Raw genomic sequence first — 57,671 nt, forward strand, 5'->3', positions numbered from 1 at the left:
GCTGCCGGCCGGTCGGCACCGCCACAGCGGCCGGGCCGGGAAACGTCTCGGTGGGACGGTCCGGCGGGACGGAGCGGAGATCCGGCTCCGACGTCCGGCGCAGCTCGGTGATCCAGTGGACGAGCGGATCGTCCGCCCCGGTCGACGCGTTCCCTCGTGCCTCGCTCACGAGGGCGCGCCGCCTGCTCCGAAGGCCGCCCACCAGATTGGCCACGACGACCGCCAACGCGATCGACAGCAGCGCCACCACCGCGTACGGGGCGCTCACTTCGGGCCCGCCGATCCGGGCCACGGCTCGCTGAGGATCGGCGGCACCGGCACGCCGCGCTCCCGCAGCAACGCTCCGAGCGCGCGGGCGGCGGGACCGAGGCCGCGCCCGCGTACCCAGGCGGGAACCGCGGCGACCAGGCGGTCCGGGCCCTCGGGCAGGAGCAGGCACACCGACTCCAGCACCCGCCCCTGTTCGCCCCGGCGCACCTGGAGCAGCACCTGGAGCGCGGCGGCCACCTGGGCGTGGAGCGCGGGGCGGGGCAGCCCACCGAGCATCCCGAGCGCCTCCAGCCGGGCCGGCACGTCGGAGGGGGCGTTGGCATGCAGGGTGCCGGCACCGCCGTCGTGACCGGTGTTCAGGGCGGCGAGCAGGTCGACCACCTCCCCGCCCCGGCACTCGCCGACGACCAGCCGGTCGGGCCGCATCCGCAGTGCCTGCCGGACCAGGTCGGTCAGCCCGACCGCGCCGGAGCCCTCCACGTTGGCAGTTCTGGCCTGCAACCCGACCACGTGCGGGTGCCGCGGGTGCAGCTCGGCCGCGTCCTCCACCAGCACGATCCGCTCGGTCGACGGCACCAGCCCGAGCAGTGTGTTCAGCAAAGTCGTCTTGCCCGATCCGGTGCCGCCGGTCACCAGGTACGCCAGCCGGGCCGCCACCACGGCGGAGAGCACCGGCGCCATCGGCCGGGGCACCGTCCCCTGGCGTACCAGCTCGTCGAGGGTGAACGGCCGCTGCCGGAACGTCCGCAGGGACAGGTAGGGACCGTCGGTCGCCACCGGCGGCAGCACGGCGTGCAGCCGGGTGCCGTCGGGGAGCCGGGCGTCCGCGTACGGCGAGCCGTCGTCGAGTCGCCGGCCGGCGCTGGCGGTGAGGCGCTGGGCGAGCCGGCGTACGTCGTCGACCGTGCCGATCGGCACCGCGACCTGGTGCAGGCCCTGCCCCCGGTCCACCCAGACCCGGACGCCGTTGACCAGCACGTCGGTGACCTCCGGGTCGGCCAGCAGCGGCGCGAGGGGACCGGCACCCACCAGGTCGTCGTGCACGCGGTCGGCCATCCGCAGCAGGGCGGTGTCGCCCAGCACGGCAGCGGTGGGTTCCGCGCGTACGGCGGACACGATCGCGGCGGGGGTGACCGGGGTCGCCGCGGCCGCGATCCGCTGCCGCACCCGGGAGGCGAGGGTGTCGCCCTCGGACGGTCCGGTCATGCCGCATCCGCCGTGGGCGTGCCGGTCAGGTCGGCGACGATGCGCTGGCAGAGGGCCGCCAGCGGCCCCCGGCCGTGGGCGGCCGGTGCCTCGCCCCGCTCCAGCCCACGAGCCAACGCCGGCTCCGGCCGCAGCGTGCCGGCGAGCGGCAGCCCGAGCGCGCGGGCCACCTCGGCGGCACCGAGCCGGCCCGGTGCCGGACCGCGCACGATCACCGACATCGCCGCGCAGTGCGGTGCGGCGGCCGCCACCACCCGGGCGGCCGCGGCGGTGGCCCGCAGTTCGGCCGGTACGACGACGAACACCTGGTCGGCCGCCTGGAGTGCGGTGACGGCCGCGTCGTCCAGTTGCCGGGGCAGGTCCACCACCACGAAGTCCCGGCCCCGCCGGGCGGCGTCGACCGTGGCCGCCATCGCCTGGGCGGGCAGGGCGAGCAGGTCGCCCCGGTCCCAGGAGAGCACCACCAGGTCGCCCCGGCTCGGCAGGGCCCGCACCAACGCCGGCGCGTCCACCCGGCCGTCGGCGTCAGTCAGTGCCGGCCAGCGCAGCCCCTCCAACTGCTCCCAACCCAGCACCAGATCGAGCCCACCGCCGAGCGGATCGGCGTCGACGAGCAGGGTGCGCAGCCGGGCACGGGCGGCCGTGACCGCGAGCCCGCCGGCCAGGATGCTCGCCCCGGCGCCGCCACGCCCGCCCAGCACGGCGGTGATCCGGGCTACGCCCCGATCGGCGCCCTCCGGCCCGCACTCGGCGAACCGGTCCACCAGCCACGGCTCGGCGGCCGGCAGGACGGCCACGTGCTCGGCGCCGATCAGCTCGGCGACCTGGAAGCCGGGATCGGGCTCCCCGGACCGGCCGACCAGCACCATCCGTGGTCGCTGCGGCAGCCGCGCCCGCAGGCACGGCTGGGCCTGGTCGGCGCCGACCAGCACGAGCGGGGCGGGCAGCCAGCGGGTCCGGGCCGCCGCCGGGTCGGCGGCGAGCTCCACCTCGACGCCGCCCGCTGCGGCGAGCCGGAGGAGGTCGTCGAGCAGGTCGCCGTCCGAGGTGACAAGCAGCGGCAGTCGCCGGTGCGGCGGGACGGAGGTACGGGTTGGCATCGCGGCCTCCAGCGGTCGGGCTCCGGGGTTGCTGACCCGTGACCCTGCCCGCGATCCGCCACCGGACGCCGCCCCACGGCGCCAGCCTGTGGACAACTTCGGCGCCTGTGGACAGCGCCCACCGCGCGAGTCGATCTGCTATGTCCGTCGCCCCCCGGCACGGCCCCTGTCGTCCGCCGCCGCACGATCCGCCACCGTGACCGACGACCGCGTGGAGCTTCTCGGCCGGACGCGGAGGCGGGCCGACGCAGACCACCCGAATCGACCCGCCCCGCTGCACGACGCCCTGCCAGGGCTGGTCACCGCCGTGCAGGCGGTCGACGACGCGCCCCGTTTCCGGTTCTCTGGATCGCCACCACCAACCTCTTCAACCGGTTGAACGCCACGACCCGACAGCCCCCGCTGCGGCACGCCGCGGATCTGGGGCTGAGCGGGCGCCGACAGCAGCGAGGTGCGGCGGCGCCCCCGCCGCGGCGCCCCGAAGGTCGAGCGACAGCCGGCCGTGGTTGGCGGTTCGGGGTTCGGGGTTGACAACGCCACTGCACCGCCCCACGTAAGTCCGCACGGCCGTTGTTGATCCCCCTTGCGGGGGAGCCGGTTGGTTCCCGGGCGGGAGGTTTCGGACCCGGGGCTGCGCTGGAATCAACGCATGAGCTCGATGAAGTCCCCGAAGGCCGTTTGGTTCGGAACTGCTGCGCTGACCCCCTACATCCTGATGAAGACCTACTGGGCGTTCGGCGGGAACGCTGGCCGGCCGGCAGGGGACCTCGCCGACTCGCTGCGCGCCAACGGTGCGCCCGAGGCGCTGGTGTGGCTGGAGCAGCATGGGATCGACTTCACCGTGCTGGGCGCGCTCGGCGGGGTGCTGCTGCTGACCGCGCTGACCCGGCCCTGGGGCGAGCGGCTGCCACGCTGGACACTGCTCGTCCTGGGCGGGGCAGGCGCCGTGGCCCTCACCCCCTACGGCCTCGCCACCATGATCGCCGCGGCCGTCGGCTTCACAGTCGGCGACGCCGAAGGCTGGTCCCCTTGGGTCGGCTACGTGGGCGGACTCGCCTTCGCCGGCCTTGGCCTCTCACTTGCCCTCTGCACCCGCTCCTACCAGCGCCGCACCGGTCCCCCGGCCATCCTCGCCCATTCCTGAGCACGCCAACGCCACCTGGCTGGTCACCGACGGTGCAGCGGGGCGTGGGCCACGAGCAGGCGTCTACGACGCTCAATCGTTATACGCACACCCCGGACGACTGTGCGGCTCGAATCCTGGATGCCACGCCGCTCGCTGCGCAAAGGGACGACCCCCGTCGGGGGGAGACGGGGGTCGTCGGGAGGTTCGGCTCCGGGGGGGTCGAGCCGAACCCACTCAGCGGTCACGGGGGGTGCAACCGCCGAGGGCCTGTCTGTTGTGCGAGATGTGAACGCTCGTCGTGCCGACCAGTCTGCCTGAGCGGACCTGTATACGTCGAGTGGTGTCACCTCCACTCCCTGCAAATTAAACTCCGCAGAGTGTGACGGACGTCACGATGAGCGAGGGCGATGTGGTCTGCCCGCAAGTCCGAGGGGTCATCGGACCCCGGGCACCCGACGACCATAGACCATCCGGCTAGACTTGCGCGCCGTGGGCCGAAGTGCCGCTTTCTTCGATCTGGACAAGACCGTCATCGCCAAGTCGAGCGCCCTGGCGTTCGGTCGGCCGTTCTACCGGGACGGCCTGATCACCCGGCGTGACGTGGTCAAGTCGGCGTACGCGCAGCTGATGTTCCGGCTGGGCGGCACCGACGAGCAGACCATGGCCAAGACCCGGGACTACCTCGCCACGCTCTGCAAGGGCTGGCAGGTGGAGCAGGTCCGCCAGATCGTCGCGGAGACGCTGCACGAGCTGATCAATCCCTACGTGTACGCCGAGGCCGCCGCCCTGATCGAGGAGCACCAGGCTGCCGGCCGGGACGTCGTGCTGGTCTCCGCCTCCGGCGAGGAGATGGTCCGGCCGATCGGCGCGCTGCTGGGGGTCACCGACGTGATCGCCACCCGGATGGGCGTGGTGGACGGCCGCTACAGCGGCGAGGTGGAGTTCTACGCGGCCGGCCCGAGCAAGGTCGAGGCGGTCAGCGAGCTGGCCACCCGCCGCGGGTACGACCTGGCCGACTCGTACGCCTACTCCGACTCGTACAGCGACCGGCCGCTGCTGGAGTGCGTCGGCCACCCCTCGGTGGTCAACCCGGACCGGCAGCTGCGCAGGCTCGCGGTCGAGAACTCCTGGCCGGTGCTGGAGTTCCGGCACCCGATTCCGCTGGGCCGGCGGCTGCGGGAACGCCCGGCCGTCCCGGTCGCCGCGGCGGCGCTGGGCGTGGGCGTCGGCGTGGCCATCGGCATCGCCTGGTACGGCCGTCACCGCCGTACCCGCGCCACCCCCGCTCCCGCCTGACCGGATCCGGGCCCATGCGCCCCGGACCGAAGCGACCCGAGGCGTCGAGGCGATCCAGGCCGGGCGGGGCGGGTCAGGCGGCGGCGAGGATCTCGTCGCCGATCGTGGTGAGCTGGTCGGCGCCGACCTCCACGGCCGACATGTAGTGCCGCAGCCAGGACCGCAGACCGTCCGGGGTGCCGGTGGCGAAGGCACCGGCCGAGCCGACGTACTCGGGCTCGCGCTCGCGGTGGCCGACGTCGACGGCGAGCAGGCCGCGCGGGTCGAGCCCGCTGGACAGCAGCACCAGCCGGGCGGCGCCGCGGGCCACCACCCCGGACGGCCCGGCGAAGGGGCGCAGGTTCAGCAGCTCGCCGTGCACGACGGCGGCCAGCACCAGCGGGGAGACCTTCGTGCCGCCGGCGACGAGCCCGGCCAGCCCGTCCAGCCGCGCGGCGACCACCGGGTCGGCCACGGGCCGGCCCAGCTCGGCCTCGGTCACCACGTCCCGCGCGGCGAGCACGTGCAGCTTGGCCAGCGCCTGCCGGGGCGCCTTCGGCCAGAGCTCGCTCAGCCCGGGCAGCGCCCCGGCGACCCGCAGCGCGCCCTGAACCACCGGCTCGGTCACGGTTCCGGCGCGGACGGCCTCGCGCTCGTGGGCGTACCCCTCGAGGGCGGCGCTGGCGACCGCGGACCGGAGGCTGACCTCGGCCGCGACCTGGCCGCCGTGCCGGCGCAGCGCGCGGTGCCCGAGCGCCTGGTCGAAGCGCTCGCGGGCCCGCTCGACGGCGGGAGCGATGTCGGCGAGCGCGAGCAGCGGGGCGAGCGGGTCAGCGGTCACCCCGTCACGCTATCGACTGCGCGACGCGACCCGCCGACGAGCCGTCGGGGAGCGACCGCCGCCACCCCCTCGCTTGTGGTGGCAGGGGCCTTTCCTCGACGGAAGGCGCCGACAGGGTGCCCCTTTTGGCATCCGGGTGGCCGTCCGGCGCGCGGCGGGGGCCGCTCGGCGCGAGTTGGCCGGACCGGCAGCCGGACGACGGGGGGTCCCGACTAACCTCGTGCGGGAGACGCAGGTCACCCCGAACGACGAGGGAGCACGGCATGAGCGAGGCATTGGCCAATCTGTTGAACGAGACACGCCAGTTCCCGCCGCCGGCAGAACTCGCCGCGAACGCCAACGTCACCGCAGACGCGTACGCGGAGGCCGACGCCGACCGGCTGGCGTTCTGGGAGCGGCAGGCCGGGCGGCTGGCGTGGGCGCGGCAGTGGGACCAGGTGCTCGACTGGTCGAAGCCGCCGTTCGCGAAGTGGTTCGTCGGCGGGCAGCTCAACGTGGCGTACAACTGCCTGGACCGGCACGTCGAGGCCGGCCTGGGCGACAGGGTCGCCATCCACTGGGAGGGCGAGCCGGGCGACACCCGCACCATCACGTACGCCGACCTGCACAAGCTGACCTGCCAGGCGGCGAACGCGCTGACCGACCTGGGCGTCACCGCGGGCGACCGGGTGGCCATCTACCTGCCGATGATCCCGGAGGCGGCGGTCGCGATGCTGGCCTGCGCCCGCATCGGCGCGACGCACAGCGTGGTCTTCGGCGGCTTCTCCGCCGACGCGCTGACCAACCGGATCCAGGACGCCAGCGCCAAGGTGGTGATCACCGCCGACGGCGGCTTCCGCCGGGGCAAGCCGTCCGCGCTGAAGCCGACCGTGGACGAGGCGGTGGCCAACTGCCCGTCGATCGAGCACGTGCTGGTCGTGCGGCGCACCGGCGAGGAGGTCGCCTGGTCGACCAAGGACCACTGGTGGCACGAGACGGTGGAGACCGCCCCGGCCGAGCACGCCGCGCAGCCGTTCGACGCCGAGCACCCGCTGTTCATCCTCTACACCAGCGGCACCACGGCCCGCCCGAAGGGCATCCTGCACACCACTGGCGGCTACCTCACCCAGACGGCGTACACGACCCACGCGGTCTTCGACCTGAAGCCGGAGACGGACGTCTACTGGTGCACCGCCGACATCGGCTGGGTCACCGGGCACTCCTACATCGTCTACGGTCCGCTCTCCAACGGCGCCACCCAGGTGATGTACGAGGGCACCCCGGACACCCCGCACAAGGGCCGGTTCTGGGAGATCGTCGACAAGTACAAGGTCAGCATCCTCTACACCGCCCCGACGCTGATCCGCACGATGATGAAGTGGGGCGAGGACATCCCGGCCGGCTACGACCTCTCCTCGCTGCGGCTGCTCGGCAGCGTGGGCGAGCCGATCAACCCCGAGGCGTGGATGTGGTACAGGCAGCACGTCGGCCGCGGTGAGCTGCCCATCGTGGACACCTGGTGGCAGACCGAGACCGGGTCCGTCATGATCTCGCCGCTGCCGGGCGTGACGGAGGCCAAGCCCGGCTCCGCGATGACGCCGCTGCCGGGGATCAGCGCCGACGTGGTGGACGACCAGGGCCAGTCGGTGCCGAACGGCGGCGGTGGCTACCTGGTGCTGCGCGAGCCGTGGCCGTCGATGCTGCGCACCATCTGGGGCGACGACAACCGGTTCATCGAGACGTACTGGTCGCGGTTCGAGGGCATGTACTTCGCCGGGGACGGCGCGAAGCGGGACGACGACGGGCACATCTGGCTGCTCGGCCGGGTCGACGACGTGATGCTGGTGTCCGGGCACAACATCTCCACCACCGAGGTCGAGTCGGCGCTCGTCTCGCACCCGTCGGTGGCCGAGGCGGCGGTGGTCGGCGCGACCGACCCGACCACCGGGCAGGCCATCGTCGCGTTCGCCATCCCGCGCGGCGCCACGGACACCTCCGGCGAGGCGGGCGAGAAGCTCATCGCCGACCTGCGCAACCATGTGGCGAAGACCCTCGGCCCGATCGCCAAGCCGCGGCAGATCATGCTGGTGCCGGAGTTGCCGAAGACCCGCTCCGGCAAGATCATGCGCCGCCTGCTGCGGGACGTGGCCGAGAACCGGTCGCTCGGCGACGTCACCACGCTCCAGGACTCGTCCGTGATGGACCTGATCTCGTCCGGCATGGGCGGCGGGAAGTCCGACGAGGACTGACGGCAGGCGTACGACCCGATGGGTGGCGGTCCCGCGCGGACCGTCACCCATCGTCATTTCTTACGGGTAAACGACGGACCGGATGCGCCCTGTCACATCAGTCGGTCGGGGGAACCGGGAGAAGCTGAACGGACACAGGCGGGCGCGGACCCCTGTCCTTCGCCTGATTTCTGATTTAGGTTCACGCAGGCCGAGTCGGTTCGATGGACGTCACATCGATGGGAGGCCGGCCGGCTTCCTCCCTCCCCATGCCCGAGAAATGGAGCGGCATGAACAGAAATCCGCAACCCGGGTCGCGTCGACGCCTACTCGTCGCGCTGCCCGCCATCGCCCTGGCGGCCACGTCACTGACCGTGACTGGCAGCTCGGCGGCGGCACAGTCCGGCCCCGCCCGAGCCGTCATCGGGGCGGACGAGTACTACATCAACTACGCCGAGCCGGCCGTCCAGCCGGACAGCACCGGCCGCGAGGTCAAGGGCAAGGGTGGTGTCTACGCCCCGGCGGTCGAGGCGGCGCGGGCCTACGACCGCAAGTTCGCCCGCGGCAACCCGGTCACGGCGCGGGAACTCGCCAGGACCGAGGCCGAGGCGATCAAGACGGGCAAGAGCCCGCGGCAGATCAAGCAGGCCAACGGCACCCAGACGGCGAAGCTGCTCACCCTGCTGGTCGAGTTCAACGACCAGGCCAACGACGACTTCACCGACGTCATGGTTCCCAAGACGGTCTTCGAGGACCGGAGCTGTGTCCCCGGCACCGTCCAGAACGGACCCCTGCACAACAACATCCCCAACCCGGCGTCCCTGTCGCGCGAGGACAACAACTCGATGTGGGTGCCGGACTTCTCGCCCGCGCACTACGACAAGATGCTCTACACCAAGGAGGGCATCACCGAGCGGGTCCGCCCGGACCTGACCGGGCCGGACGGCAAGCCGGGCATCAGCCTGGCCGGCCGGACCATGCACAACATGTACCTGGAGATGTCCAAGGGCGCGTACACGGTCGACGGGCAGGCCAGCCCGTGGATCAAGGTGCCGCACTCCGAGGGCTGGTACGCGGCCTCCCGCTGCTTCCAGGACGAGAACGGCAACTGGGTCGCCGGCCGCGAGCAGGCGATGAACGGCCACCCGGACAACCCGCAGGGCGCGGGCCGGCTGGCCACCGACGCGATCGCCACCCTCGCGCAGATGGACCCGAACTTCCCGTGGGCCGACTACGACATCGAGGACCAGGGCGACCGCGACGGTGACGGCAACGTCTTCGAGCCGGACGGCGTGATCGACCACCTCGTGCTGGTGCACGCCGGCCAGGGCAAGTCCCGCGGCGGCGGCGCCGAGGGCATCTACGCCGTCTGGGCGCACTCGTCGTCGATCGCCGGCGGCTACACCATCCCCGGCACCAACCTCCAGGTGTCGAACTACATCGTGCAGCCGGAGGACGCCGGCGTCGGCGTCTTCGCCCATGAGTTCGGCCACGACCTGGGCCTGCCGGACCTCTACGACACCTCGGGCAACGCCGACTCGGACGTCGACTTCTGGGACCTGATGGCCTCGGGCTCGCACTCGGGTGAGATCTTCCAGGCGCTGCCGACGCACATGGGCCTGTGGGACAAGTGGGTGCTCGGCTGGGCCGACCCGCTGACCCTCGCGCCCGGCGCCGACCCGCGCTCCGTGCAGCTGGGTCAGACCTCGCGGACCCCGGTCGGCACCAAGGACGGCATCAAGATCAACCTGCCGAACAAGGTGATCACCCTGGCCACGCCGCACAGCGGCGAGAAGATGTGGTACACCGGCGCCGACCAGGACTGGGCGGACGTCAAGATCGCCCGCCAGGTGGCCGTGCCGGCGGCGGCCGACGCGAAGTTCTGGATGTGGAACAACTTCGTCATCGAGGCCGACTGGGACTACGGCTTCCTCGAGGTCTCGACCGACGGCGGCGCCACCTGGGCCGAGCAGAAGGTCTACGACTCGACCGGCAAGCTCGTCACCACCAACGACGGCTACGCCGACCCGAACGGCCGGATGGTGGACTTCGGCAACAAGAAGTACGGCCTCACCGGCAGCACCAACGGCTGGCGGCACGACTACGTCGACCTGTCGGCGTTCGCCGGGCAGACCGTGCAGGTCCGGCTCCGCTACGCCACCGACGAGGCGTTCGTGGAGCGCGGCTGGTTCGCCGACGACTTCTCGGTGACCGGCGGCGGCGCCACCACCTGGAGCGACGACGTCGAGAGCGGCACCAACGGCTGGACCGCGACCGGCGGCACCTTCGTCGACACCACCGGCCCGGGCTGGCGCATCGACAGCGGCACCTCGACCCAGGCGCACTACTACCTGGCGGAGTGGCGCAACTTCGACGGCTTCGACAACGGCCTGAAGTACACCTACGACACGGTGTACTCGCACGAGGCGTGGAAGGTCGACAAGGTCTCCTACAACGCCCCGGGCATGCTGGTCTGGTACCGGGACACCGCGCTCGGCGACGTCAACCACGTCACCGGACAGCTGACCTCGCTGCCGAGCTACGGCGCCAAGGGTGGTCTGCTGATCGTCGACTCGCACTTCGACCCGTTCCGCCGCACCGGCGAGGCGGCCGTCAAGGACCCGTCGGTGCTGGACAACCTGCCCAGCCGGCCGCAGTCCGCCAACGCGGCCTTCTCGCTCAACCCCACGTACCCCTTCCGGGAGTGCCTGGAGGCGGAGGACGAGCCGTACAGCGAGTACTGCACAAACTTCCCCGCGCAGCCGGCGGTGCCGGCCTTCACGGACGCCAAGGGCTGGTACCCGGGCATCGAGATCCGCGACGGCTCGGCGTACGCCCGGGACAGCGACGCCTCGGTCGTCATCCCGTCGAAGGGCAACGCGCCGTACACGACCCGGGTCACCAACCCGGACGGTACGCCGGCGCCGGCCTACTACGGGGTCACGCTGGGCGGCGGCGCCATCGTGCTGGGCACCGGCAACCCCGGTGACCAGGGCGTGGCCTACGGCGTCACCATCACCATCAAGCGCACCGCGAAGGACAACTCGTACGCCACGGTGTACGTCACCCCGGCGACGAACTGACCCGAGGGTCGGCCGACGGGACACACGGCGGGGCCCGTCCGGAGCACACTGCTCCGGGCGGGCCCCGCTCGTCGTGTGGTCCGCGATCCGCGCCGACTGTGCTGTGACGATTTCCGACCCCTGGGCGCTCCCCGAAGGGGACTTCATAACTCCGGTCACGCAAAGTGATCGTGGCCAAAACGTAACGTGAACCGACGTCGGTTCAACGCGCCCTTTGGTCGGCATTTATGCGCATATGCAGGTCGCCGGACGCGATCCCACCAGGTATTTGACCCGTGACAAGCGCGCGTCCCCTCTGCCAGGGTGAGTGGCGCATCACATGACAGCCGCGGCTTCGGCCGCGCTCGTCATGTAACAGATCCACAAAGGAGGAGGACCTTTGAGGAGACGAGTCACAGCCGGTCTGGCCTCGGCCACGGCCGCGCTGCTGGCGGCGGGAGTCGTGTCGGCGCCGGCCTCCGGCGCACCGGCCGCGGACCCGGCCCCCGGTTCCGACAAGGCGAAGCACCGCAGGGACAACCTCCCCGATCCGAAGGCGGATCAGCAGCGGGAGCTCCGGAAGAAGGCCATCGCCGACCTGCTCTCCGGCAAGGCCAAGCTTTCCACGCGCAACGGCTCGAAGGTCATCCAGGTCAAGGACGACCTGTTCGTGGAGTACCAGCAGGCCCCGAAGACCGACCCGATCTTCACGATGCTGGTCGAGTTCGGCGACCAGACCGACCCCCGGACCGGTGGAGCTGCCGGCCCGGTGCGCAACCAGATCGCCGAGCCGGACCGCAACTGGGACGGCAGCTCGACCGACGACAACAGCACGCTGTGGCGGCCGGACTTCAACCGCGCGCACTACCAGGACATGATGTTCGGTCCGGGTGAGTCGATGCGGGACTTCTACCTGAAGCAGTCCGGCGGGCGCTACACCGTCAACGGCGACGTCAGCGACTGGGTCAAGGTTCCGTACAACGAGGCCCGGTACGGCAGCAACGCCATCTCCGAGGCCGACGGGTACTGGAACTTCGTCAAGGACACCGCGACGGCCTGGTACGAGTCCCAGGTCGCGGCCGGCAAGACGCCGGAGCAGATCAAGCAGTACCTGGCCCAGTTCGACATCTGGGACCGGTACGACTTCGACGGCGACGGCGACTTCAACGAGCCCGACGGCTACATCGACCACTTCCAGGCGGTGCACGCGGGCGAGGGCGAGGAGGCCGGCGGCGGCGCCCAGGGCGAGGACGCCATCTGGTCGCACCGCTGGGCGGCGTTCCCGAACCTGGCCGGCAGCGCCGGTCCGGGCGAGAACAAGGCCGGTGGTGTCCAGATCGGCGACACCGGCATGTGGATCCGGGACTACACCACGGAGCCGGAGAACGGCGGTCTGGGCGTGTTCGCCCACGAGTACGGCCACGACCTCGGTCTGCCGGACCTCTACGACACCGCCGGCGGCGACAACGGCGTGGGCTTCTGGAGCCTGATGTCCTCCGGTTCGTGGCTGAGCCACGGCACGGACGACATCGGGTCGACCCCGGGCTACATGGACCCGTGGTCGAAGCTGTTCCTGGGCTGGCTGAACTACTCGGTGGTCGAGGAGAACAGCGGCACCACCCGGGTCACGCTCGGCCCGGCCGGCGACAGCGACGGGCCGAAGGCCCAGGCCGTCGTCGTCAACCTGCCGGCGCAGACCCAGACCACCAGCTACAACACGCCGTTCGGCGGATCGTACGAGTGGTGGGGCGGCAGCGCGGACGACCTGAACACCACGCTGACCCGCCAGCTCGACCTGACCGGTGCGACGTCCGCGTCGATCACCGCGAAGGCCTGGTACGACATCGAAGAGGACTACGACTACCTCTACGCCGAGGTGTCGACCAACGGTGGCGCCACCTGGACCCCGCTGGCCAACTCGTTGGTCGACGCCGGTGAGACCGGGGTCGACGGGTCGACCAGCGGCGCCTGGGTGGACCTGACCTACGACCTGTCCGCGTACGCCGGGCAGACCGTGCAGTTCCGCTACCGCTACCAGACCGACGGCGGCGTGCACCTCGCCGGCGCGTTCCTGGACAACGTGTCGCTGGTCAAGGGCGGCGCCGTCGCCTGGACCGACGACGCCGAGACGCTGGCCGCCGAGTGGACCGCCAAGGGCTTCACCCGGATGGGCGGCTCGGTGACCGACACGTACCCCCGCTTCTACATCGCGGAGAACCGGTCCTACTTCGGCTACGACGACACCCTGCGGACCGGCGGGTACAACTACGGGTTCAACAACACCCGCCCGAACTGGGTGGAGCGGTTCTCGGTCCAGCCCGGCATGCTGGTCTGGTACGTGAACTACGCGTACGGCGACAACAACACCTCGGAGCACCCGGGCTACGGCCTGAACCTCCCGGTGGACGTCCGGCCGAACAAGATCAACGTCGGTGGTCAGGGCACCATCACCAACCGCCGCAACGGCTTCGACGCCACGTTCAGCCTGTACGCCAAGCCGGCGCAGACCTTCCACCTCAACGGTGTCCCGGTCACGCTCCCGGCGCTCGACCCGAACCCGGTGTTCTCCGACAGCGGGGCGAACAAGTACTGGACGTCCGGCAACCCGTGGAACTCGGTGAAGCTGGCCGGTTCCGGCACCCGGATCGAGATCCTGCAGCAGGGCACCAACCCGACCGACGACATGGTCGTGAAGGTCAGCAACTGACAATCGGGTTACCCGTGGGGCCGGTGGCGGTGACGCCACCGGCCCCACTTTTCGCGTACGTGACCCGGTCCGATCGAGAACGATCTCTTCCGTCCCATCGGGGACCCTATGCCCCTGCTCATGATGGTTGATGAACGGCCGGGATGTGACGGTGAAAAGCATTCCCAACAAAACCTTGCAACAAATAGACGAGCGCATCTTCCCAGGGGTCACAGGAGTGTCTATGTTCACCATTGGTCCCACTAGTGGGATCGATCTCCACCGGCCCTTACCCCCGTTGGGCCGGTTCCCTCACACCGGAGGTACCACGTGCGCAAAGTCGCAGTGGGTCTGCTCGGGCTTTCGCTGACGGCGACGGGACTGGCGGTCGGCACATCCGCCAGCGCCGCGCCGCAGCCGAAGTTGCCGACGGCCGCTCCGTCGGTCGCCGAGCCAGCCCATGCCGACCACGACCTGCCGAACCCGCTCGAGGACAAGCGTCGCGCCCTGCGCCAGGAGGGCCTGAGCGACGTCCTCTCCGGCCGGGCCAAGGCGCAGAAGATCAACGGCAGCACGGTCGTCAAGGTCGGCAAGACCCAGGCCGAGGGGGCCACCGCCCGCTCGACCCGGGCCGGCGCCGCCAGCCAGATGGAGGACCAGTACGTCGAGCTCGCCCGCGAGCAGACCGACCGGATCTTCGTCATCCTCGCCGAGTTCGGCAACGAGCGGCACCCGAGCTACCCGGACCAGGACACCGACCCGGCCATCGCAGGGCCGACCCGGTTCGACGGGCCGCTCCGCAACGAGATCCCCGCCCCCAACCGGGCGGTGGACAACTCCACCGTGTGGCAGGCGGACTACAACGCCGACTACTACCGCAAGCTCTACTTCGGCACCAACCCCGGTGACGAGTCGCTGAAGCAGTACTACGAGGCGCAGTCCTCGGGCCGCTACAGCGTCGAGGGCACGGTCACCGACTGGGTGAAGGTCAGGTACAACGAGGCCCGTTACGGCCGGTCGGACGACCCGAAGGCTAACGACGACCCGACCGGCGATCCTGCGGTTTGCTCGGACAACGTCTGCACCAACACGTGGGCGCTGGTCCGGGACGCCGCCAACCAGTGGGTCGCCGACCAGAAGGCCGCCGGCCGCACCGACGCCCAGATCGCCGCGGACGTCAAGGCGATGGACCAGTGGGACCGGTACGACCACGACTCGGACGGCAACTTCAACGAGTCGGACGGCTACATCGACCACTTCCAGATCGTCCACTCCGGCGGCGACCAGGCCGACGGCGACCCGTACCAGGGCGAGGACGCCATCTGGAGCCACCGCTGGTACGCCTTCGCGTCCGACCAGGGTTCGACCGGCCCGGTCAACTTCCCGGCCGGCGGCACCCAGATCGGCAACACCGGCGTCTGGATCGGTGACTACACGATCCAGCCCGAGAACGGCGGCCGGAGCGTCTTCTACCACGAGTACGGCCACGACCTCGGTCTGCCGGACGACTACAACGTCGTCAACGGTGGGGACAACAACAACGAGCACTGGACCCTGATGGCCCAGAGCCGGCTCGGCGCCAAGAACGACGCCGGCATCGGCGACCGCGGCGGCGACCTGGGCGCGTGGAACAAGCTCCAGCTCGGCTGGCTCGACTACGAGGTGGTCGTCGCGGGGCAGCAGCGCACCCTGAAGCTCGGCCCGCAGGAATACAACACCGACGAGGCCCAGGGCGTCGTGGTGGTGCTCCCGAAGCGGGAGTACAGCTTCGACAACGGCAAGCCGTTCGAGGGCACCAAGCAGTTCTTCTCGGGCAACGAGGACGACCTCAACAGCACGATGACCCGGACGCTGGACCTCACCGGGAAGTCGTCGGCGTCGCTGTCGATGAAGGGCCGCTACGACATCGAGGCCGGGTACGACTACCTGTTCTTCGAGGCGTCGCTCGACGGCGGCCAGACCTGGACGGCGCTGCCGGGCACGGTCAACGGCCAGCCCCTCCCGGAGATCTCGCCCGGACGTCCGGCCCTGGACGGCAGCAGCAACGGCGAGTGGGTCGACATCAACATCCCCATGGACGCGGCGGCGGGCAAGGTCGCGCAGTTCCGGCTGCGCTACCAGACCGACGGCGGTGTCTCCGAGGGTGGCTTCTACGGTGACGCCGTCACCGTGACCGCCGACGGCCAGACCGTCCTCTCCGACGGTGCCGAGTCCGGCGCCGCCGGCTGGACGCTCGCCGGTGGCTTCGAGGTCGCCGAGGAGACCTACACCCGGGAGTTCGACAACTACTACATCGCGGGCACCCGGCAGTACATCTCGTACGACAAGTACCTGAAGACCGGCCCGTACTTCTTCGGCTACGCGAACACCCGCCCGGACTACGTGGACCACTACGCGTACCAGGAGGGTCTGCTGATCTCCTACTGGAACACCCGCTGGGCGGACAACGACACGTTCGAGCACCCGGGTGAGGGTCGTAACCTGATCATCGACGCGCACCCGCGGCCGATCTACAACCTGACCGGGCAGCCCTGGCGGGCCCGCGTCCAGGTCTACGACGCGCCGTTCAGCCTGAAGAAGGCCGACTCGTTCACGCTGCACCTCAACAGCCAGCCGCAGTACATCCGTGGCCAGGCCGCGCAGCCGCTGTTCGACGACACCCAGCAGTACTGGTACCCGGAGCTGCCGAACCACGGCGTCAAGCTCCCGGCCACCGGCACCAAGATCAAGGTCCTGGAGAAGGACGGCCTCTACACCAAGATCCGCATCTCCTGATCGCCTGATCACGCACCACCCGCACCACGCGATGCCCGGGCAGGCCACCTGCCCGGGCATCGCCCGTTTCCACGGACGCCGGCCGACGACCGCCCCATCCGCCTCGACGAGGGCGAGGAGCTGCACCGTCCCCCGACGTGGCCGGCGAGCGATCCCGGCCACGTCGGCCGGGGTCGGCGGCGGAGCCGGCCGGCACCGGGGTCCTAGGCTGTCTGCCATGACCGAGCAGCGTGGCGGACCCGTCGACGAGTCCTGCGTCCTCAGCGAGGGGCCGTGGACGCACCGGTTCGTCGGCGCGAACGGCAGCCGGTTCCACGTCGTCGAGTCGGGCACCGGCCCGATGGTGCTCTTCCTGCACGGCTTCCCCGAGCACTGGTGGGCCTGGCACGAGATGCTGCCGGCGGTCGCCGACGCCGGGTTCCGCGCCGTCGCTGTCGACCTGCGCGGCTACGGCGCCAGCGACAAGCCGCCCCGGGGGTACGACGGCTACACGCTGGCCGCCGACATCGCCGGGCTGATCCGGGCCCTCGGCGAGCGCTCCGCGACCGTGGTGGGCACCGGCATCGGCGGCATGATCGGGTGGACCGTGGCGTCGTTCCACCCGTCGCTGGTCCGCCGGCTGGTGGTGCTCGGCGCCCCGCACCCGCTCCGGCTCCGGGCCGCCATCTTCGCCGACCCGCGCGGGCAGTTCGCCGCCTCCACGCCCACCCTGAAGTTCCAGCTGCCCCGCTACGAACACGTGCTCACCCGGGACGACGCGGCGGCGGTGGAGGAGATGCTGCGCCGCTGGGGCGGGCCGCGCTGGGTCCACGGGCCGGACTTCGAGGCGTACGCCCGGCGGTGCCGGGAGGCGATGCGGATCCCGCAGGCGGCGTTCTGCGCGCTGGAGGGCTACCGCTGGGCGTTCCGCTCGGTGCTCCGCCTGCACGGCTACCGCTTCGTCCGGCTGATGCAGAAGCCGCTGATCACCCCGACGCTCCAACTCCACGGCGCGCTCGACCAGGCGTCCCTGCCGCGCACCGCCCAGGGCTCCGGCCGGTACGTGGTGGCGCCCTACGAGTGGCGGCTCCTGGACGGCGTGGGGCACTTCCCACACATGGAGGCCCGCGAGGTGGTGCTCGGCGAGATCCTGCGCTGGGCGAAGTCCTGACTCCGACCCGCTGCCGCGCGCGGCTCCGACCCGCTGCCCGCGCGGGCCTCAGACCCGCTGCCCGCGCGGGCCTCAGACCCGCTGCCCGCGCGGGCCTCAGACCCGCTGCTCGCGCAGGTCGGCGACCTCGGCGGCGGGCGCCCAGCCCTGGTAGACGCCGAAGTCGAAGACCTCCAGCCCCATCGCCCGCGCGACGGGCCAGCGCCCGCCGGTGTACTCCACCCGCAGCCAGCCGTCGTGCTCGCCGAGGACGATGAACGGCTGCCCCTGCCAGGTGCAGGTCGTCCGCACGTACGCCAGGTCGTCGACCTCGGTGGCCGGGACCACCCGCACGTACCGGCCGGGGCGTACCTCCTCGAAGCCCTCACCCGACTCGGGCTGGTAGAGCCGGACGTCGTCGCCGTCCGGGCTCGCCTGGAACTCCCGGCCGCGCCAGCGGGCCACGTAGCCGTCCCGGATCACTGCGCACCGACCTGTCGCCACAGCAGCGCGTCGGTGTCGAGGATGGCGACCACCCGCTCCGTACCGTCCGCGCCGATCCGCCAGAGCTGCGCGCCGTGCGGCAGCCGGGCGCTGTCCACCTTGAACTCCGCCACCACGTCGCTGCCCTCGCCCGGGGCGAAGCCGTTGCCCCGGAACGGCGGGCGCTCGATGACCCAGCCCTCCATGGCCCGCATGGCGGCCTCGCTCTGCCCGCCGTACGGGATCCGGTAGAGGCTGGGTCGGTGCGCCGGCCAGCGCAGCACGTAGATCTCCTCGGCGTCCCGCGCGAACGGCGAGTCGGGGTGACCGAGGCCGAGCGCGTCGTGCAGCTGCGCCGGGGTGTTCAGGTGGGCCAGCTCGTTGGCCCGGTGCACGAAACCGGAGACCCGGTCGTAGCCCCGCTCCAGGTAGTACGCGAGCTGGCTGGGGGCGACCGCCTTCTGCATCACGATCGGCCGGGCCGGGTCGGGTGCCGCGTAGCGGGGGCGGTTGACCGGCTCCTCGACGGGGGCCGCCGCCTCGCCCTCGGTCCCGGCGTCGTCGCCGAGCCCCACCTCCGCCGCCCAGTTGGCCAGCGCGAGGATCTGCTCGCCGGGCAGCTTCGCCCCGACCGGGCTGCCCGGGTTGACCGCGAACGACCAGGAGGCGTCCGGCCACCGCCGGATCAGCTGGACGAACTTGACCTCGATGGTCTCGGCCGCCGCGTCGGCGCACTCCGCGAGCCGCTCCGGCGAGGTGTGCACCACCACGAACGTGTCGCCGTCCAGCTCCTCCGTACGCCAGACGAAGCCGGGCTCGCCGGGCCGGCTGCCCGGCGCGGAGTCGGCGGCCACCGGCAGCAGCACGCGGGCCAGCAGCAGCGTGGACAGGAACGTGTCGGTGCTGCCGCTCCCGGCGGCGTCGAGCAGGTTCTCCTCGACCTCGTTGGCCGGCTGGAAGTCGACCGGCACGGGCTCGACGCGGGCCGCCGCCGGCCCGGGCGCGGTGTCGGGCGGCCCGGGCGCGGTGTCGACCGGCCCGGGCGCGGTGTCGACCGGCGCGGGCGCGGTGTCGAGCGGGCCCGGCGCGGCGGCGGGCGGCCGGGACGGGGTGTCGAACAGGCCGGGCGCGGTCTCCACCGGTGCGGCTGTCTCCACCGAACCGGGTGCGTCGACCGCGCCGGGTCCGGTGGCAACGGGGTCGGCGGGGCCGACCGCACCGGCTGCCGTGGCGGTCGGGCCGGCCGGTGCCGTGGCGGCGGGGGCGGTCGGGGCGGGCCGGTCGGGCCGCCGCACCGGCTCGAACAGCGACACGGGTTCCGCAGGGGCATCGTCGGGCGGCCTCGTGAGGTCCCGCGACTCGATGACCGTGCCCTCGATGACGATCGGCGTGAACCCGCGCCGGGGCGCGGGCGGCCCGGAGACCGGCTCCGCGGCCGAGGCCGGCTCCTGCTCCGCGCCGGGCTCCGGCGTGGGCCGGGGGCGCGGCAGGGCCTGCGTCACGTCACCGTCGGGGTCCGGCCGGCGCGCGGCGTACGCCGGTGTGGGGTCGGGGGCGGAAACGCGAAGGTCGCGGGTGACGTCCTCGGCGGACGGGTCCGCCCGGCGCGGCGGCAGCACCTGGGTGCTCTCCCCGCCCGGCACGGCGAAGGCCCGGGTCGGCTCCCCGTCGGCCGGGGCGATCGGGATCGGGTGGGTCGGGCCCTCGGGCACCGGCTCGGCGAGCGGCCGACGCCGGGGGAACGGCTGGCCGCCGCGCGCGAGGCGGGACGGCGGTACGGCCCGCTCGCCGGAGCGCAGCGCCTCCTGCCGCTGGGCGGACGCGCGGCCGGACGCCGGCTCGAAGAAGGACCGGTGGTTGGGCCGCTCCGGGGTCTCGCCGGCGGGACGACCGTTCGTCGGCGAGGACGGCGCGGGGGGCTGGACCGGCCGGCCCTCCGCGCGGTCGCCGAGCGGCACGAACCGGGACGGCGCCGGCCGGTCGGCAGCCGCCACGGCGTCGCCGGCCGCCGGGTCACCCTGCTGCGGGCCCGGCCGGTTCGACGGGTACGCGGGCGGGACGGCGGCGCGGGGCGGCTCCGGCGGCCCGGGTCGGGCGGGCGCCGGCACCCGGCCGGCCGTCGACGCCGCCGGGGGCTCGGGCCGGGCGGCCGGGGCGCCGTTGGCCGGGGCGGTACCGGCCAGGGCGGCCCGCCCCGTGCTGCCGGTGGTCGGCCGGGTCTCCGGCCCGTCGGCCGGGTCGCGACCGGTGGCCTGGGCCCGCACCCGGGCGACCGTCTCCGCCCGTTCCAGGCGGGTCCGCGCACCCAGGGTGCGGCCGGGCAGCCGGACGTCGCCGCGGGAGAGCTGGGAGACGAACCAGGCCGGCAGGTAGCCCTCGACGGGCAGGCCGGGGTTCACCGCCAGCCACCACTCGTGGTTGGGCCAGCCGGCAGCCAGGTCGGCGTACGAGGTGCGGCGGCCGGAGCCCGCGTTCGCCCCGAGGCAGGCCCGCATGGCCGCGGCGGAGGTGAACGCCAGCACGTGGGTACGACCGCCGGTCGTCCAGGTGCCCCAGCCCAGCGGCGCCTTCCCGGCGAGCGCCTCGGCCGAGACCGGCAGCAGCAGCTCGGTCTGGGCCAGGACGCGGAAGTAGAGCTGCTGGTCGTTGGCGCGCAACGCGTCGCGCATCGCCGCTTCGGCGTCGGTGGCCGGCTCCCAGTCGGTCACGGCCACCCCTCCTCCCGCGAACAGGCCATAGGCATCGCGTACAACCTACAAGGTAGAAACAAGATCACAATGGCTGGCCGGCGGCGGTCCGCACCGTCGCGCCGGAGGCGCTAACATCCCGTCCCGGAGTCGACACGATACGGAGGCGGTCGATGTCCCGGTCCCCCGCGCGCCCGCTCCTGGCAGCCCTGACGACGGCGCTGCTGGCCGCCGTCCCGGCCGCCCCGGCCGCCGCCGCCCGGCCGGCCCGGGCCGCCACGGAACCGGTCACCGTCGGCCGTTCCGGGCCCGCCGCGCTCACCGCGCGGGCGGCCCCCGGCTGCCCGTCCCCGCTCGCCCCGGTCCGGCCGGTGTCCGCGCCGCCCTGGCCCCACCAGCGGTACGCCCCGGAGCGGCTCGCGCCGTTGGCCACCGGGGCCGGGGTGACGGTGGCGGTCGTCGACTCCGGGGTGGACCGCCGCCACCCGCAGCTGGCCGGGCGGGTCCTCGACGGCACCGACCTGCTCGACCCGGGCGGCGACGGCGGCCGGGACTGCGCCGGTCACGGCACCGGCGTGGCGAGCATCATCGCCGCCGGCCCCCGCGACGGGGTGGCGTTCCACGGGCTCGCCCCGGGCGCCCGGATCCTGCCGGTACGGGTCAGCGAGCAGCAGGTCGTCGAGGGGCGGGAGTCGGGGCGCACGGTCGGCGCCGAGGACTTCGCCCGGGCCATCCGTTGGGCGGTCGACCACGACGCCGACGTGCTCAACCTCTCCGTCGTGCTGTACGCGGACAACCCCGCGGTGCGGGCCGCGGTCGGCTACGCGGTCGAGCGGGACGTGGTCGTGGTGGCCGCCGCCGGAAACCTGCACGACAGCGGCGACCCCCGGCCCTACCCGGCCGCGTACGACGGGGTGCTCGGGGTGGGTGCGATCGGGGCGGACGGGGCCCGCTCCCCGTTCTCCCAGACCGGCGAATACGTCGACCTGGTCGCCCCGGGCAGCGACGTGCTGATGGCCGCCCCCGGCCAGGGGCACCACCGGGCCGAGGGGACCAGCTACGCGGCGCCCTTCGTGGCGGCCACGGCCGCGTTGCTGCGGCAGTACCGGCCGGAGCTGAGCGCGGCGCAGGTGGCGCAGCGGATCATGGCGAGCGCCGATCCGGCGCCGGGTGGCGGCGGGGGCGGCGGGTACGGCGCGGGGGTGCTGAACCCGTACCGGGCGGTCACCGAGACCGGCGGTGGGGCGCCGGAGCGACCGCGCCCGGCCACCGCGCTCGCCGACGACCGGGACGATCCGGCGCTGGTGGCGCAGCAGGCCCGCCGGGCGACGGCCCGGGACCGGGCGCTGCTGGTGGCCGGGGTCAGCGGAGCGGCGGTCGCGGTGGCGGGGCTGCTGGCGCTGGTCGTGCCGCGCGGCGCCCGCCGCCGCTGGCAGCCCGCCGGTCCGGCCTGACGGCGTGCTGCCGCGGGGCCCAGCTCCCGCCGACGCCGGGCGAGCCGACGGTGCCGCGCGCGGGCTCTCCCCCCGGTCGCCCAGTCACGAGCGGGAACGACGGTGGTGGCGCCGACCGGGTCAGGGTCGGCGCCACCACCGGGCGTGGCTCACTGGAACAGGCCGACGTTCTTCTTCTCCGTGTCGAGATAGTCGGCCGCGGAGTCGTCGACCGCGAGCTTGATGTCGCGCAGCATGGCCTGCAGGTCCTGCGAGGCGGAGCGCCAGCGGCCCTGCCGCTGCTCGTACGCCTGCCGGGCCTCACCGGACCAGCTCGCCACGAGCGGGGCGGCGTCGCGTTCGAGCTGCCCGAGCTGCGAGTCGAGCGTGTTCAGCGCCCGCTGGATGTCCGCGCTGGCCTGCTGCAACGCGGCGAAGTTGACGACCAGCACACCGTGGTCCATCGGATGTCTCCTCCCCCGAGACCGGGTCAGAGCGGCAGCTGGATGCCGCCGCGGTTGGTGGTGGACACGCGGCTGGCGGCCTCGCTGTCCGAGACGTCGTACTGCTGACCGGCCGTGCGGATGGCGCCGGCGGTCTCCCGCAGCGCCCGCTGCAGCGTCGCCTGGTCCTGGGCCCACTGCTGCTTGACCTGCTCGAACGAGCGCCCGCCGGCGCCGCGCCAGGCCTGCTGCAACACCTCCAGCTGGGCCATCAGGCTGCTCAGCATGGATTGCAGGGACTGGTCCACCTGCTCGAACTTCGCGGCGGTCTGCTGCATCACCGCTGCTTCTGCCTGGGTCTGGGACACCCCGGACGTCACCTCGTCTCATCGGTCGTGGCTGGCCGTCGGGGCGCCCGCTCACTCGGGCGCCCCGCTCGCGCCGCCCGGGCGTCGAGCGCGGCGGGCGCGGGGTCAGCAGAACTCGTCGCTGACGGTAGCCGCCCCGTCGCGGTTCTGCTACCCCGTCGCCATCCCCTGTGGACAACCGCGCTCCCGCTCCCCCCGGGCCGGCCCTTACGATGGGCGGCGTCGATGTCGCGGCGAGTGACCGGTCGAGGAGGCGCGGTGACGGTGACCACCAGCACGGGCCCGGTCCGGCCGGCCGCGCAGCCGGCCGCCGCCGTCCCCGCGCCGGCCCCACCCGCGCCGGCCGGTCCCGCACCGGGGGCGTCGGGGTCCCGCGCCGTCCTGCCGCCACAGTGGATTCCGGCCGCCCGGCGGCGGGCCGTCGGCGTCCGGGCCGGTCAGGTCGTCGCCGCACAGGTCGCGGTGGCCGCCCTGGTGGCGGCCGCCGGCCGCGGCGTGCTCGCGGCGCTGGCCGCCGTGGCGCTGGCCGCGACGCTGCTGCCCCTGGCGTGGGTGCGGCTGCGGGGGCGCTGGCTCTTCGAGTGGCTCGCCACCGGCCTGGGCTATGCGACCCGCCGCCGCGCCCTGCCGCCGGCCGCGGGCCCGGCGGCCCTGCTGGACCTGGTCGACCCGGGTGCGGTGGTCCGCCCCGCCGAGCTGGCCGGCACGCCGGCGGCCGTGCTCGACGACGCCGCCGGCATGGTGGCCCTGGTGGAGGTCGGCGACCCGGCCGACCTGCTCGGCGACGGTCCCCGCGCGCTGCCGCTCCCGGCGTCCCTGCTGTCGGCGGCCGCGCCGGACGGGCCGCCGGTCCGGCTCCAGCTCCTGCTGACGGGCGCGCCGGCGCCGACGGTCGGGGCGGGCGGTGGCACGGTCGCCACGTCCTACCGGCAGCTCACCGACGGGCGGCTCGCCGGCCTGGAACAGGCCGTCCTCGCCGTGCGGGTGCTCCGCGCCGAGGGCTGGACCGGCGAGGAGCTGCGGCGGGCGCTCTCCGGCACCGTGCGCCGGATCGTGCGCCGGCTCGGGACGGTCACCGCCCGCCCGCTGGGCGAGCACGCGACGCTGCGCGTGCTGGCGGAGTCGGCCCACCACGACGACCATCCGGCGCGGGAGTCCTGGCAGGCGGTGCGGGCGGGCGACCTCCTCCAGACCACGTTCCGGCTGCGCCGCTGGCCCGACGCGCGCACCGATGCCGGCCGGCGGCTGGTGCCCCGGCTGCTCGCGCTGCCCGCGACGGCGACCACGGTGTCGCTCTGCGCCGGGCCGTGGGCCGGCGCCGGCCCCGCGTCGGCGCCGACCGAGGTGGCCGTACGGCTGGCCGCCGCCACCCCGGCGGAGCTCTCGGTCGCGGCCCAGGCGCTGCGCCGGCTGGTGGCCGAGGCGGGCGGCGAGGTGCACCGGCTCGACGGCGCGCAGCTCGACGGGCTGGCCGCCACGCTGCCGCTCGCGGTGGCGGGGGCGCCGGGGCCGGGGCCGGCGCCCGACGCGTTGGAGCTGACCGTCGGCGAGGCGGGGCTGATGGTCGGCACGAACCGGCACGGCGGCGCGGTGACCGTCCGACTGTTCCGGCCGGAGAGCACCCGGGTGATGCTCGTCGGCGGGGTACGCGCGGCGCAGCTCGTCGCGCTGCGGGCCATGGCCCTCGGCGCCCGGGTGGTGGTGCAGACGGCGCGCCCCCGCAGCTGGGAGCCGTTCGTGCGGGGCATCGGCACGCCGGGCGCGATGATCCCACTGGTTCCGCCGGGCCGGCCGGTGGGCGGCGGACCGGGCTCGCCGCTGTGCCCGCTGCTGGTGGTCGTCGACGCCGGCCCCACGCCGGCCGACCCGGAACCGGGACCCGCGTGGCGGGCCACGCTGCTGGTCCGCGACGAGCTGACCCCGGCCGACGCCGACGCACTGGGCCGGGCCGACCTGGCCGTGCTGCAACCGCTCAACCCGGCCGAGGCGGCCCTGGCCGGCGCCGCGCTGGGCCTCGGCGGGTCGGCGGAGTGGCTGACCCGGATCCGGGACGACATGGTCGCGGTGGTCAACCGGCGCGCGCTGCGCTGGGCGCTGCTCTCGCCCACCCCGATCGAGTCACAGCTCATCGGCCGCCCCTCCCGCCGCTGACCGGCGCGCCGCTCGCCACTGACCCGGCGCGCCGCTCGCCCGGCGGCCGGCCGCGGATCCGGCTTCCCGAGGCGGTCCGGCGATCTCGTGGGTTCCGCGCGTGGCGCGTCCGTGGCACGATCCCCGCCATGGGATTCCTCAAGGGGCTGCTGATCCGGCTGGCCAGCACGGCACTGGCCTTCTGGCTGGCCACGCTGCTCATCCCGGGCATCACGCTGGAATCGGAGTCCGCCACCGACGCGGTCACCACGCTCGTCCTCGTCGCGGCGATCTTCGGCGTGGTCAACGCGGTGCTCCAGCCGGTCATCAAGACCGTCGGTTGCGGCTTCTACCTGCTGACCCTCGGGCTGATCGCGTTGGTGGTCAACGGGCTGCTGTTCCTGCTCACGAGCTGGATCGCCGACCAGGCCGGGCTGCCCTTCCACGTCGACAGCTTCTGGCCGGAGGCAGTGCTCGGCGCGCTCTTCGTCGGGATCGTCACCTGGATCCTCGGCGCCGTCCTCGATCGGGACTGAGCCGCACCGCCGCGGGGCGGCCGGCCAGATGCCGGGAACTGGCCGCTCAGCGGGCCGAGTCGCCGGGCTAGTGTCACCAGGGTGACCACCCTGACCCGCCACGACGGCTACCTGCTGAGCACCGACCCGGACCGGATCGACCTGGACCGCGTGCACCACTGGCTCTCCACCGACGCGTACTGGGCGATCGGGCGGGACCGGGAGACGGTGGCGCGCGCGTTCGCCGGGTCGGTGGCGTTCGGCGTCTACCGCCCCGGCGACGGGCGGCAGGTCGCCGTCGCCCGCGCGGTCACCGACGGGGCCACCTTCGCCTGGCTCTGCGACGTCTACGTCGACCCGGGCGAGCGCGGCCGGGGGCTGGGCACCTGGCTGGCCGGCGCGGTCCGCGACCACCTCGCCGGCCTGGGCGTACGCCGGATCCTGCTGGCCACCTTCGACGCCCACGAGGTGTACGCGAAGGTGGGCTTCGCCCCGGTGGCCGATCCGCACCGCTGGATGCAGCTCGACCAGCGGGACCAGCCGATGGGACCGGCCACCGGCAAGGAACCAGGCGGCCAGCCGCCCCTTACGGTGGAGGCGTGACGCCACTTCGCCTCGGCTACCTCTACGGTTTCGGCGCGTACCTGCTCTGGGGCTTCTTCCCGCTCTACATGAAGCTGCTGCGCCCGGCCGGGCCGATGGAGATCCTGGCCCACCGGATCGTCTGGTCGGTGGCGTTCGTCGCCCTGCTGCTGGCCGCGATGCGCAACGTCGGCTTCCTGCGGGCGCTGCTGCGCCGACCCCGCGCGCTGGCCGGCGTCGCCGCGGCCGCCGCGCTGATCGCGGTCAACTGGGGCACCTACATCTACGGCGTCAACTCGGACCGGGTGGTGGAGACCGCCCTCGGCTACTTCATCAACCCGCTGGTGGTGGTGCTGCTGGGCGTCACCGTGCTGCGCGAGCGGCTGCGTCCCGCGCAGTGGCTGGCGCTCGGCATCGGCGGGCTGGCCGTGGCGGTGCTGACCGTCGACTACGGCCGGCCGCCCTACCTGGCGCTGGTCCTGGCGCTCAGCTTCGCCGGCTACGGCCTGGTCAAGAAGCGACTCGGGCTGCCCGCCGCGGAAGGGCTCTTCGTCGAGTCGGCGGTGCTGGCGCTGCCCGCGCTGGCGTACCTGGGCTGGCTCACCGCCGGCGGCGACGCCACCTTCGGGCACGTCTCGGTCGGGCACACCGTGCTGCTGGTGGCGGCCGGCGCGGCGACCGCGATCCCGCTGCTGCTCTTCGCCGGGGCGGCGAACCGGCTCCCGCTCACCGGCCTCGGCATGCTCCAGTACCTCGCCCCGATCCTCCAGCTCGGCTGCGGCGTGCTGATCTTCCACGAGCCGATGCCGCCGGCCCGGCTGGCCGGCTTCGCCCTGGTCTGGGCCGCGCTGATCGTCTTCACCGTCGACGCCCTCCGCCACTCCCGCCGCACCCGCGCCGCCACCGTCGCCGCCCGCCACGCCGCCCCCACCCCCGCCACGACCCGCTGACCCCACCCCCGCCCCTCACCCCTCGCGATCTTGCACTTCCCGCCCCGACACAAGGGACACGCCTCGCATCTATTGGGCACAAAGTGCGAGATCGACGGCGCGGGGGCGGGGCGCGGGGCGGGTCAGCGGACGTCGTAGGCGAGGACGGGGGTGCCGTCGGCGCGGAGCAGCTCCAGCCGGACCAGTTCGGCGTCGGTGAAGCGGGTTGCGCCGGTGATCCGCAGGTCGTCGCCGGGGGCGGCGAGCCAGGAACCGACCTGCTCCGTCGCGCCGTCCGGGCCGTGCGCCACCAGCCGGAAGGTGTACGCCTTGGCGTAGCCCGTCCTGGCGACGTATCCGCAGCGCATCCGCACCTCGGTGCCCCAGCCGGTGCTGGTCAGGGCGATCTCGGCGTACACCGGCACGGTGCCGGCCACCGGCTGCATGGTGACCATCCGCACGTCGCCGGGCGGCGGGGTGGCCGCCTCGCGGGGCAGCACCACGGCGGTGCCGACGCCGACGACCAGGGCCAGCGCGGCGGCGGCGAGGGCGGTGAGGGCGTACCGGCGGCGGGCGGCCGACCGCTCGCGGCGCCGGCGGTCGCCTGCGGCGGTGAGCAGCTCGGACACCCGGGGGTTCTCCGGCGACGGCAGGAACTGCTCCAGCCCGGCCGGATCGAGCCGGCCCAGCAGGCCGGGCAGAACGGCGATCTCGGCGGCCGCCTCGCGGCACGCGGCACAGCCGGCGAGGTGCCGCTCGTAGGCCGCCCGTTCGGCGGGGGCCAACGCACCCAGCACGTACGCGCCGTCGTCGTGCGCGAAGTCGCACCGGGTCATGCGGTCACCCCCATCTCGGCAAGGACCAACCGTAGTGAGCGCAGGGCGTAGTGCGTCCGGGACTTCACGGTGCCCGGCGGCACGCCCAGCCGGGAGGCCGCCTCGGCCACCGACCGCCCCTGGTAGAAGCACTCCACCAGCACCTCCCGGTGGGTGGGGCTGAGCCGGTTCAGCGCCTCGGCGACGGTCCACGCCTCCACCGCGCGTTCCGCCTCGTCCACCGTCTCCGGGGGTTCGGGCAGCTCGTCGGTGAAGACCTCGCCGACCCGGGTGGAGCGGCGCCGCCAGGCGTCGATGGCCAGGTTGCGGGCGGTGGTGAAGAGCCAGGCCCGGACCGAGCCGCGCTCCGGGTCGAGCGACTCCGGGTGCCGCCAGGCCCGCAGCAGCGTCTCCTGCACCAGGTCCTCGGCCCGCTGCCGGTCACCGTTGACGAGGCGCAGGGCGTGCGCGTAGAGCGCCTCCGCGTGCTCGTCGTGCAGCGCGCGGAGCAGTTGGGCGTCGTGGTCGCTGATGGCGGTCTCCTCGCTCTCGGCGCGACTCCGACAGTGGCGTTCGCACGGGAATACGCGCCGTCACCCGGATCGGTTCAGCCGCAGGTCATCGTGGCAGCCCCGGCGGAGGTGTTCACGCCCGGTTCACGCCGCCGCCGACGCCCGCTCACCGGGTCCTCCTACCGTCCGGCGGGTACGCACGCCAGCGGCTGTCCGGCGTGCACCGACCCCCTCCAGGAGGCTCCTTCCATGAGCGACCGTCCCCGGCTGCTCCCGTTGCTGGGCGCCACCCGCCACGGCAGCCGCGACGCCATGACCTGTCTGTACCGGTGCGGCAACGCCTGCGACCACCCGGTGCCGAACACCTCCGACAACGCGTACTTCGGCGACGTGGTGGGCGCGGAGGTCTCCCGGCGCGGCGTGGTCCGGGCCGGCGCGGTCGGCGCGCTGGTCCTCGGCTTCGGCGGCGCGGCGGCCGGCGCGCTGGCCGGCGCCGCCCCCGCCACGGCCGCCCCCGCCGCGGCTGCCCCCGTGGTGCCCGAGGGCGCCGGCTTCGGCCGCCCCTCCGGCGGCGTCGGCAGCGGCGCGCTGACCTTCAAGCCGGTCCCGCCGAACACCCTGGACACCTTCGTCGTCCCCAACGGGTACGACCACGCCGTCGTCATCCGCTGGGGCGACCCGGTCGTCCCGGGCGCGCCCGAGTTCGACCTGCACGGCCAGACCGCCGCCGCGCAGGCCAAGCAGTTCGGCTACAACAACGACTTCGTCGGGGTGCTGCCGCTGGACGGGCGCGGGCAGCGGGCGCTGCTCGTGGTCAACCACGAGTACACCAACGAGGACCTGATGTTCCCCGGCTTCAAGAGCCAGGACGCGCTGACCGTGGAGCAGCTCCGGGTCGCGATGGCCGCGCACGGCATGTCCGTGGTGGAGCTGGAGCGGGTCGAGGGCACCGGGCAGTGGCAGCCGGTCACCAAGGGCCGCCGGCCGTACAACCGGCGGATCACGGCGCTGGCCACGAAGTTCGAGCTGACCGGGCCGGCCGCCGGTTCGGCCGCCCTGAGGACCGCCGCCGACCCGAAGGGCCGCACGGTCGTCGGCACCCTCAACAACTGCGCCGGCGGGGTGACCCCGTGGGGCACGGTGCTCTCCGGCGAGGAGAACTTCAACCAGTACTTCGTCGGCGGCGACGGCGCGCCGGAGGCGGACAAGCCGAAGCTGGCCCGCTACGGCATCACCACCACCGCCCGCTACCCGAGCGGCAGCCGCAAGTGGGAGCGCGCCGACGAGCGGTTCGACCTGGCCAAGCACCCGAACGAGGCCAACCGGCACGGCTGGATCGTGGAGATCGACCCGTTCGACCCGGAGAGCCGCCCGCGCAAGCACACCGCGCTGGGCCGGTTCAAGCACGAGGGCGCGAACGTCATCGTCGCCGCCAGCGGGCATGTGGTCGCGTACATGGGCGACGACGAGCGGTTCGACTACCTCTACAAGTTCGTCTCCGACAAGAAGTTCATGAAGGGCAACTCCTGGGTCGCCCGCAGGCACAACCTGACCCTGCTGGAGTCGGGCACCCTCTACGTCGCCCAGCTGGAGCAGACCAGCGCCGGCGAGATCGACGGTTCCGGCAAGCTCCCCGCCGACGGCGCGTTCAACGGCCGGGGCCGCTGGATCAAGCTGGTCAGCGGCAACCGCTCGTACGTCGACGGGATGACCGCCGCCGACGTGCTGACCTTCACCCGGCTCGCCGGCGACAAGGTCGGGGCGACCAAGATGGACCGCCCGGAGGACGTCGAGCCGAGCCTGCTCACCGGCAAGGTGTACGTGGCGCTGACCAACAACACCGACCGGGGCAAGGCCGGCAAGCCGGCCGCCGACGAGGCCAACCCGCGCAACCTGAACAAGCACGGTCAGGTGCTGGAGCTGGTCGAGGACCGTGGCGACAACTCCGCCGAGACGTTCGCCTGGTCGCTGCCGATCGTCTGCGGCGACCCGGCCGACCCGTCGACGTACTTCGGCGGGTACGACAAGGCGGCGGTCTCTCCGATCTCCTGCCCGGACAACGTGGCGTTCGACGCCACCGGGAACCTCTGGATCTCCACCGACGGCAACGCGCTGGGCAGCAACGACGGCCTCTTCGCGACCGCCGTCGAGGGACCGGAGCGGGGCCACCTGAAGCAGTTCCTGACCGTGCCGGTGGGCGCGGAGGCCTGCGGCCCGTTCATCACGGGGGACAACCGCTCGGTCTTCGTGGCCGTACAGCACCCGGGTGAGATCAGCGGCGCGTCGGTCGAGAAGCCGGCCTCGAACTGGCCGGACGGCGACTACGCCAAGCCCGGCGTGGTGGTGACCTGGCGTCTCGACGGCGGGCCGGTCGGCAGCTGACTCCTCCTCGGGCGGTCCGGCGCTGGACCGCCACCGAGGGCCCTCTCCCAGCCGGGGTGAGGGCCCTCGGCCGTTTCCGGGCACGGCGCGCCCGTCGCGGCGGAGCCGGGCCGGGTCGGGCCAGCGGAACCGGGCCGCGAAGGGCCGGCGCGGCGGAACCGGGCCGCGAACGGCCGGCGCGGCGGAACCGGGCCGGGCACGGCCGGTGCGGCGGTGCCCGTCGGCCGGGTCAGCTCTCCGACGCCAGGCCGTCGGCGATGGCCCGGGCGGCGGTGAGCAGCTTCGCCCGGACCACCCGGGCGGAGGTCATCATCTCGCTGGCCGGCAGGGCACAGGCCAGCACCACCCGGCGCTCCATGTCCTTGTCGGGGCTGACCAGCACCGCGGCGCACGCCACCCCCTGCCGGAACTGCCCCAGCTCCAGCTGCATGCCGCGCCGGTCGCCGGCGGCCAGGTCGGCCTCGAACGCCTCCGTGCTGGTCAGGGTGGCGGAGGTGAACGGGCGCATGCCGTACTCGCGCAGGTAGCGGAAGCGCTGCTCGGCGGTCAGCGTGGCGAGCAGGGCCTTGCCCAGGGCGGTCGCGTGCGCCCCCTCGTCGAACCCGGGCACCAGGTCCTCCAGGTAGGGCGAGCGGGGGCCCTCGGCGACGGCCGTGACGGCCACCTGACCGCCCACGAACCGGCCCAGGTAGTGACTGTAGCCCGTGTCCACGGCGGCCCGGCGCAGGCTCTCTCCGACCGCCGGCGGCCCCCGGAACGCCGTCACCAGCTCGCGGTAACGGTCGGCCACCTCCAGGCCCACGATGTACGTGCCGTCCTCGCGCCGGATCACGTAGCCCTCGTAGGCCAGGGTGCGGACCAGGTGGTAGGTCGTCGCCACGGTCAGCTCACACCGCCGGGCGATCTGCTTGACGGTCAGCCCCTTCGGGGCGCGACCGACCGACTCGAGCACTCGTAGCGCGCGGGACACGCTCCGGATGAGATCCGAAGGTTCCGCCAAGGGGTCGCGCACAACCACCTCCGCCGCCGGGGACTTACACCATATGAAATACAGGCCCGGTGCGAAATGCCTGTTCGGGTGGAGGATGCCAGATCGTGGCGGACAGCGCGTACCCGCACCGGCACTATGCGTGACCCGAGGCGACCTCGCGTAGGTTTGCCGCACCATGACCCGCCCCGCGCTCCACCCCGCCCCGGACGCCGCGCCGCCCCGCCCCGCCCGGGCCGCCGCCGGTGCCGTCGCCGTCACCATCGCCTCCGTGCTGCCGGTCTTCCTGGTCGGCGGGCTCGCCGTGCAGCTGGGCGACGACCTCGGCTTCTCCCCCGCCGGGCTGGGCCTGGCCGTCTCCGTCTACTTCGGGGTCGGCGCGCTGGCGTCGGTGCCCTCCGGGAGGCTCGTCGACCGGTACGGGCCGGCCGTGGTGGCCCGCTGCGCCATCCTGCTCTCCGCCGGGGCGATGCTCGCCGTCGCCGCCCTCGCCCGGTCGTACGCCGTGCTGGTGGGGTTGCTGGCGCTCAGCGCCGCCGCCAACGCCCTCGGCCAGCTCGCCAGCAACGCCGCGCTGGCCCGGCACGTGCCGGCGCGGCGGCAGGGGCTGTCGTTCGGGGTGAAGCAGGCCGCCATCCCCGTCTCCACCCTGCTGGCCGGCGCGGCGGTGCCGACGGTCGCGCTGACCGCCGGCTGGCGGTGGGCGTTCGTGGTGGCCGCCGGGGCGGCCCTGGCGGCGCTGCCCGCCGTACCCGCGCGGGAGCCCCGCCCGGGCCGGACGGCCGCACCCGCCCGCGCCGGCCGCGCCACGGCGGCCCTGCTGGTGGTCGGGGCCGCCGCGATGCTCGCCGCGGCGGCCGCGAACGCGCTGGGCACCTTCGTGGTGGACTCCGCCGTCGACCGGGGGCTCACCCCCGGACTGGCCGGGCTGACCCTGACCCTCGGCAGCGCGGTCTGCGTCACCGCGCGGGTCTGCGCGGGCTGGCTGGCGGACCGGCGCCCCACCGGGCACGTGGCCGTCATCGCCGGCATGCTCGTGGTCGGCGCGGCCGGGCTGGGCCTGCTCGCCGTCGCCGGCCCGGCACCGCTGGTCCTCGGCGTGGTGCTCGGCTTCGGCCTGGGCTGGGCGTGGCCGGGGCTGATGACGTTCGCGGTGGTCCGGCTGCACCCGCAGGCCCCGGCCGCCGCCACCTCGATCACCCAGACCGGGGTGTACGCGGGCGGGTGCCTCGGCCCGCTGGGCCTCGGCACGGTCGCCGCCCACGCCGGCTACCCCGCGATGTGGCTCACCGCCGGGGCGGCCATGCTGGCCGCCGCCGCCCTGATGCTCACCGGCAGCCGGCTGCTCACCCGCCACTGAGCGGGCCGGGCCGATCCTGTCGGTGCCGACGGCTAGTTTGTCGATCATGAATTCGTGGCACCACGCGCAGTCGGCGGCGCGCAAGTGGGGCGGCACCCCGGAGGACTACCTGCCGATCGAGGAGTTCATCGACTCCTCCAAACAGATCATCGGGGACGTCCGGCACCGCGCGATGTACCACCACACCGCCGGCATCTACCTCTGCCAGCGGATCTTCGGCGACACCCTCCAGGTCGGCCGCAAGCGCGTCCCGGTCCGGCTGATCGCCGAACGGCACGTGCTGGAGGACCTGGGCTGGCTGCCCAGCCCCGCCGACTACCTCGACGGGATGCCGATCCGCCCCTGGATGTCCGGCGCCCGGCGCAAGGACCTGCCCCTCTCCACCCTGCTCGGAGGCGACCAGTGAGTCACGTCAGTTTCCTCGGCATCCCGGTCGAGGGTGAGATCACCCAGGGCCACCGGGTCCCGCAGCGGCCCCTGGAGGAGCTGCGACCGCTCCTGCGCGCCCTGCTCGACGACGAGGCCGTCACGGAGTTCGGCTGGCGGCAGTTCACGCCCTACTTCAACGACGGGGAGCCGTGCGTCTTCGGCGTCCAGGACGTGTGGGTACGCACCACCGCCGACGGGCCGCAGGCCGACCCGGACGACCTCTGCGTGGGCGAGTACGCCGACCGGCACCCCAGCCTGGGCGGTTGGGCGTCCTCGAGTCGGGACACGTACCGAGGGCACGACGAGGCCCGCTACCTGCGCGCGTACGCCTTCGCCGAGGCCCTCGAGGCGGGCGGCTTCGACGACGTGCTCCTGGAGACGTTCGGCGACCACGCCGACGTGATCGTCCGTCGAGCGGGAATCCAGGTCCAGTCCTACGAGCACGACTGACCGGCGGCCCCGGGCCGCCCCGCCCCGGGGCTGCCCGGGACGGGCGTCAGCTCGTGCGGTCGGCGATGTAGTCGCAGAGGGATTCCAGGGCACGGCGGGCCGGGCTCTCCGGGAGCGGCGCGAGCTGCTCCCGGGCCTCCTCGGCGTAGCTGCGGACCGTCTCCCGGGCCCGCTTGAGCGCCGGGCTCTCGCGGAGCAGGCCGAGCGCCTCGGCGTGCAGGTCGTCGTCGGTCAGCGGGCCGGTGGCCAGGATCTCCCGCAGCCGCACCGAGGCGGCGTCGGCGTCGTCCGAGGCGAGCGCGTAGAGCACCGGCAGGGTCGGCACGCCCTCACGCAGGTCGGTGCCGGGGGTCTTGCCCGACTCCACCGACTCCGAGGCGATGTCGAGCAGGTCGTCGGAGAGCTGGAACGCCACCCCGATGGTCTCGCCGTAGCCGGCCAGCGCCTCGATGTGCTCCGGGGCGGCGCCGCCGAACATGCCGCCGAAGCGGGCCGAGGTGGCGATCAGCGAGCCGGTCTTCCCCGCGATCACGTCCAGGTAGTGGGCCACCGGGTCGTCGCCGGGGCGGGGGCCGACGGTCTCGGCGATCTGGCCGTGCACCAGCCGGGCGAAGGTGCGCGCCTGGAGGCGTACGGCCTCGATCCCCAGGTCGGCCGCGATGTCGGCGGCGCGGGCGAAGAGGTAGTCGCCGACGAGGATGGCGACCGAGTTGGTCCACCGGGAGTTGGCGCTGGGCGCCCCCCGGCGCACGGCGGCCTCGTCCATCACGTCGTCGTGGTAGAGCGTCGCCAGGTGGGTGAGCTCCATCACCACCGCGGCCGGCACGACCTGGGCGCTGGTCGGGTCGCCGAACTGCGCGCCCAACGCCACCAGCAGCGGCCGGAACCGCTTGCCGCCGGCCTCCACGAGGTGCCGGGCGGCCTCGGTGACGAACGGGTCGGCACTGGCCACACTGGCCCGCAACTCGACCTCGACACCCTCCAGCAGGCCCAGCACGGACGCCTCGACGCGGGGATCGGCGAGATAGAGGCCGAGCGCGCCGAACTGACTCGTGCTCACCCTGGTCCGACGGCCGCCGGACCCGATGGCACTTGAACGCTCGCCAGCCGGATTCACCACGCCTTCAACCATGCCACACCCCTCCGACCTGCCCGGGACGGGGGATACGGCGCGGGGGCCGGCACGCCGTGGCGTACCGGCCCCCGCAGGCCCGAGCGTCGGTCATCTGACAAATTCGGCGGCACCGGTGGCCAGGTCGAGCAGCGGCGCCGGGGCGACGCCGAGGACCAGGGTGGCGATCACGCCGATCATCAGCGCGGCCGAGGTCAGCCCGCCCGGCACGGCGACGGTCGGCGTCGACTCGCCCGGCTCGGAGAGCCACATCATCACCACGACCCGCAGGTACGGGAAGGCCAGCACCATGCTGGTCAGCACGCCGGCGATCACCAGCCACGCCTGCCCGCCGTCGAGCGCCGGCCCGAAGACCGCGAACTTGCTCGTGAAGCCGCTGGTCAGCGGGATGCCGGCGAAGGCGAGCAGGATGAAGGTGAAGACGCCGGCGTAGAACGGCGAACGCCGCCCCAGCCCGGCCCAGCGGGACAGGTGGGTGGCCTCCCCGTCGGCGTCGCGCACCAGGGTCACCACGGCGAACGCGGCGAGCACCGAGAAGCCGTACGCGACCAGGTAGAACATCGTCCCCGAGACCCCGTCGGCGCTCGGTGCCAGCACGCCCACCAGCAGGTAGCCGGCGTTGGCGATCGAGGAGTACGCCAGCAGCCGCTTGATGTCGGTCTGGGTGACCGCCAGCACCGCGCCGACCAGCATGGTCAGCACCGCCACCGCGCCGAGGACCGGGGTGAACTGCCACCGCGCCCCGTCGAAGGCGACGTGGAAAACCCGCAGCAGGGCGCCGAACGCGGCGACCTTGGTGCAGGCGGCCATGAAACCGGTGATGGGGGTCGGCGCGCCCTGGTAGACGTCCGGCGTCCAGACGTGGAACGGGGCGGCAGCGGCCTTGAAGAGCAGGCCGATGGCGAGCATCGCCATGCCGGCGAAGAGCAGCACCGGGCTGGCCGGGGAGTCCGCCACGGCCGCGTGGACGGTGGCGAAGTCGACGCCCGCCTGCCGGCCCGGGACGCCCGCGGTGAAGCCGTACACCAGGGCCACGCCGAACAGGAAGAAGGCCGAGGCGTACGCGCCGAGCATGAAGTACTTCAGCGCGGCCTCCTGGCTCAGCAGCCGCCGGCGGCGGGCCAGCGCGCAGAGCAGGTACAGCGGCAGCGAGAAGACCTCGAGCGCGATGAACATGGTCAGCAGGTCGTTCGCCGCCACGAAGATCAGCATGCCGCCGATCGCGAACGTGGTCAGCGGGTAGACCTCGGTGAGGCCGTTCTTGCCCTCGGCCTGCCGCCGGTCGTCGGCCGACTCGGCGGTGACCGCGGCCTGGGCGACGAACGCCCCGCCCCGCTCCACCGAGCGCTCGCCGATGAGCAGCAGCGCCATCGCGGCGAGGACCAGGATCGCGCCCTGGAGGAAGAGCGTCGGCCCGTCGACCGCGATCGCCCCGCCGATGGTGATCGACCGCTCGTCCGCCGCCAGCACCACCATCGTCAGCGCGGCGAGCACCGCCAGCAGGGCCAACGAGAGCTGCACCACGTGCCGGAGCCGGCGGGGCACGAACGCCTCGACCAGCACGCCGAGCAGCGCGGCGCCCAGCATGATCAGGGTCGGCGCGAGCGCCGCGTAGTCGATCGACGGCAGTTTCAGCTCATTCACTTTGCCGCCTCCTGGACGGTGCCGCCCGAGGTCGGGGCGGGGTCGGTCCTGCCGATGTCCTGCATGGTCGCCTGCACGGCCGGGTTGATCACGTCGGTCACCGGCTTCGGGTAGAAGCCGAGCAGCACGATCAGCACGATCAGCGGGGCGACCACGAACTTCTCGCGCAGGTTGAGGTCCCGCCGCATGCCGTCGACCTCGGTCAGCGCCGGATTGAGCGTGCCCTGCGTGGTGCGCTGCACCATCCACAGCACGTACGCGGCGGCCAGGATGATGCCGAGCGTAGCGATCACCGCGACCGGCTTGTTCACCGTGAACGTGCCGATCAGCACCAGGAACTCGGAGACGAACGGCGCGGTGCCGGGCAGCGCGAGCGAGGCCAGACCGGCGAAGAAGAGCACCCCGGCCAGGAGCGGCACCAGTTTGCCGGCACCACCGAAGTCGCTGATCAGCGCCGAGCCGCGCCGGGCGATGAGCATGCCCACCACCAGGAAGAGCAGGCCGGTGGCGAGGCCGTGGTTGAGCATGTAGAGCACCGCGCCGGTGCCCGCCTGGGTGGTGAAGGCGAAGATGCCCACCCCGATGAAGCCGAAGTGCGCGATCGACGTGTACGACACCAGCCGCTTGAGGTCGTTCTGGCCCACCGCCAGCAGCGCGGCGTAGATGATGCCGATCAGGCCCAGCGCCAGCGCCCACGGGGCGAACCACTTGGCCGCGTCCGGGAACAGCGGCAGGCAGTAGCGCAGGATGCCGAACGTGCCGACCTTGTCGAGCACGCCGACGAGCAGCGCCGCCGCGCCGGCCGGGGCCGCGCCACCGGCGTCCGGCAGCCAGGTGTGGAACGGGAAGAACGGCGCCTTGATCGCGAACGCGAGGAAGAAGCCGAGGAACAGCCAGCGCTCCGTGCCGGTGGAGATGTCCACCTGGGACAGCGCCTGCCAGTCGAAGGTCTTTCCGCCGACCACCCAGAGGCCGATCACCGCGGCGAGCATGAACAGGCCGCCGACGAGCGAGTAGAGGAAGAACTTCACCGCCGCGTACTGCCGCTGGTGGCCGCCGTAGCTGCCGATGAGGAAGTACATCGGCACCAGCATGACCTCGAAGAACACGTAGAACAGGAAGACGTCGGCGGCGGCGAAGACGCCGATCATCGTGCACTCGAGGACGAGCAGCAGCGCGAAGTAGACCGGCACCGACCGCTTCGACGACTCGGCGTCGTGCCAGGACGCCAGGATCACCAGCGGCACCAGCACCGCGATCAGCATCAGCATGACCAGCGCGATGCCGTCGGCGGCGAAGGTGAAGCTGACGCCCCAGTTCGGGATCCACGGGTACGACTCGCGGAACTGGAAGCGGTCACCACCGACCTGGAAGGTCACCCACATGACCACCGACAGCGCCAGCACCAGCAGCGACCAGCCGAGCGCCACCTGCTTGGCCAGTTCCGGCCGGCTGCGCGGCAGGAAGGCCACCACCAGGGCACCGACCAGCGGTGCCACGGTGAGCACCGAGAGGAACGGGAAGTCGGACATTATGCGGCCTTACCTCCGTCGTCACTGCGCGGTCCGCCGACGACGGCCGCCTGGAAGAGGTCGATCACGCCAGCCACCCCGCCTCGACGGCCAGGAACGCCGCCACCACCAGCAGCGCGCCGGCCAGGATCGAGGTGGCGTACGACCGGACGAAGCCCGTCTGGAGCCGCCGGAGCCGGCCCGAGCCGCCACCGATCCCCGCCGCGAGGCCGTTGACCAGCCCGTCGACGCCCCGGTTGTCCAGGTAGACCAGCGCCCGGGTGAGGAAGATGCCCGGCTTCTCGAAGACCGCCTCGTTGAACGCGTCGGTGTAGAGGTTGCGCCGGGCGGCGGTGACCAGCACCCCGGCCGGCTGCGGCGCGGTGGCCGTGCCGCCCCGGAACAGGAACCAGGCGAGCCCGGCACCGAGCACGGTGACCAGGATCGACAGGATCGTGACCACGGCGTGCGAGAGCACCGGGTGGTGCTCGGCCTCCTGGCCGCCCAGCCCGGCGGTGGCGGTCAGCCAGTCCGGCACCGAGGTGGAGAGCAGGTAGCCGGCCCCGACGGAGCCGATCGCCAGCAGGACCAGCGGGACGGTCATCAGCTTCGGCGACTCGTGCGGGTGCTCGATGTCCTCCGTCCAGCGCTTCGGGCCGTGGAAGGTGAGCACGAAGAGCCGGGTCATGTAGAACGCGGTGAGCCCGGCGCCGAGCAGGGCCGCGCCGCCGAAGAGCCAGGCGGTCCAGTCCTCCCGCTCGAACGCGGCCACGATGATCGGCTCCTTGGAGAAGTAGCCGGACAGCGGCGGGATGCCGATGATGGCGAGCCAGCCCATCATGAACGTCAGCCAGGTGACCTTCATGTGCTTCGAGAGGCCACCGAAGCGGCGAATGTCGACCTGGTCGTTCATGCCGTGCATGACCGAGCCGGCGCCGAGGAACATGTTGGCCTTGAAGAAGCCGTGCGCCAGCAGGTGGATGATGGCCAGCGCGTACGCGCCCCCGCCGAGGCCGACACCGACGAACATGTAGCCGATCTGGCTCACCGTCGACCAGGCCAGCACCCGCTTGATGTCGTCCTTGGCCGCGCCGATGACGCAGCCGATCAGCAGGGTCAGCGCGCCGACGCTCACCACCACGAGCTGGAGGGTGGAGTTGGCCGAGAAGATCGGGTTGGAGCGGGCGATCAGGTAGACGCCCGCCGTGACCATGGTGGCGGCGTGGATGAGCGCCGACACCGGGGTCGGGCCCTCCATCGCGTCCGGCAGCCACGCCTGGAGCGGGAACTGGCCGGACTTGCCGGTCGCGCCGAGCAGCAGCAGCAGGCCGAGCACCAGCACCGTGGTCGCGGTCAGCGAGCCGACGCCGTTGAAGACCTCGTCGTACTGGGTGGTGCCGAGGGTGGCGAACATGATGAAGATGCCGATCGCCAGGCCGGCGTCGCCGACCCGGTTCATCAGGAACGCCTTCTTGCCGGCCGTGGCGGCGCTCGGCCGCTCGTACCAGAAGGAGATCAGCAGGTACGACGCCAGACCGACGCCCTCCCAGCCGAAGTAGAGCATCACGTAGTTGTTGCCGAGCACCAGCAGGAGCATGGCGGCGACGAACAGGTTGAAGTACCCGAAGAACCGCCGGCGCCCCGCGTCGTGCGCCATGTACTCGACCGCGTAGAGGTGGATCAGGAAACCCACCCCGGTGATCAGCAGCACGAAGACGGCGGCCAGCGGGTCGAAGAGCAGGCCGAAGTCCACCCGCAGGTCGCCGACCGTGATGAAGTCCCACAGGCTCAGCTCGACCGACTTGTTCTCCAGGCCACGCAGCTGGAAGAAGTAGGTCAGGCCCAGCACGAACGCGGCGCCGATGGCGGCCACCCCGAGCCAGTGCCCCCAGCGGTCCGCCCGCCGGCCGAGCAGCAGCAGGATCGCCGCGCTGACCAGCGGGATCGCCACCAGCAGCCAGACGCTGCCCAGCAGCCCGTCCGCCGTCGCGTACGCGACGGTGCCCGCCGGCTCAGCCGGGGCGTTCGTCAGAATCGTTCCCACCGCAGGACCCCTCAGTACTTCAGCAGGTTGGCGTCGTCGACGCTCGCGGAGCGCCGGGTCCGGAAGATCGCCATGATGATCGCGAGCCCGACCACGACCTCGGCCGCCGCGACCACCATCACGAAGAACGCCATGATCTGGCCGTTGAGGTCACCGTTGATCCGGCTGAAGGTGACCAGCATCAGGTTGGCCGCGTTGAGCATCAGCTCGATGCACATGAACAGCACGATCGCGTTGCGCCGGATCAGCACACCGGCCGCGCCGATGGTGAACAGCACCGCGGCCAGCACCAGGTAGTAGTCGGGCGTCATTTCTCGGTCCCCTTCAGCGAGGTCTCCCGGTCGGTGAGCTCGCGCACCGGCAGGATGTCGGGGGTGCTCACCTCGGTCAGCCGGCCGTCGGGCAGGCGGGCCGGGGTGGCCACCGAGGACGAGGTCGCGTAGACGCCCGGGCCGGGCTTCGGGCCCGGGTAGTTGCCCGGGGCGAAGCGCGCCCGCATGGTCGTCGGCTGGTCCAGCTTGTCCTGCTTGCGCCGCTCGATGTGCGCCAGCACCATCGCGCCGACCGCGGCGGTGATGAGCAGCGCCGAGGTGAGCTCGAACGCGAAGACGTACTTGGTGAAGAGCAGCCGGGCGATGCCCTGCACGTTGCCCTCGGCGTTGGCCTGCTCCAGGCCGACGGCCGTGGTGCCCTCCAGCGCGCGCCAGAGGCCGCCGCCGACGAGGCCGGCGAAGCCGAGCCCGAGCACCACCGCCGCGACCCGCTGGCCGCGGAGCGTCTCGATCAGCGAGTCCGAGGCGTCCCGGCCCACCAGCATCAGCACGAACAGGAAGAGCATCATGATCGCGCCGGTGTAGACGATGATCTGCACCATGCCGATGAACGGCCCGGCCTGGAGCACGTAGAACACGCCCAGGCAGAGCATGGTCAGCACCAGCCAGAGCGCCGAGTGCACGGCGTTGCGCGCCGCGACCATCCCGATCGCGCCGATCAGCGCCAGCGGGGCCAGGATCCAGAACGTCACCTGCTCCCCACCGGAGACCTCGCCCGCCGCGGCGAGCACCGTCTGCGTGGTCATGCTCCGTCCCCCTTGGCGGCCGCCGCCCGCTGGGCGTGCTGCTCGGCGCCGGGGAAGGTCACACCGGGGTGCTCCTCCACCTGGTACCGGCCCGGGTTGTTGGCCGAGTGCTCCGCGCCGGCCGAGGTGCCCGGGTTGGTCAGCGCGCCCACGTAGTAGTCCTTCTCGCTGTCGCCCAGCCGCATCGGGTGCGGCGGCTGCTCCATGCCCGGCAGCAGCGGCGCGAGCAACTGCTCCTTCGTGAAGATCAGATCCTGCCGGCTGTCCCGGGCCAGCTCGTACTCGTTGCTCATCGTCAGCGAGCGGGTCGGGCAGGCCTCGATGCAGAGCCCGCAGAAGATGCAGCGGGCGTAGTTGATCTGGTAGATGCTGGCGTACCGCTCACCCGGCGAGAAGCGCTGCTCGTCGGTGTTGTCGCCGCCCTCGACGTAGATCGCGTCGGCCGGGCAGGCCCAGGCGCACAGCTCGCAGCCGATGCACTTCTCCAGCCCGTCCGGGTGCCGGTTGAGGATGTGCCGCCCGTGGTAGCGCGGCGCCGACACCGGCGGCTTGAACGGGTAGTCGGTGGTGACGACCTTCTTGAACATGTGCGAGAAGGTGACACCGAAGCCCTTGAACGTTCCGGTGATCGCGCCCACGTCACACCTCCCTGGAGTCCGAGCCGGCGGCGATGTTGGCCGGCTCCCGCTCGGCGACCACGCGCCTGGTGCGCGGGCTCGGTGGTACCTGCAGGTCCATCGGGGGCAGCGGGAAGCTCCCGTGCGGCCGGTTGTCGACCTGTTCCTGGACGGTGGGCTTCGGCTGCGGCTTCCGGCTCGGCCACAGCAGCGTGGCGAGCAGCAGGATGCCGGCGGGGATGCCGACCGCGATCAGCTTGCTGCGCGAGTCCCAGTCCTCGATCGAGCGCAGGCCGGCCAGGACCAGGATCCAGGCCAGGTTGATCGGGAGCAGCACCTTCCAGCCGAAGCGCATGAACTGGTCGTAGCGCAGCCGGGGCAGCGTGCCCCGCAGCCAGACGAAGACGAAGACCAGCAGGACGACCTTGGCGAAGAACCAGAGCATCGGCCACCAGCCGGAGTTCGCGCCGGCCCAGATGGTGGTGATCGGCGCCGGGGCCCGCCAGCCGCCCAGGAAGAGCGTCGTGGTGACCGCGGACATGGTGACCATCGAGACGTACTCGCTGAGCATGAAGAGCGCGAACTTCAGCGAGCTGTATTCCGTCATGAAGCCCGCGACCAGCTCGGACTCCGCCTCGGGCAGGTCGAACGGCGCGCGGTTGGTCTCGCCGACCGTGGCGATGAAGAAGATGACGAAGCTGGGCAGCAGCAGGATCGCGTACCAGCCGGGGGCCGGGACCTCGACGCCCGCGATGCTCAGCCGGGTGCCGTCCGCCTGGGCGGCGACGATCCCGCTGGTGGACATCGTGCCGGCGGTCATGAAGACCGCCACGATGCTCAGGCCCATCGCGACCTCGTACGAGATCATCTGGGCGGTGGAGCGCAGGCCGCCGAGCAGCGGGTAGGTCGAGCCGGAGGCCCAGCCGCCGAGCACGATGCCGTAGATGCCCATCGACGAGCAGACCAGCAGCACCAGCACCGCCACCGGCACGTCGGTGACCTGCAGTGGCGTCCAGTGGCCGAAGATGCTCACCATCGGACCGAACGGCACCACCGACAGCGCGGTGACCGCGCAGATCACCGAGATGGTCGGGGCGAAGAAGTAGACGACCTTGTCGGCCGCCTTCGGCAGGATGTCCTCCTTGAAGGCCATCTTCAGGCCGTCGGCGAGGGTCTGCAGCAGGCCGAACGGGCCGACCTGGTTGGGGCCGGGCCGCACGGCCATGCGACCCACGACCCGCCGCTCGAACCAGACGCCGAGCAGGGTGGCGAGCAGACCGAATACGAAGGCGAAGACGATCTTGCCGAGGACCAGCCACCAGGGGTCCCGGCCGAAGTCGGCCAGCGTCGGATCCTGGGCCAGGTAGACCGCGTTCACTGGATTGCACCCCCTGCGTTGAGGAGCGGGCCCGGACGGCCGGCCGCGTCCGCGGCGACCTCTCCGGCCTCCGGCGCCGCCCCGGTCCGGGCGGGAGCGGAGATCCGGACGACCGCGCCGGACGTCGCGCCGAGGCTGCGCCGCACGGTCGAGCCGGGCGAGTTGGTCGGCAGCCAGACGACGCCGTCCGGCATCTCGGTGATCGCCGCCGGCAGGGTCAGCGCCCCCCGGTCGGTGCCCACCGTCACCGGGTCGCCGTCGGCGACGCCGAGCGCCTCCGCGGTGCCCTTGCCCAGCCGGACCACCGGCGGGCGGGCGGTGCCCGCGAGGTGCTCGTCGCCGTCGGTGAGGCTGCCCAGGTCGACCAGCTGGTGCCAGGTCGCCAGCACAGCCTCGCCGGCGCCCGGCTGCGGCACCGCGGCCGGCTCCACCGCCGGGGCGGCGGGCCGGTCGGTGCGGGTACGCGGCAGCGCGCCCAGCTCGCGGCGGACGCTGAGCACGTCGCCGGTGCCGAGCTGCACGTCGAGCTGCGCGGCGAGCGCGTCCAGCACCCGGCCGTCGGTCATCGCGGCGGTCCGCAGCACCGCCTCGAAGGTGCGCAGCCGGCCCTCCCAGTCCAGGAAGCTGCCGGCCTTCTCGGCCACCGGGGCCACCGGGAAGACCACGTCGGCCCGGCGGGCCACCGCGCTCATCCGCTGCTCCAGGCTGACCAGGAACGGCACCGCGTCGAGGGCCGCCTCGGCCAGCCGCGGGTCGGCCAGGTCGGCCGGGTCGACCCCGGCCACCACCAGCGCGCCGAGCTGGCCGCCGGCGGCGGCGGCGAGGATGCCGTCGGTGTCCCGGCCGGCCTGGCTCGGGATCACCCCGGCCGCGATGTCCCACGCCTCGCCCAGCTCGGCCCGGGCGGCGGGCTCGGTGACCAGGCGGCCGCCGGGAAGCATGTTGGGCAGGCAGCCCGCGTCGACCGCGCCGCGGTCACCCGCGCGCCGCGGCACCCAGGCCAGCTTCGCGCCGGTACGCCGGGCGACGTCCGCCGCCGCGGAGAGGCCGCCCGGCACACTCGCCAGCCGCTCGCCGACGATCAGGATCGCGCCCTCGGCGCTCAGCGCCTCGGCGACCGTGGCGTGCTCGGCGAGCACGGTCGCCTCCTCGCCCGGCACCACCCGGGCCAGCTTGGCGCCGAGCTTCTCCAGGCCGCGGGTGGCGAACGGCGCGATCGCGTACACCGTCAGCTTCTTCTTGAGGTACGCCTTGCGCAGCCGCAGGAAGAGGATCGGGCACTCCTCCTCCGGCTCCAGCCCGACCAGCACCACGGCCGGCGCGTTCTCCACGTCGGCGTACGTGACGTCCGTGACCCCGGCGACCGAGCTGGCCAGGAAGTCGGTCTCCTCGCGGGAGACCGGCCGGGCCCGGAAGTCGATGTCGTTGGTGTTCAGGGCGACCCGGGCGAACTTCGCGTACGCGTAGGCGTCCTCGACGGTCAGCCGGCCGCCGGTCAGCACCGCCGTGCCCTGGCCGTCCCGCGCCGCGCGCAGCCCCTCGGCGGCGACGGCCAGCGCCTCGCTCCACGACGCCTCGCGCAGCTCGCCGGTGCGCTCGTCGCGGACCAGCGGGGTGGTGAGCCGGTCGAAGGCGCGGGTGTACTGGAAGCCCCACCGCCCCTTGTCGCAGTTCCACTCCTCGTTGACCTGCGGGTCGTCGCCGGCCAGCCGGCGCAGCACCTTGCCCCGCCGCCAGTCGGTGCGCTGGGCGCACCCGGCCGAGCAGTGCTCGCACACGCTCGGCGTGGAGACCAGGTCGAACGGGCGGGCGCGGAACCGGTACTGCGTGCCGGTCAGCGCACCGACCGGGCAGATCTGCACCGTGTTCCCGGAGAAGTACGAGTTGAACGGCACGTCACCCGCGTCGCCCTCCTCGCCGTACTCCTCGTCCCGGTAGATGTTGATCTCCTCGGCGGACGACCGGCCCATCAGATCGATGAACTTGTCGCCGGCGATCTCCTCGGAGAACCGGGTGCAGCGCTGGCAGAGCACGCAGCGCTCGCGGTCGAGCAGCACCTGGGTGCTGATCGGCAGCGGCTTCGGGTACTCCCGCTTGTGCTCGTGGAACCGCGAGTCGGCGCGACCGGTCGACATCGCCTGGTTCTGCAGCGGGCACTCGCCGCCCTTGTCGCACATGGGGCAGTCGAGCGGGTGGTTGAGCAGCAGCAGCTCCATGACCCCCTCCTGCGCCTTCTTGGCGACCGGGGAGGTGAGCTGCGTGCGTACCACCATGCCGTCGGCGACGGTCTGGGTGCAGGAGGCGACCGGCTTGCGCTGCCCCTCCACCTCGACCAGGCACTGCCGGCACGCGCCGGCCGGGGCCAGCAGCGGGTGGTCGCAGAACCGGGGGATCTCGGTGCCCAACTGCTCGGCGACCCGGATCAGCAGCGCCCCCTTCGGGGCGGTGACCTCGACGCCGTCGATGGTGAGGGTGACGGTCTCGGTCTGCTTGACGACGTCAGTCATTAGTGCGCTCCCACCAGCTGCTTGTCCGACAGCTTCGGCGCGGTACGTCCCTCGATGTAGTCGAGGTAGTCCTGCTTGAAGTACTTCAGCGACGAGGTCACCGAGCTGGTCGCACCGTCACCCAGGCCGCAGAACGAGCGGCCGAGGATGTTGTCGCAGGTGTCGAGCAGGGTGTCCAGGTCCTCGTGGGTGCCCTGGCCGGCGAGGATCCGCCGGTAGACCCGGACCATCCAGTAGTTGCCCTCGCGGCACGGGGTGCACTTGCCGCACGACTCGTGGTGGTAGAACTCCAGCCACCGGTAGGTCGCGTAGACCGGGCAGTCCTGGTCGGAGAAGATCTGGGTGGCCGTGGTGCCGAGGATCGAACCGGCCGCCGCCACCCCCTCGAAGTCCAGCGGCACGTCCAGGTGCTCGGCGGTGAGCAGCGGCGTCGACGAGCCGCCCGGCGTCCAGAACCTCAGGTTGTGGCCGGGCTGCATGCCGCCGGCCAGCTCGATCAGCTCCCGCAGGGTGACGCCCATGGTGCACTCGAACTGGCCGGGGTTGGCGACCCGGCCGGAGAGCGAGTAGATCATCGGACCGGAGGACTTCTCCGTGCCCATGGTCTTCCACCAGTCCGCGCCGCCCAGCACGATGTACGGCACGCTCGCGATGGTGCCGACGTTGTTGACGACGGTCGGGCTCGCGTACAGGCCGTGGGTCGCCGGGAACGGCGGGCGCAGCCGGGGCTGGCCCCGGAAGCCCTCCAGCGAGTCCAGCAGCGCGGTCTCCTCGCCGCAGATGTACGCCCCGGCGCCCGAGTGCACCACCAGGTCCAGGTCGAAGCCGCTGCCCTGGATGTTCCGGCCGAGGTAGCCCCGGGCGTACGCCTCCTGCACGGCGTTGCGCAGCCGGCGCGCGGCGTGCACCGCCTCGCCCCGGATGTAGATGTAGGCGCGGTTGGCCCGGATCGCGTACGACGCGATGATCACGCCCTCGACGAGCGAGTGCGGGTCGTGCGTCATCAGCGGCAGGTCCTTGCAGGTGCCCGGCTCGCCCTCGTCGGCGTTGACCACGAGGTAGTGCGGCTTGCCGTCGCCCTGCGGGATGAACCCCCACTTGAGACCGGTCGGGAAGCCGGCGCCGCCGCGACCGCGCAGCCCGGAGTCCTTGACCAGCTGGATGAGGTCGTCCGGGTGGGCCTTGAGCGCCTTGCGCAGGGCCGCGTAGCCGTCGAGCTTCTCGTAGGTGCCGATCCGCCACGCGTCCGGCGACAGCCAGCGCTTGGTGAGCACCGGCGTCAGCTTGGCCAGGGTCTCCGGCCGGGGAGTGGTCACTTCTGGACCCCCGTCTCGCTCGCGCGGGCGGAGCCCGCGCCACCGGCGCCGGCCCCCGCCTCGGCTTCCTTGAGGTTGCGCTCCTGCGCCCCGGCCTCGTCGCCGGCGGGCTTGCCGTCGCCGGCCGGCGCGTTGGCCGCTGCTCCGGCGGCCTCCGCCGCCTGGGCGTCGCGGGGCGCCGGCGGCACGCTGTCGGCGGGGACCTTCGTGCCGGGGGCGTCCGGCACGGCCGTCCGCGCGTCCGGCTGGCGGGTCTCGGCGGCCCGCACCTCGGGCGACTTGTCGTCCGGCGCCTTCACGTCCCGGGTGGTGCTGCCGGCTGCCTCGGCCGCCGGGGCCGGCTCGCCGGCGCCCGCGTTGCCCGCCCTGCCGGCGGGCCCGGCGCCGTTGCCACTCGCGGCCGGGGCGGGAGCCGGCTTCGCGGCGGCCTCGCTCCTGGCCTTCGCCTCGGCGGCGGCCTTGTCGGCCTCGGCCTTGCTGCGGATCGGGGTGTTCGGGTCGAAGCCCGGCACCGAGATGCCGTGCTGCTGCGCCAGCCGCAGCCCGCGCAGGGTGGGCTCTCCCGGCCCGCCGTCGGCCACCGCGCCCTCGCGCTCGTCGGCGAAGCCGGCGAGCTGCACCGCCATCTCCTTGAGCGTGCAGAGCCGGGCGCCCCGGGTCGGCATCGGCCGGCCCCCGGCGCGCAGCTCGTCGACCACGCCGAGCGCGGTCTGCGGGTCCACTCCGTCGAAGAAGTCGTAGTTGACGGTCATCACCGGCCCGTAGTCGCAGGCCGCCAGGCACTCGGCGTGCTCCAGGGTGATCTTCCCGTCGGTGGTGGTCTCGTCGTGCCCCACGCCGAGGTGCTCGGCGAGGGTGTCGTAGACCTCCTGGCCGCCGAGCACGTTGCACATCGTGTTGGTGCACACGCTCACCAGGTAGTCACCGGTCGGCCGGCGCTTGTACATGGTGTAGAAGGTGGCCACCGCGCCGACCTGGGCCTTGTTCAGGCCCAGCACCTCGGCGCAGAACTCCACGCCGGCCGGCGAGACGTAACCCTCCTCGGCCTGCACCAGGTGCAGCAGCGGCAGCAGCGCCGACCGGGACCGGTCGGCCGGGTACCGGGCGATGATCTCCCGGGCCCGTTCGCGGGTCTCTTCGGTGAAAGCACTCATCGGTCACAACCACCCATCACGGGGTCCAGCGAGGCGCCGCCGGCGATCACGTCGGCGATCAGGCCGCCCTCGGCCATCGCCGGGAGGGCCTGGAGGTTGACGAAGCTCGGTTCGCGGTAGTGCACCCGGTACGGCCGGGTGCCACCGTCGGAGACGGCGTGCACGCCCAACTCGCCGCGCGGCGACTCGATGCCGACGTAGACCTGGCCCGGCGGCACCCGGAAACCCTCGGTGACGAGCTTGAAGTGATGGATCAGCGACTCCATCGACTGACCCATGATCTTCGCGACGTGCTCCAGCGAGTTGCCCATGCCGTCGACGCCGATGGCGAGCTGCGCCGGCCAGGCGATCTTCTTGTCGGCCACCATCACCGGGCCCGGCCTGAGCCGGTCCAGCGCCTGCTCGACGAGCTTGAGCGACTCCCGGATCTCGGCGAGCCGGACCAGGTAGCGGCCCCACACGTCGCCGTCGGTGTGCGTCGGCACGTCGAACTCGTACGTCTCGTAGCCGCAGTACGGCATCGTCTTGCGCAGGTCCCAGGCGAGGCCGGCGGAGCGCAGCACCGGGCCGGTCACGCCGAGCGCGAGGCAGCCGGTCACGTCGAGCACCGCGACGTTCTTCGTCCGCTCGAGCCAGATCGGCTGCCCGGAGAGGAGGTCCTCGTACTCCTTGAGCCGCTTCGGCAGCAGCTTCAGGAACTCGCGGATCTTCACGATCGCCTCGTCCGGCACGTCCTGGGCCACGCCGCCCGGCCGGACGTACGCGTGGTTCATCCGCAGCCCGGTGACGATCTCGAAGATCTCCAGGATGTACTCACGCTCGCGGAAGCCGTAGAGCATCATGTTGATCGCGCCCAGCTCCATGGCGGTGGTGGCCAGCCAGACCAGGTGCGAGGAGATCCGGTTCAGCTCCATCATCAGCACGCGGATGGTGGTCGCCCGCTCGGTGACCTGCTCCTCGATCCCGAGCAGCTTCTCCACCGCCAGCGCGTACGCCGTCTCGTTGAACAGCGGGGAGAGGTAGTCCATCCGGGTCACGAAGGTGCTGCCCTGGACCCAGTTGCGGTATTCGAGGTTCTTCTCGATGCCGGTGTGCAGGTAGCCGACGACCGAGCGGGCCTCGCGGACCGTCTCGCCCTCCAGCTCCAGGATCAGCCGGAGCACGCCGTGCGTCGACGGGTGCTGCGGGCCCATGTTGACGACGATCCGCTCGTCGTTGATGGGGTCGGTGCCCGACACGACGCTGTCCCAGTCGCCACCGGTGACGGTGAAGACCTTGCCCTCGGTGGTGTCGCGCTCGGTGGCGTAGTTCGACGTGGTCACTGGTACGACCTCCGCTGGTCCGGCGGTGGAATTTCAGCGCCCTTGTACTCGACGGGCACACCGCCGAGCGGGTAGTCCTTGCGCTGCGGGAAGCCCTCCCAGTCGTCCGGCATGAGGATCCGGGTCAGGCTGGGGTGGCCGTCGAAGACGACGCCGAACATGTCGTACGTCTCGCGCTCCTGCCAGTCCGCCGTCGGGTAGACCGAGGTGACGCTCGGCAGGTGCGGATCCTCGGCGGAGACCGCGGCCTCCAGCCGCACGCGGCGGCGGTAGGTCATCGAGGTGAGCTGGTAGACGACGTGCAGCCGGCGGGAGTCGGCGCCCAGGTAGTCCACACCGGAGACCGAGGAGCACAGCTCGAAGCGGAGCGCGAGGTCGTCCCGCATCACCTGGCAGACCTCGGCGATCCGCTCGGGGCGTACGTGCAGGGTCAGCTCGCCCCGGTCGACCACGACCTTCTCGATGGCGTCGCCGAAGGCCGGGTACGCCTCCTCCAGCGCGTCGCGGACCTCGTCGAAGTAGCTCCCGTACGGCCGGGGGGCGTCCTCGATGGTCCGGCGCTGCCGGACCAGGCCGCCGAAGCCGGAGACGTCGCCGGAGCCCTGGTTGCCGAACATGCCCCGGCCCGCCGGGCTGGCCGGCGGGTGCTCGGCCGGGGCCCCGCTGGTGGCGCCGGCCGGCGTCACCGGCACCGGCACGCCGCCGTCGTTCGCCTTGTGGTTAGGTGCGGTCACTTGACGCCCCCGTGCTGCAGGTGGTTCTGGGCCTTCATCCAGTTCTCGATCCGCAGCTGCTCCTCGCGGCCCTCGCGGACCGCCTTGGTCCACTCGGCCCGCCGGGCCTTGTCGCTGCGGTACGACGACGGCATCGAGCCGTACGGGACGACCGGGACGTCACCGCGCTCCTTGCGCGCCTCGAGCATCTTGCGGCCGTTCGGGCCGAGCGGCTCGTGCATGATCTTTTCGCGCAGCTTGAGGACCGCGTCGATGAGCATCTCGGGCCGGGGCGGGCAGCCGGGGAGGTACATGTCCACCGGGACGACGTGGTCGACGCCCTGCACGATGGCGTAGTTGTTGAACATGCCGCCGCTGCTGGCGCAGACGCCCATCGAGATGACCCAGCGGGGCTCCGCCATCTGGTCGTAGATCTGGCGCAGCACCGGGGCCATCTTCTGGCTCACCCGGCCGGCCACGATCATCAGGTCGGCCTGACGGGGCGAGGCCCGGAAGACCTCCATGCCCCAGCGACCCATGTCGTAGTGCGGGCCACCGGCGGCCATCATCTCGATCGCGCAGCAGGCCAGGCCGAAGGTGGCGCCCCAGACCGACGACTTCCGCGACCAGTTGACCAGCTTCTCCACCGAGGTGAGCAGGACACCGGCGGGGAGCTTCTCCTCGATACCCATCTGAGGTTCCTCCCTCAGTCCCAGTCCAGGCCGCCACGCCGCCACACGTAGGCGTACGCGACGAAGACCGCGACGATGAACAGGACCATCTCCACGAAGCCGAAGATCGGCAGGGCGTCGAACGAGACCGCCCAGGGGAAGAGGAAGATGATCTCGATGTCGAAGACGATGAAGAGCATCGCCGTCAGATAGAACTTGATCGGGAACCGGCCGCCGCCGACCGGCTGCGGGCTGGGCTCGATGCCGCACTCGTACGCCTCGAGCTTGGCCTTGTTGTAACGCCGGGGACCGGCGAAGCGGGCGGCGCCCACGGAGAACAGCGCGAACCCCGCGGCGAGGGCGAACAGCCCGATGATCGGTGCGTAAGGCGAGAGCGACATCGTTTTCTCCTGCTCGTCCTTCCCTGCCCCTGGTCCTTGACGAAAATCACACTATTCACGTCCCCCGCGACGGCTGTCGCCGGGGGGTCGATCTCTGTCCGCGCCGCGGTCGTCGCCGGCCGCGGGCCCGGCCGTCACACGAGCCCGCCTTCGTTTGCGACTGCGGGCTCGCAAGCTCACTCCTCGCGCTACACGGCTGGTGCCACCTTCGTCATCGCGTTGATGACCCGGTCCATCGCGTCCCCGCCACGGGGGTCGGTCAGGTTGGCCAGCAGCTTGAGCACGAAGCGCATCAACATCGGGTGCGGCATGCCGTGCTTCGTGGCCATCCGCATGATCTCGGGACGGCCGATGAGCTTCACGAAGACACCGCCGAGCCGGTAGTAGCCGCCGAAGCGGGCCTTCAGCTCCGCCGGGTAGGCCGTCAGGGCGCGCTCGCGCTCGGCGCCGGCCGGGCGCGCGAGGGCCTGCACGGCGATCTCTGCGGCCATCTCACCGGACTCCATCGCGTACGCGATGCCCTCGCCGTTGAACGGGTTGACCATGCCGCCGGAGTCGCCGACCAGCATCACGCCGCGGGTGTAGTGCGGCACCCGGTTGAAGCCCATGGGCAGCGCGGCGCCGAGGATCGGCCCCTCCGCGTTGGCCTCGTCGGTCATGCCCCAGTCCGCCGGGGTGTTGGCCAGCCAGTCGGTGAGCAGCCGGCGGTAGTTCGTCTTGCCGAACGCGGAGGAGGAGTTGAGCACGCCGAGGCCGACGTTGACCCGGCCGTCGCCGAGCCCGAAGATCCAGCCGTACCCGGGCAGCAGGTTGTCGCCACTGTCCTTGCTGCGCAGTTCCAGCCAGGACTCCAGGTAGTTGTCGTCGTGCTTGGCGGGCGAGCGGTAGTAGCGCCGGACGGCGACCCCGATCGGCCGGTCCTCCCGCTTGGCCAGCCCGAGGGCGAGCGGGAAGCGGCCGGAGACCCCGTCGGCCGCGACCACCAGCGGGGCGTGGAAGGTGGCGGGCTCCTTCTCCGGGCCGACCTCCGCCTCGACGCCGACGACCCGGCCGTCCGGGTCGAGCACCGGGCCGGTGACGTTCACGCTGGTGCGCAGCTTGGCGCCGGCGGCGACGGCCCGCTGGGCGAGCAGGTCGTCGAAGTCCAGCCGGGTGCGCACCAGGCCGTAGTTGGGGAAGCTCGCCAGGTCGGGCCAGTCCAGCTCCAGCCGGACGCCGCCGCCGATCACCCGCAGGCCCTTGTTCTGCAGCCAGCCCGCCTCGGGCGAGGTGTCCACGCCCATCCGGATCAGCTGCCGCACGGCACGCGGGGTCAACCCGTCGCCGCAGACCTTCTCCCGGGGGAACTCCGTCTTCTCCAGCAGCAGCACCCGTACGCCGTGCCGAGCCAGGTGGTACGCGGTAGCCGACCCACCGGGACCGGCGCCCACGACGATCACGTCGGCGTCATGCTCCACCGCGGTCATCTCGCGCCTCCTCCCGCATGCTCGTGAAATCCTTCACAAGCCAGACGGGGGGAGTCTATGACCGGCGTCATAACCACGCCTGATCAGGGGTACCTAACTTGCCGGAAACCCACCCGTCGGGGTCGGGACCGGGCGTCGGTCGGGGTCGGGACCGGATGCCGGCGGGGGTCGGCGCCGGGCGTCAGTGCCGGGCCGGAGCGGCCGCGCCCAGGCCGGCGTCGAGCCGGATCGTCTCGGGCAGGTGCTCGCGCAGCGCGCCGCCGGCGGCGCGGTCCAGCGCGGCCAGCACCTCGGCCACCACCTGCCGGACGTCGGCGGGATCCGCGCCGGCCAACTCCCTGAGCTGCGCGATGAGTTCTGCGGCGTCGTCGTCGGTGGCCTCCACACCGGCCGGCTGCTCTGGTCCCGTCATGGGGGCGAGCTTAACGGCGCAAAGTGGACTAAAAACGGATATTCACGAAACAGCCGCTTTCTCAGCGGGTGCGGCGCGCCGATCGGCCTCCCGTCGGCACCGGCCGCCGCCCGGAAGCGGGCCGTCCGGCGCGGCGCCGCCGCTCATGACGCGGGAGCCGGCCGGCGCCGTGCCCCGCCTAGTCGCGGACCGCCCGGTGCAGCGCCGCCAGGCCGCCGGTCAGGTTCCGCCAGGCCACCGAGCCCCAGCCCGCCGCCTGGATCCGCTGCGCCAGCGCGGCCTGGTCCGGCCACGCCCGGATCGACTCGATCAGGTAGACGTACGCGTCGGGGTTGCTGGAGACCACCCGCGCCGCCGCCGGCAGCCACCGCATGAGGTACGACAGGTAGGCGGTGCGGAAGACGGCGTTGGTGGGGTGGCTCAACTCACAGATCACGAGCCGGCCACCGGGCCGGGTGACCCGGGCGAACTCCCGCAGCGCGGCCTCGGTGTCGACGACGTTGCGCAGCGCGAACGAGATGGTCACCGCGTCGAAGACGCCGTCGGCGAAGGGCAGCCGCAGCGCGTCGCCGGCCAGCAGCGGCACCGCCGGACGGGTGCGCTTGCCGGCGTGCAGCATGCCCAGCGACAGGTCGGCGCCGACCGCGTACGCCCCGGAACGGGCCAGTTCCTCGGTGGAGACACCGGTGCCCGCGCCCACGTCGAGCACCCGCTCGCCCGGGCGCAACCCGAGCGCCTCCCGGGTGGCCCGGCGCCACGCCCGGTCCCGGCCGGCCGTCATCACCGTGTTGGTCAGGTCGTAACGAGCCGCCACGCCGTCGAACATCGCGGCGACCTCGTGCGGCTGCTTGTCCAGGCCGGCGCGCTGGCCCGGCGGGGTACGGCTCACCCCTCCACTCTGCCAGCCCGACTCCGGCCGACGCCCGGCGGGTCGGCCGCCCGGCGGGTACGCGACAGGGGCGGGGAGGCCGCCCACCCCGCCCCTGCGCGGCGTACGTCAGTCGGTGGACTTCTCGTCGCCGGGGTTGACCAGGACGACGTCGCGCCGCCGGGAGATCAGCAGCAGCGCGCCGCCGGCCAGCAGCACGGCGGCGCCGATGCCGCCGATCAGGCCGGCCTGCACGCCGGTCACCGGCAGCCCGCCGCCGTCACCGTCGCCGCCACCCGTGCCGCCGCCCGGGGTCGTGGTCGGGGTCGGCTCGCCGCTCGGGGTCGGCGTCGGGGTCGGGTTCGGCGTCGGCTGCGCCGACAGGTCCACGAACGCCTCGAAGGTCGCGTGGTTGTCCATCGGCTCGGCCTCGGTGAAGGTCTTCCGCTGCTCCGGGCTGGCGACCTGCGCCTCCGCCTCCGGCTCGCCCTCGACTGCCTCCAGCCCGTACGCGAAGAGGTCGCCCTCCCGGAGCACCGGCTCGGTGACGTCGTCGCCGACCTTCACCGTCACGTCGGCGGTGTAGTACTGCCCCCGGCGGATGGTCGCACCGGCGTCCTCGCACAGCGCCCGCGCCCTGCCGAGGAACTCGTCCTCGACGCAGCTCTCCGGCAGCGTCACGAAGCTCACACCCGACGGGAGCATGAGGCCGTAGAAGAGACCGGTCGCGGGCCGGCTGCCGTCGTTGTAGACCGCCCAGTCCAGCGGGACCGTCTCGCCCCGGCGTACGGGCTTCAGGTCGGGCTCGTCGGCCACCGCCCCGTTGACCACGACGTTGGCCTGGACGTCCTGCACCCAGGCGGTGAGGTCGTAGCCCGGCTTCGTCACGGTCACCGGCACTTCGATGTCCTTGTTGTTCTCCAGGTCGGGGTCGCCGGTGGCCGAGCTGACCGTCACCTTCAGCACGCCGCCGTCGCCCCTGCCGCCGGTGCTGAACAACGGGATGCCGAAGTCCTCGCTGGTGCCGCCCCGCAGGTCGCCGAGGAGGCAGGTGAAGGTCTTGCCGGTCACCTCGCAGCCGTCCGGCACGACGTAGCCGACCCGCTTGGCCTTGAGGCCGCTGGGGTCGACTTCCACCGTGACGGCCTTGGCGTCGACGCCGTCGGTGAGGTTCTGGACGGTGAACTTGAACGGCTTGGCCTTCGCGGCCTTGACGCCCTTGGCCAACTGGTAGCTGGTCGGCGTCAGGGCGAGGTCAGCCTGGTCGGCGGCGTACGCCGGAACGGCGACGGTGGTCAGGCCGCCCGCCGCGAGGAGCGCCACGGCGCCGGCGCGGGCCAGGGCCGAGCGGTGGAACAGGGTCATCGGTCCCCCGGGGGTTAGGGAAGAAACGGATGGTTGCGGAACCGAGCGGACCGTATCGAAGCATGACGTGGTGCGCCAGCAGGGCGGATCATCTTTCATCCGTCCGTCCGGTTCGGTCGAACGGACGGACGGGGCGGGACGGTCACCCGTCCCGCCCCGTCTCCAGGGTCGTGCGTCCGGCCGGTGCGGGCCGACGGGCCGGCCGTCAGGCCGTCGGCTTCTCGTCGCCCGGGGTCACCAGGACGACCCGACGCCGCCGCGCCACCAGGAACATCGCCGCGCCGGCGACCAGCACCGCGCCGCCGACGCCGACGATGAGGCCGGTCTGCGCGCCGGTCACCGGCAGCGGACCCTCGTCGTCGCCGCCACCCTCGCCGCCACCGGTTCCGGCGGCGGTCACCACGACGGCGAAGTCGTCACGGTTGTCGGTCGGGTCGACGTCTCCGGCCTGCGCGGCGCGGGAGCCGGCCGGCCGGTGCAGGAACGACGGCAGGGCCGAGCGCTTGCGGGCCAGGTTCGCCTCGGTCGCCGGAAGCTCACCGCGCGCGCTGACCGTGACCTCGCCGCCGGCCAGGCTGGCCGGTGCCTCGACGCCGGCGGCGACCTTCACCGGGAAGGCGCCGAAGACGCCCTCGCGCGGGGCCAGCTGGAGCAGCCCGGCCCGGCAGTCGGCGGACCGCAGGTCGGCGGCGTACTCGCACTCCTTGAGCTGGATGCTGTCGTCGAAGGTCACGCCCTTGGGCAGAGCGATCTTGAGGTCGAGGCCGTCGGCGATCCGGTCGCCCTGGTTCTCGACGAACGCGAGGACCGTGGTCGCGTCGCCGGGGTTCAGCGGCCCGGTCGGCGGGTCCTCCTTCAGCACGTCGTCGAAGGCGATCTGCTCCTTGACGTCGGGCACCACGACGCCGAGGTCGACGCCGCTCTCCTTGCTGATCTCGATCTGTGCGGTCGCGGAGTTGTTGTCGGGGTTGGTGTCGTCCGGCGATTCGACGGTCAGCGTGACCGGGGCGGAGTACGGCTCGTCCACGTCGGGGACCCGCTTGATCATGACAATCGGCAGTTCGACGGTCTCCCCGGGCCCGGGAATCTGCTCCTCGGGCACGACGCAGGTCCACAGCACCGGCTTCTCCGAGCCCTCGCCGGAACAGCCCTCGGCGGCCGGGAAGAATGCCACCTCGCCGTAGTGGTCCACCTTGGAGGTGTCGGCCTTGACGACGAGCGAGGACGGCGTGCCGGGGCCGTTGTTCGTGACCTTGGCGTACGCCGTCTTGATCCGGGTCCCCTCGGCCACCTTGGTGCCGACGACGGCGGTGACGGAGAGGTCGGCGGCGCTGCCGGCGGCGTGGGCCGGCGTGCCGATGGCGGTGAACGCGCCGGAGGCGAGCAGCGCGGCAGCGCCGAGCCGCGCCAGCGGTCGGTTGGGCAGTTTCATCTCAAGTCCCCCGTGAGGTGTGGCTGCTGGGCCGAACCGCACACTAGCGGCCGGTGATGCCGTGCGCCGGCCCGGACGCGCCCCAGCCCCGCGCGAAAGCCGAGCGTCCCTCCAGGAGTGCCCGGTCGGCGGACCCTGCCCGCGCCCGGGCGCGCGGAACGGACAGTGGGGGCGGGATGGTCACCCATCCCGCCCCCACTGCCGTGCGTTATGTGAACGACCCTCGCGGGTCGATGGAGGACGACCGTCAGGCCGTCGGCTTCTCGTCGCCCGGGGTCACCAGGACGACCCGACGCCGCCGCGCGATCACGAACATCGCCGCGCCCGCGACCAGCACCGCGCCACCGATCCCGCCGATCAGGCCGGTCTGCGGACCGGTCAGCGGCAGACCCGGCTCCTCGCCGCCGCCGCCCGCGCCGCCCTTGGCGGTCACGACGACAGCGTACGCGTCGGTGTT

At 72.8% G+C, this 57,671-nt stretch carries 47 protein-coding genes (1 of these 47 only partly in view); 16 read left to right on the forward strand and 31 right to left on the reverse strand.

Features of this window, described 5'->3' with window-relative positions; translation table 11 throughout:
• Positions 1-264: 264 nt before the first annotated feature.
• Together ABT006_RS01415 and ssd are read right to left on the reverse strand one after the other, a co-directional pair.
• A complete protein-coding gene (locus ABT006_RS01415; protein ID WP_350701821.1) occupies positions 265-1,476 on the reverse strand; it encodes a TadA family conjugal transfer-associated ATPase in 1,212 nt (403 codons plus the stop codon).
• Positions 1,473-2,576: a septum site-determining protein Ssd gene (gene ssd / locus ABT006_RS01420; RefSeq protein ID WP_350701823.1), complete on the reverse strand. Its 1,104-nt coding sequence runs from the start codon at positions 2,574-2,576 to the stop codon at positions 1,473-1,475. The genes ABT006_RS01415 and ssd overlap by 4 nt, the downstream gene beginning before the upstream one ends.
• Positions 2,577-3,225: 649 nt before the next feature.
• Here ssd and ABT006_RS01425 point away from each other — a divergent pair.
• Positions 3,226-3,720: a hypothetical protein gene (locus ABT006_RS01425; protein WP_350701825.1), complete on the forward strand. Its 495-nt coding sequence runs from the start codon at positions 3,226-3,228 to the stop codon at positions 3,718-3,720.
• 462 nt (positions 3,721-4,182) lie between these two features.
• Entirely contained in the window at positions 4,183-4,998 is an 816-nt protein-coding gene (locus ABT006_RS01430; protein ID WP_350701827.1) for an HAD family hydrolase, read from the forward strand.
• Between the two features lie 73 nt (positions 4,999-5,071).
• Here ABT006_RS01430 and ABT006_RS01435 read toward each other — a convergent pair whose 3' ends face one another.
• Entirely contained in the window at positions 5,072-5,818 is a 747-nt protein-coding gene (locus ABT006_RS01435) for a Fic family protein (protein WP_350701829.1), read from the reverse strand.
• 263 nt (positions 5,819-6,081) lie between these two features.
• Between ABT006_RS01435 and acs the strand changes: the two genes are divergently transcribed.
• The 5 genes from acs (at position 6,082) to ABT006_RS01460 (ending at position 17,698) form a co-directional block, all read left to right on the forward strand.
• Positions 6,082-8,046, forward strand: a complete 1,965-nt coding sequence (gene acs, locus ABT006_RS01440; RefSeq protein WP_350701831.1) for an acetate--CoA ligase — start codon at positions 6,082-6,084, stop codon at positions 8,044-8,046.
• 269 nt (positions 8,047-8,315) lie between these two features.
• The gene (locus ABT006_RS01445; RefSeq protein ID WP_350701833.1) at positions 8,316-11,108 is read left to right on the forward strand and encodes an immune inhibitor A domain-containing protein; all 2,793 of its coding nucleotides are present in this window, start codon (positions 8,316-8,318) and stop codon (positions 11,106-11,108) included.
• Positions 11,109-11,487: 379 nt separating this feature from the next.
• On the forward strand, positions 11,488-13,794 hold the full coding sequence (locus ABT006_RS01450) for an immune inhibitor A domain-containing protein (protein ID WP_350701834.1): 2,307 nt from the start codon (positions 11,488-11,490) through the stop codon (positions 13,792-13,794).
• Positions 13,795-14,118: 324 nt separating this feature from the next.
• Positions 14,119-16,548, forward strand: a complete 2,430-nt coding sequence (locus ABT006_RS01455; RefSeq protein WP_350702679.1) for an immune inhibitor A domain-containing protein — start codon at positions 14,119-14,121, stop codon at positions 16,546-16,548.
• A 217-nt stretch (positions 16,549-16,765) separates the two neighbouring features.
• The gene (locus ABT006_RS01460) at positions 16,766-17,698 is read left to right on the forward strand and encodes an alpha/beta fold hydrolase (protein WP_350701836.1); all 933 of its coding nucleotides are present in this window, start codon (positions 16,766-16,768) and stop codon (positions 17,696-17,698) included.
• 96 nt (positions 17,699-17,794) lie between these two features.
• On the opposite strand, the gene ABT006_RS01465 is transcribed toward ABT006_RS01460, so the two are convergent.
• Both ABT006_RS01465 and ABT006_RS01470 read right to left on the reverse strand, forming a co-directional pair.
• Complete coding sequence (locus ABT006_RS01465; RefSeq protein WP_350701837.1) at positions 17,795-18,160, reverse strand: UCP033725 family protein; 366 nt, start codon at positions 18,158-18,160, stop codon at positions 17,795-17,797.
• The gene (locus ABT006_RS01470; RefSeq protein WP_350701839.1) at positions 18,157-20,868 is read right to left on the reverse strand and encodes an SseB family protein; all 2,712 of its coding nucleotides are present in this window, start codon (positions 20,866-20,868) and stop codon (positions 18,157-18,159) included. The genes ABT006_RS01465 and ABT006_RS01470 overlap by 4 nt, the downstream gene beginning before the upstream one ends.
• A gap of 152 nt (positions 20,869-21,020) precedes the next feature.
• On the opposite strand from ABT006_RS01470, the gene mycP reads away from it, so the two are divergent.
• On the forward strand, positions 21,021-22,301 hold the full coding sequence (gene mycP, locus ABT006_RS01475; RefSeq protein WP_350701841.1) for a type VII secretion-associated serine protease mycosin: 1,281 nt from the start codon (positions 21,021-21,023) through the stop codon (positions 22,299-22,301).
• Between the two features lie 149 nt (positions 22,302-22,450).
• Here mycP and ABT006_RS01480 read toward each other — a convergent pair whose 3' ends face one another.
• The gene (locus ABT006_RS01480) at positions 22,451-22,744 is read right to left on the reverse strand and encodes a WXG100 family type VII secretion target (RefSeq protein WP_350701842.1); all 294 of its coding nucleotides are present in this window, start codon (positions 22,742-22,744) and stop codon (positions 22,451-22,453) included.
• A gap of 26 nt (positions 22,745-22,770) precedes the next feature.
• Positions 22,771-23,091: a WXG100 family type VII secretion target gene (locus ABT006_RS01485; RefSeq protein ID WP_350701843.1), complete on the reverse strand. Its 321-nt coding sequence runs from the start codon at positions 23,089-23,091 to the stop codon at positions 22,771-22,773.
• Positions 23,092-23,316: 225 nt separating this feature from the next.
• Between ABT006_RS01485 and eccE the strand changes: the two genes are divergently transcribed.
• The 4 genes from eccE to rarD all read left to right on the forward strand — a co-directional run bounded on the left by eccE (position 23,317) and on the right by rarD (position 27,268).
• Positions 23,317-25,242 carry a type VII secretion protein EccE gene (gene eccE / locus ABT006_RS01490; protein ID WP_350701845.1) on the forward strand — a complete coding sequence of 642 codons (1,926 nt, stop codon included), beginning with the start codon at positions 23,317-23,319 and terminating at the stop codon, positions 25,240-25,242.
• A gap of 128 nt (positions 25,243-25,370) precedes the next feature.
• Complete coding sequence (locus tag ABT006_RS01495) at positions 25,371-25,757, forward strand: phage holin family protein (RefSeq protein ID WP_350701847.1); 387 nt, start codon at positions 25,371-25,373, stop codon at positions 25,755-25,757.
• Positions 25,758-25,838: 81 nt separating this feature from the next.
• Positions 25,839-26,339 (forward strand): GNAT family N-acetyltransferase, encoded by a 501-nt coding sequence (locus ABT006_RS01500; protein ID WP_350701848.1) that lies wholly within the window; start codon positions 25,839-25,841, stop codon positions 26,337-26,339.
• Positions 26,336-27,268, forward strand: a complete 933-nt coding sequence (rarD, locus tag ABT006_RS01505; RefSeq protein WP_350701850.1) for an EamA family transporter RarD — start codon at positions 26,336-26,338, stop codon at positions 27,266-27,268. The genes ABT006_RS01500 and rarD overlap by 4 nt, the downstream gene beginning before the upstream one ends.
• Positions 27,269-27,390: 122 nt before the next feature.
• Here rarD and ABT006_RS01510 read toward each other — a convergent pair whose 3' ends face one another.
• On the reverse strand, positions 27,391-28,083 hold the full coding sequence (locus ABT006_RS01510; protein ID WP_350701851.1) for a zf-HC2 domain-containing protein: 693 nt from the start codon (positions 28,081-28,083) through the stop codon (positions 27,391-27,393).
• Entirely contained in the window at positions 28,080-28,574 is a 495-nt protein-coding gene (locus tag ABT006_RS01515; protein WP_350702681.1) for a sigma-70 family RNA polymerase sigma factor, read from the reverse strand. Before ABT006_RS01515 ends, ABT006_RS01510 begins: the two co-directional genes overlap by 4 nt.
• 249 nt (positions 28,575-28,823) lie before the next feature.
• On the opposite strand from ABT006_RS01515, the gene ABT006_RS01520 reads away from it, so the two are divergent.
• Positions 28,824-30,956, forward strand: coding sequence for a PhoX family protein (locus ABT006_RS01520; protein WP_350701852.1), 2,133 nt, complete (start codon positions 28,824-28,826; stop codon positions 30,954-30,956).
• Positions 30,957-31,185: 229 nt separating this feature from the next.
• On the opposite strand, the gene ABT006_RS01525 is transcribed toward ABT006_RS01520, so the two are convergent.
• Positions 31,186-31,968 carry an IclR family transcriptional regulator gene (locus ABT006_RS01525; RefSeq protein ID WP_350701854.1) on the reverse strand — a complete coding sequence of 261 codons (783 nt, stop codon included), beginning with the start codon at positions 31,966-31,968 and terminating at the stop codon, positions 31,186-31,188.
• Between the two features lie 154 nt (positions 31,969-32,122).
• Between ABT006_RS01525 and ABT006_RS01530 the strand changes: the two genes are divergently transcribed.
• Genes ABT006_RS01530 through ABT006_RS01540 form a run of 3 tightly spaced genes read left to right on the forward strand, consistent with a single transcriptional unit; the run spans position 32,123 to position 34,183 of the window.
• Entirely contained in the window at positions 32,123-33,304 is a 1,182-nt protein-coding gene (locus tag ABT006_RS01530) for an MFS transporter (RefSeq protein ID WP_350701856.1), read from the forward strand.
• A gap of 46 nt (positions 33,305-33,350) precedes the next feature.
• Positions 33,351-33,710 (forward strand): DUF6915 family protein, encoded by a 360-nt coding sequence (locus tag ABT006_RS01535; RefSeq protein WP_350701857.1) that lies wholly within the window; start codon positions 33,351-33,353, stop codon positions 33,708-33,710.
• Positions 33,707-34,183, forward strand: coding sequence for a hypothetical protein (locus tag ABT006_RS01540; protein WP_350701858.1), 477 nt, complete (start codon positions 33,707-33,709; stop codon positions 34,181-34,183). The genes ABT006_RS01535 and ABT006_RS01540 overlap by 4 nt, the downstream gene beginning before the upstream one ends.
• Positions 34,184-34,229: 46 nt before the next feature.
• On the opposite strand, the gene ABT006_RS01545 is transcribed toward ABT006_RS01540, so the two are convergent.
• From ABT006_RS01545 to ABT006_RS01645, 21 genes are all read right to left on the reverse strand, one after another.
• The gene (locus ABT006_RS01545) at positions 34,230-35,315 is read right to left on the reverse strand and encodes a polyprenyl synthetase family protein (RefSeq protein ID WP_350701859.1); all 1,086 of its coding nucleotides are present in this window, start codon (positions 35,313-35,315) and stop codon (positions 34,230-34,232) included.
• Between the two features lie 90 nt (positions 35,316-35,405).
• Entirely contained in the window at positions 35,406-36,959 is a 1,554-nt protein-coding gene (gene nuoN, locus ABT006_RS01550; RefSeq protein ID WP_350701861.1) for an NADH-quinone oxidoreductase subunit NuoN, read from the reverse strand.
• Complete coding sequence (locus ABT006_RS01555; protein WP_350701863.1) at positions 36,956-38,491, reverse strand: NADH-quinone oxidoreductase subunit M; 1,536 nt, start codon at positions 38,489-38,491, stop codon at positions 36,956-36,958. The genes nuoN and ABT006_RS01555 overlap by 4 nt, the downstream gene beginning before the upstream one ends.
• A gap of 64 nt (positions 38,492-38,555) precedes the next feature.
• Entirely contained in the window at positions 38,556-40,514 is a 1,959-nt protein-coding gene (gene nuoL, locus ABT006_RS01560; RefSeq protein WP_350701865.1) for an NADH-quinone oxidoreductase subunit L, read from the reverse strand.
• 11 nt (positions 40,515-40,525) lie between these two features.
• Positions 40,526-40,825, reverse strand: coding sequence for an NADH-quinone oxidoreductase subunit NuoK (gene nuoK, locus ABT006_RS01565; protein WP_350701867.1), 300 nt, complete (start codon positions 40,823-40,825; stop codon positions 40,526-40,528).
• Entirely contained in the window at positions 40,822-41,592 is a 771-nt protein-coding gene (locus ABT006_RS01570; protein ID WP_350701869.1) for an NADH-quinone oxidoreductase subunit J, read from the reverse strand. The genes nuoK and ABT006_RS01570 overlap by 4 nt, the downstream gene beginning before the upstream one ends.
• Positions 41,589-42,230, reverse strand: coding sequence for an NADH-quinone oxidoreductase subunit NuoI (nuoI, locus tag ABT006_RS01575; RefSeq protein ID WP_121397080.1), 642 nt, complete (start codon positions 42,228-42,230; stop codon positions 41,589-41,591). The genes ABT006_RS01570 and nuoI overlap by 4 nt, the downstream gene beginning before the upstream one ends.
• A gap of 1 nt (position 42,231) precedes the next feature.
• Positions 42,232-43,587, reverse strand: a complete 1,356-nt coding sequence (nuoH, locus tag ABT006_RS01580; RefSeq protein ID WP_350701871.1) for an NADH-quinone oxidoreductase subunit NuoH — start codon at positions 43,585-43,587, stop codon at positions 42,232-42,234.
• Positions 43,584-46,094 (reverse strand): NADH-quinone oxidoreductase subunit G, encoded by a 2,511-nt coding sequence (locus ABT006_RS01585; protein WP_350701872.1) that lies wholly within the window; start codon positions 46,092-46,094, stop codon positions 43,584-43,586. The genes nuoH and ABT006_RS01585 overlap by 4 nt, the downstream gene beginning before the upstream one ends.
• Positions 46,094-47,410, reverse strand: coding sequence for an NADH-quinone oxidoreductase subunit NuoF (gene nuoF / locus ABT006_RS01590; RefSeq protein WP_350701873.1), 1,317 nt, complete (start codon positions 47,408-47,410; stop codon positions 46,094-46,096). Before nuoF ends, ABT006_RS01585 begins: the two co-directional genes overlap by 1 nt.
• A complete protein-coding gene (gene nuoE, locus ABT006_RS01595; protein ID WP_350701875.1) occupies positions 47,407-48,564 on the reverse strand; it encodes an NADH-quinone oxidoreductase subunit NuoE in 1,158 nt (385 codons plus the stop codon). The genes nuoF and nuoE overlap by 4 nt, the downstream gene beginning before the upstream one ends.
• On the reverse strand, positions 48,561-49,886 hold the full coding sequence (locus ABT006_RS01600; RefSeq protein WP_350701877.1) for an NADH-quinone oxidoreductase subunit D: 1,326 nt from the start codon (positions 49,884-49,886) through the stop codon (positions 48,561-48,563). Before ABT006_RS01600 ends, nuoE begins: the two co-directional genes overlap by 4 nt.
• Positions 49,883-50,620, reverse strand: coding sequence for an NADH-quinone oxidoreductase subunit C (locus ABT006_RS01605; protein ID WP_350701878.1), 738 nt, complete (start codon positions 50,618-50,620; stop codon positions 49,883-49,885). The genes ABT006_RS01600 and ABT006_RS01605 overlap by 4 nt, the downstream gene beginning before the upstream one ends.
• Positions 50,617-51,291 (reverse strand): NuoB/complex I 20 kDa subunit family protein, encoded by a 675-nt coding sequence (locus ABT006_RS01610; protein ID WP_350701880.1) that lies wholly within the window; start codon positions 51,289-51,291, stop codon positions 50,617-50,619. Before ABT006_RS01610 ends, ABT006_RS01605 begins: the two co-directional genes overlap by 4 nt.
• Before the next feature lie 14 nt (positions 51,292-51,305).
• Positions 51,306-51,671 (reverse strand): NADH-quinone oxidoreductase subunit A, encoded by a 366-nt coding sequence (locus tag ABT006_RS01615; protein WP_350701881.1) that lies wholly within the window; start codon positions 51,669-51,671, stop codon positions 51,306-51,308.
• 188 nt (positions 51,672-51,859) lie between these two features.
• Positions 51,860-53,137 (reverse strand): geranylgeranyl reductase family protein, encoded by a 1,278-nt coding sequence (locus tag ABT006_RS01620; protein ID WP_350701882.1) that lies wholly within the window; start codon positions 53,135-53,137, stop codon positions 51,860-51,862.
• Positions 53,138-53,318: 181 nt separating this feature from the next.
• Entirely contained in the window at positions 53,319-53,549 is a 231-nt protein-coding gene (locus ABT006_RS01625) for a hypothetical protein (protein ID WP_350701884.1), read from the reverse strand.
• 178 nt (positions 53,550-53,727) lie between these two features.
• The gene (locus tag ABT006_RS01630; RefSeq protein ID WP_350701886.1) at positions 53,728-54,438 is read right to left on the reverse strand and encodes a demethylmenaquinone methyltransferase; all 711 of its coding nucleotides are present in this window, start codon (positions 54,436-54,438) and stop codon (positions 53,728-53,730) included.
• Between the two features lie 108 nt (positions 54,439-54,546).
• Positions 54,547-55,782 carry a cell wall anchor protein gene (locus ABT006_RS01635; protein WP_350701887.1) on the reverse strand — a complete coding sequence of 412 codons (1,236 nt, stop codon included), beginning with the start codon at positions 55,780-55,782 and terminating at the stop codon, positions 54,547-54,549.
• A gap of 205 nt (positions 55,783-55,987) precedes the next feature.
• Positions 55,988-57,214 carry an LPXTG cell wall anchor domain-containing protein gene (locus tag ABT006_RS01640; RefSeq protein WP_350701889.1) on the reverse strand — a complete coding sequence of 409 codons (1,227 nt, stop codon included), beginning with the start codon at positions 57,212-57,214 and terminating at the stop codon, positions 55,988-55,990.
• Between the two features lie 247 nt (positions 57,215-57,461).
• Positions 57,462-57,671, reverse strand: the 3' portion of a protein-coding gene (locus ABT006_RS01645; protein ID WP_350701891.1) for an LPXTG cell wall anchor domain-containing protein. The gene runs 963 nt beyond the window's last position; 210 of the gene's 1,173 nt are visible here — the last part of the coding sequence; the start codon falls outside the window, past its right edge; it ends in the stop codon at positions 57,462-57,464.

The sequence above is a fragment of the Micromonospora sp. NPDC002717 genome (assembly GCF_040295705.1).
Lineage (GTDB): Bacteria > Actinomycetota > Actinomycetes > Mycobacteriales > Micromonosporaceae > Micromonospora.

Excerpts from the sequence above, each read along its gene's own strand:
- ABT006_RS01555 (WP_350701863.1), bottom strand. The coding sequence starts at position 38,491 with ATGTCCGACTTCCCGTTCCTCTCGGTGCTCACCGTGGCACCGCTGGTC.
- ABT006_RS01625 (WP_350701884.1), bottom strand. The coding sequence starts at position 53,549 with ATGACGGGACCAGAGCAGCCGGCCGGTGTGGAGGCCACCGACGACGAC.
- ABT006_RS01610 (WP_350701880.1), bottom strand. The coding sequence starts at position 51,291 with ATGGGTATCGAGGAGAAGCTCCCCGCCGGTGTCCTGCTCACCTCGGTG.
- ABT006_RS01520 (WP_350701852.1), top strand. The coding sequence starts at position 28,824 with ATGAGCGACCGTCCCCGGCTGCTCCCGTTGCTGGGCGCCACCCGCCAC.
- ABT006_RS01460 (WP_350701836.1), top strand. The coding sequence starts at position 16,766 with ATGACCGAGCAGCGTGGCGGACCCGTCGACGAGTCCTGCGTCCTCAGC.
- mycP (WP_350701841.1), top strand. The coding sequence starts at position 21,021 with ATGTCCCGGTCCCCCGCGCGCCCGCTCCTGGCAGCCCTGACGACGGCG.
- ABT006_RS01570 (WP_350701869.1), bottom strand. The coding sequence starts at position 41,592 with ATGACCACGCAGACGGTGCTCGCCGCGGCGGGCGAGGTCTCCGGTGGG.
- nuoK (WP_350701867.1), bottom strand. The coding sequence starts at position 40,825 with ATGACGCCCGACTACTACCTGGTGCTGGCCGCGGTGCTGTTCACCATC.
- ABT006_RS01620 (WP_350701882.1), bottom strand. The coding sequence starts at position 53,137 with ATGACCGCGGTGGAGCATGACGCCGACGTGATCGTCGTGGGCGCCGGT.
- ABT006_RS01585 (WP_350701872.1), bottom strand. The coding sequence starts at position 46,094 with ATGACTGACGTCGTCAAGCAGACCGAGACCGTCACCCTCACCATCGAC.
- ABT006_RS01480 (WP_350701842.1), bottom strand. The coding sequence starts at position 22,744 with ATGGACCACGGTGTGCTGGTCGTCAACTTCGCCGCGTTGCAGCAGGCC.
- nuoE (WP_350701875.1), bottom strand. The coding sequence starts at position 48,564 with ATGAGTGCTTTCACCGAAGAGACCCGCGAACGGGCCCGGGAGATCATC.
- acs (WP_350701831.1), top strand. The coding sequence starts at position 6,082 with ATGAGCGAGGCATTGGCCAATCTGTTGAACGAGACACGCCAGTTCCCG.
- ABT006_RS01640 (WP_350701889.1), bottom strand. The coding sequence starts at position 57,214 with ATGAAACTGCCCAACCGACCGCTGGCGCGGCTCGGCGCTGCCGCGCTG.
- ABT006_RS01530 (WP_350701856.1), top strand. The coding sequence starts at position 32,123 with ATGACCCGCCCCGCGCTCCACCCCGCCCCGGACGCCGCGCCGCCCCGC.
- ABT006_RS01510 (WP_350701851.1), bottom strand. The coding sequence starts at position 28,083 with ATGACCCGGTGCGACTTCGCGCACGACGACGGCGCGTACGTGCTGGGT.
- ABT006_RS01635 (WP_350701887.1), bottom strand. The coding sequence starts at position 55,782 with ATGACCCTGTTCCACCGCTCGGCCCTGGCCCGCGCCGGCGCCGTGGCG.
- ABT006_RS01545 (WP_350701859.1), bottom strand. The coding sequence starts at position 35,315 with ATGGTTGAAGGCGTGGTGAATCCGGCTGGCGAGCGTTCAAGTGCCATC.
- ssd (WP_350701823.1), bottom strand. The coding sequence starts at position 2,576 with ATGCCAACCCGTACCTCCGTCCCGCCGCACCGGCGACTGCCGCTGCTT.
- ABT006_RS01535 (WP_350701857.1), top strand. The coding sequence starts at position 33,351 with ATGAATTCGTGGCACCACGCGCAGTCGGCGGCGCGCAAGTGGGGCGGC.
- ABT006_RS01615 (WP_350701881.1), bottom strand. The coding sequence starts at position 51,671 with ATGTCGCTCTCGCCTTACGCACCGATCATCGGGCTGTTCGCCCTCGCC.
- ABT006_RS01425 (WP_350701825.1), top strand. The coding sequence starts at position 3,226 with ATGAGCTCGATGAAGTCCCCGAAGGCCGTTTGGTTCGGAACTGCTGCG.
- ABT006_RS01445 (WP_350701833.1), top strand. The coding sequence starts at position 8,316 with ATGAACAGAAATCCGCAACCCGGGTCGCGTCGACGCCTACTCGTCGCG.
- ABT006_RS01415 (WP_350701821.1), bottom strand. The coding sequence starts at position 1,476 with ATGACCGGACCGTCCGAGGGCGACACCCTCGCCTCCCGGGTGCGGCAG.
- eccE (WP_350701845.1), top strand. The coding sequence starts at position 23,317 with ATGTCGCGGCGAGTGACCGGTCGAGGAGGCGCGGTGACGGTGACCACC.
- ABT006_RS01495 (WP_350701847.1), top strand. The coding sequence starts at position 25,371 with ATGGGATTCCTCAAGGGGCTGCTGATCCGGCTGGCCAGCACGGCACTG.